At 48.1% G+C, this 57671-nt stretch carries 50 protein-coding genes and 1 pseudogene (2 of these 51 running past the window's edge); 27 read left to right on the top strand and 24 right to left on the bottom strand.

Translation table 11 applies throughout. The annotated features are described in order from the left end of the window. Both ydfG and A8F97_RS06875 read right to left on the bottom strand, forming a co-directional pair. Nucleotides 1-712 carry the 5' portion of a bifunctional NADP-dependent 3-hydroxy acid dehydrogenase/3-hydroxypropionate dehydrogenase YdfG gene (gene ydfG / locus A8F97_RS06880; RefSeq protein ID WP_015730489.1) on the bottom strand. It extends 38 nt beyond the left edge of the window, so 712 of the gene's 750 nt are visible here — the first part of the coding sequence; the start codon lies at nucleotides 710-712; the stop codon falls past the left edge of the window. Nucleotides 713-959: 247 nt separating this feature from the next. Continuing rightward, nucleotides 960-2144: a pyridoxal phosphate-dependent aminotransferase gene (locus tag A8F97_RS06875; protein WP_033071508.1), complete on the bottom strand. Its 1185-nt coding sequence runs from the start codon at nucleotides 2142-2144 to the stop codon at nucleotides 960-962. A 473-nt stretch (nucleotides 2145-2617) separates the two neighbouring features. Here A8F97_RS06875 and pptA point away from each other — a divergent pair, with 473 nt between their 5' ends. Beyond that, nucleotides 2618-2848 (top strand): tautomerase PptA, encoded by a 231-nt coding sequence (pptA, locus tag A8F97_RS06870; protein WP_014699968.1) that lies wholly within the window; start codon nucleotides 2618-2620, stop codon nucleotides 2846-2848. Between the two features lie 66 nt (nucleotides 2849-2914). Here the strand turns inward: pptA and A8F97_RS06865 are convergent, their stop codons facing one another. From A8F97_RS06865 to A8F97_RS06850, 4 genes are all read right to left on the bottom strand, one after another. Beyond that, on the bottom strand, nucleotides 2915-4411 hold the full coding sequence (locus A8F97_RS06865) for a pyridoxal phosphate-dependent decarboxylase family protein (RefSeq protein ID WP_025919096.1): 1497 nt from the start codon (nucleotides 4409-4411) through the stop codon (nucleotides 2915-2917). A 9-nt stretch (nucleotides 4412-4420) separates the two neighbouring features. Then, nucleotides 4421-5803, bottom strand: coding sequence for a diaminobutyrate--2-oxoglutarate transaminase (locus A8F97_RS06860; protein ID WP_014699970.1), 1383 nt, complete (start codon nucleotides 5801-5803; stop codon nucleotides 4421-4423). Nucleotides 5804-6212: 409 nt separating this feature from the next. Beyond that, the gene (locus tag A8F97_RS06855; RefSeq protein ID WP_033071509.1) at nucleotides 6213-7508 is read right to left on the bottom strand and encodes a glycoside hydrolase family 10-like protein; all 1296 of its coding nucleotides are present in this window, start codon (nucleotides 7506-7508) and stop codon (nucleotides 6213-6215) included. A gap of 5 nt (nucleotides 7509-7513) precedes the next feature. Then, nucleotides 7514-7801, bottom strand: coding sequence for a VF530 family protein (locus A8F97_RS06850; RefSeq protein ID WP_025919098.1), 288 nt, complete (start codon nucleotides 7799-7801; stop codon nucleotides 7514-7516). Nucleotides 7802-8362: 561 nt separating this feature from the next. On the opposite strand from A8F97_RS06850, the gene A8F97_RS06845 reads away from it, so the two are divergent. From A8F97_RS06845 to A8F97_RS06825, 5 genes are all read left to right on the top strand, one after another. Next, nucleotides 8363-8605, top strand: a complete 243-nt coding sequence (locus A8F97_RS06845; RefSeq protein ID WP_033071510.1) for a hypothetical protein — start codon at nucleotides 8363-8365, stop codon at nucleotides 8603-8605. Between the two features lie 40 nt (nucleotides 8606-8645). After that, nucleotides 8646-9251 (top strand): CDP-alcohol phosphatidyltransferase family protein, encoded by a 606-nt coding sequence (locus A8F97_RS06840; protein ID WP_014699975.1) that lies wholly within the window; start codon nucleotides 8646-8648, stop codon nucleotides 9249-9251. A 131-nt stretch (nucleotides 9252-9382) separates the two neighbouring features. Then, a complete protein-coding gene (locus tag A8F97_RS06835) occupies nucleotides 9383-11143 on the top strand; it encodes a bifunctional alpha/beta hydrolase/class I SAM-dependent methyltransferase (protein ID WP_014699976.1) in 1761 nt (586 codons plus the stop codon). After that, nucleotides 11140-12426 (top strand): phosphatase PAP2/dual specificity phosphatase family protein, encoded by a 1287-nt coding sequence (locus tag A8F97_RS06830; protein ID WP_014699977.1) that lies wholly within the window; start codon nucleotides 11140-11142, stop codon nucleotides 12424-12426. The genes A8F97_RS06835 and A8F97_RS06830 overlap by 4 nt, the downstream gene beginning before the upstream one ends. After that, nucleotides 12402-12812, top strand: a complete 411-nt coding sequence (locus A8F97_RS06825; protein ID WP_033071511.1) for a hypothetical protein — start codon at nucleotides 12402-12404, stop codon at nucleotides 12810-12812. Before A8F97_RS06830 ends, A8F97_RS06825 begins: the two co-directional genes overlap by 25 nt. A gap of 259 nt (nucleotides 12813-13071) precedes the next feature. On the opposite strand, the gene A8F97_RS06820 is transcribed toward A8F97_RS06825, so the two are convergent. From A8F97_RS06820 to A8F97_RS06800, 5 genes are all read right to left on the bottom strand, one after another. Beyond that, on the bottom strand, nucleotides 13072-13434 hold the full coding sequence (locus A8F97_RS06820; RefSeq protein WP_015730497.1) for a FlxA-like family protein: 363 nt from the start codon (nucleotides 13432-13434) through the stop codon (nucleotides 13072-13074). Between the two features lie 65 nt (nucleotides 13435-13499). Continuing rightward, on the bottom strand, nucleotides 13500-13943 hold the full coding sequence (locus tag A8F97_RS06815; RefSeq protein WP_050512659.1) for a nuclear transport factor 2-like protein: 444 nt from the start codon (nucleotides 13941-13943) through the stop codon (nucleotides 13500-13502). Nucleotides 13944-14167: 224 nt separating this feature from the next. Further along, nucleotides 14168-14941 carry an SDR family NAD(P)-dependent oxidoreductase gene (locus tag A8F97_RS06810; RefSeq protein ID WP_015730499.1) on the bottom strand — a complete coding sequence of 258 codons (774 nt, stop codon included), beginning with the start codon at nucleotides 14939-14941 and terminating at the stop codon, nucleotides 14168-14170. A gap of 207 nt (nucleotides 14942-15148) precedes the next feature. Continuing rightward, entirely contained in the window at nucleotides 15149-15445 is a 297-nt protein-coding gene (locus tag A8F97_RS06805) for a YciI family protein (RefSeq protein ID WP_033071512.1), read from the bottom strand. Between the two features lie 204 nt (nucleotides 15446-15649). Continuing rightward, a complete protein-coding gene (locus A8F97_RS06800) occupies nucleotides 15650-16456 on the bottom strand; it encodes an SDR family oxidoreductase (RefSeq protein ID WP_015730501.1) in 807 nt (268 codons plus the stop codon). Between the two features lie 709 nt (nucleotides 16457-17165). Here A8F97_RS06800 and A8F97_RS06795 point away from each other — a divergent pair. From A8F97_RS06795 to A8F97_RS06780, 4 genes are all read left to right on the top strand, one after another. Beyond that, entirely contained in the window at nucleotides 17166-17642 is a 477-nt protein-coding gene (locus tag A8F97_RS06795; RefSeq protein ID WP_015730503.1) for a winged helix-turn-helix transcriptional regulator, read from the top strand. A gap of 106 nt (nucleotides 17643-17748) precedes the next feature. Then, nucleotides 17749-18657 carry an alpha/beta fold hydrolase gene (locus A8F97_RS06790; RefSeq protein WP_033071513.1) on the top strand — a complete coding sequence of 303 codons (909 nt, stop codon included), beginning with the start codon at nucleotides 17749-17751 and terminating at the stop codon, nucleotides 18655-18657. Nucleotides 18658-19289: 632 nt separating this feature from the next. Beyond that, entirely contained in the window at nucleotides 19290-20027 is a 738-nt protein-coding gene (locus A8F97_RS06785) for a TIR domain-containing protein (RefSeq protein ID WP_227001592.1), read from the top strand. Between the two features lie 395 nt (nucleotides 20028-20422). Further along, a complete protein-coding gene (locus A8F97_RS06780) occupies nucleotides 20423-20689 on the top strand; it encodes a YjbD family protein (RefSeq protein WP_005968519.1) in 267 nt (88 codons plus the stop codon). Nucleotides 20690-20754: 65 nt separating this feature from the next. Here A8F97_RS06780 and A8F97_RS06775 read toward each other — a convergent pair whose 3' ends face one another. From A8F97_RS06775 to A8F97_RS06750, 7 genes and pseudogenes are all read right to left on the bottom strand, one after another. Then, the gene (locus A8F97_RS06775; protein WP_014700019.1) at nucleotides 20755-22728 is read right to left on the bottom strand and encodes a methyl-accepting chemotaxis protein; all 1974 of its coding nucleotides are present in this window, start codon (nucleotides 22726-22728) and stop codon (nucleotides 20755-20757) included. Nucleotides 22729-22897: 169 nt separating this feature from the next. Continuing rightward, nucleotides 22898-23386: a GNAT family N-acetyltransferase gene (locus tag A8F97_RS06770; protein ID WP_033071514.1), complete on the bottom strand. Its 489-nt coding sequence runs from the start codon at nucleotides 23384-23386 to the stop codon at nucleotides 22898-22900. 144 nt (nucleotides 23387-23530) lie between these two features. Continuing rightward, complete coding sequence (locus tag A8F97_RS06765) at nucleotides 23531-24727, bottom strand: MFS transporter (RefSeq protein ID WP_033071515.1); 1197 nt, start codon at nucleotides 24725-24727, stop codon at nucleotides 23531-23533. Nucleotides 24728-24864: 137 nt separating this feature from the next. Further along, a complete protein-coding gene (locus tag A8F97_RS06760) occupies nucleotides 24865-25419 on the bottom strand; it encodes a TetR/AcrR family transcriptional regulator (protein WP_015730508.1) in 555 nt (184 codons plus the stop codon). 107 nt (nucleotides 25420-25526) lie between these two features. Next, nucleotides 25527-25922 (bottom strand): cytochrome b562, encoded by a 396-nt coding sequence (locus tag A8F97_RS06755; protein ID WP_014700023.1) that lies wholly within the window; start codon nucleotides 25920-25922, stop codon nucleotides 25527-25529. 83 nt (nucleotides 25923-26005) lie between these two features. Then, a pseudogene (locus A8F97_RS24570) lies at nucleotides 26006-26261 on the bottom strand (IS3 family transposase); the annotation flags it as partial. A 589-nt stretch (nucleotides 26262-26850) separates the two neighbouring features. Further along, nucleotides 26851-27753: a LysR family transcriptional regulator gene (locus A8F97_RS06750; RefSeq protein WP_015730509.1), complete on the bottom strand. Its 903-nt coding sequence runs from the start codon at nucleotides 27751-27753 to the stop codon at nucleotides 26851-26853. A gap of 91 nt (nucleotides 27754-27844) precedes the next feature. Here A8F97_RS06750 and A8F97_RS06745 point away from each other — a divergent pair, with 91 nt between their 5' ends. The 5 genes from A8F97_RS06745 to A8F97_RS06725 all read left to right on the top strand — a co-directional run bounded on the left by A8F97_RS06745 (nucleotide 27845) and on the right by A8F97_RS06725 (nucleotide 36995). Further along, nucleotides 27845-28861, top strand: coding sequence for an NADP-dependent oxidoreductase (locus A8F97_RS06745; RefSeq protein WP_033071516.1), 1017 nt, complete (start codon nucleotides 27845-27847; stop codon nucleotides 28859-28861). A 334-nt stretch (nucleotides 28862-29195) separates the two neighbouring features. Continuing rightward, nucleotides 29196-29885 (top strand): expansin EXLX1 family cellulose-binding protein, encoded by a 690-nt coding sequence (locus A8F97_RS06740; protein WP_033071517.1) that lies wholly within the window; start codon nucleotides 29196-29198, stop codon nucleotides 29883-29885. Nucleotides 29886-30175: 290 nt separating this feature from the next. Then, complete coding sequence (locus tag A8F97_RS06735; protein WP_033071518.1) at nucleotides 30176-31561, top strand: SrfA family protein; 1386 nt, start codon at nucleotides 30176-30178, stop codon at nucleotides 31559-31561. Between the two features lie 2 nt (nucleotides 31562-31563). Beyond that, on the top strand, nucleotides 31564-34551 hold the full coding sequence (locus A8F97_RS06730; protein ID WP_014700028.1) for a virulence factor SrfB: 2988 nt from the start codon (nucleotides 31564-31566) through the stop codon (nucleotides 34549-34551). Further along, a complete protein-coding gene (locus A8F97_RS06725) occupies nucleotides 34548-36995 on the top strand; it encodes a putative virulence factor (protein ID WP_014700029.1) in 2448 nt (815 codons plus the stop codon). Before A8F97_RS06730 ends, A8F97_RS06725 begins: the two co-directional genes overlap by 4 nt. Before the next feature lie 222 nt (nucleotides 36996-37217). On the opposite strand, the gene A8F97_RS06720 is transcribed toward A8F97_RS06725, so the two are convergent. Both A8F97_RS06720 and A8F97_RS06715 read right to left on the bottom strand, forming a co-directional pair. Beyond that, nucleotides 37218-38120, bottom strand: a complete 903-nt coding sequence (locus A8F97_RS06720) for an endonuclease/exonuclease/phosphatase family protein (RefSeq protein ID WP_015730512.1) — start codon at nucleotides 38118-38120, stop codon at nucleotides 37218-37220. Between the two features lie 62 nt (nucleotides 38121-38182). Beyond that, the gene (locus tag A8F97_RS06715) at nucleotides 38183-38992 is read right to left on the bottom strand and encodes a DeoR family transcriptional regulator (protein ID WP_014700032.1); all 810 of its coding nucleotides are present in this window, start codon (nucleotides 38990-38992) and stop codon (nucleotides 38183-38185) included. 245 nt (nucleotides 38993-39237) lie between these two features. Between A8F97_RS06715 and kbaZ the strand changes: the two genes are divergently transcribed. From kbaZ to A8F97_RS06670, 9 genes are all read left to right on the top strand, one after another. Further along, nucleotides 39238-40530 carry a tagatose-bisphosphate aldolase subunit KbaZ gene (kbaZ, locus tag A8F97_RS06710; protein WP_015730513.1) on the top strand — a complete coding sequence of 431 codons (1293 nt, stop codon included), beginning with the start codon at nucleotides 39238-39240 and terminating at the stop codon, nucleotides 40528-40530. A 25-nt stretch (nucleotides 40531-40555) separates the two neighbouring features. Further along, complete coding sequence (gene agaV / locus A8F97_RS06705; RefSeq protein ID WP_014700034.1) at nucleotides 40556-41029, top strand: PTS N-acetylgalactosamine transporter subunit IIB; 474 nt, start codon at nucleotides 40556-40558, stop codon at nucleotides 41027-41029. 10 nt (nucleotides 41030-41039) lie between these two features. Continuing rightward, nucleotides 41040-41822, top strand: coding sequence for a PTS N-acetylgalactosamine transporter subunit IIC (agaW, locus tag A8F97_RS06700; protein WP_014700035.1), 783 nt, complete (start codon nucleotides 41040-41042; stop codon nucleotides 41820-41822). Continuing rightward, complete coding sequence (gene agaE / locus A8F97_RS06695; protein WP_015730514.1) at nucleotides 41812-42687, top strand: PTS N-acetylgalactosamine transporter subunit IID; 876 nt, start codon at nucleotides 41812-41814, stop codon at nucleotides 42685-42687. The genes agaW and agaE overlap by 11 nt, the downstream gene beginning before the upstream one ends. 15 nt (nucleotides 42688-42702) lie before the next feature. After that, the gene (gene agaF / locus A8F97_RS06690) at nucleotides 42703-43137 is read left to right on the top strand and encodes a PTS galactosamine/N-acetylgalactosamine transporter subunit IIA (RefSeq protein ID WP_014700037.1); all 435 of its coding nucleotides are present in this window, start codon (nucleotides 42703-42705) and stop codon (nucleotides 43135-43137) included. Next, nucleotides 43134-44267, top strand: coding sequence for an N-acetylglucosamine-6-phosphate deacetylase (nagA, locus tag A8F97_RS06685; protein ID WP_033071519.1), 1134 nt, complete (start codon nucleotides 43134-43136; stop codon nucleotides 44265-44267). The genes agaF and nagA overlap by 4 nt, the downstream gene beginning before the upstream one ends. Nucleotides 44268-44557: 290 nt before the next feature. Further along, complete coding sequence (locus A8F97_RS06680; protein ID WP_015730516.1) at nucleotides 44558-45712, top strand: SIS domain-containing protein; 1155 nt, start codon at nucleotides 44558-44560, stop codon at nucleotides 45710-45712. 12 nt (nucleotides 45713-45724) lie between these two features. After that, nucleotides 45725-46603: a tagatose-bisphosphate aldolase subunit KbaY gene (gene kbaY / locus A8F97_RS06675; protein ID WP_033071520.1), complete on the top strand. Its 879-nt coding sequence runs from the start codon at nucleotides 45725-45727 to the stop codon at nucleotides 46601-46603. Nucleotides 46604-46681: 78 nt separating this feature from the next. Further along, nucleotides 46682-48580 carry an alpha-galactosidase gene (locus A8F97_RS06670; protein ID WP_033072034.1) on the top strand — a complete coding sequence of 633 codons (1899 nt, stop codon included), beginning with the start codon at nucleotides 46682-46684 and terminating at the stop codon, nucleotides 48578-48580. A gap of 135 nt (nucleotides 48581-48715) precedes the next feature. Here the strand turns inward: A8F97_RS06670 and A8F97_RS06665 are convergent, their stop codons facing one another. Further along, entirely contained in the window at nucleotides 48716-50035 is a 1320-nt protein-coding gene (locus A8F97_RS06665) for an ABC transporter substrate-binding protein (protein ID WP_014700043.1), read from the bottom strand. A gap of 109 nt (nucleotides 50036-50144) precedes the next feature. Then, nucleotides 50145-51440 carry a Gfo/Idh/MocA family oxidoreductase gene (locus A8F97_RS06660; RefSeq protein ID WP_033071521.1) on the bottom strand — a complete coding sequence of 432 codons (1296 nt, stop codon included), beginning with the start codon at nucleotides 51438-51440 and terminating at the stop codon, nucleotides 50145-50147. Between the two features lie 497 nt (nucleotides 51441-51937). Between A8F97_RS06660 and ogt the strand changes: the two genes are divergently transcribed. The 3 genes from ogt to uspE all read left to right on the top strand — a co-directional run bounded on the left by ogt (nucleotide 51938) and on the right by uspE (nucleotide 54625). Then, entirely contained in the window at nucleotides 51938-52471 is a 534-nt protein-coding gene (gene ogt, locus A8F97_RS06655; protein ID WP_005968493.1) for a methylated-DNA--[protein]-cysteine S-methyltransferase, read from the top strand. 269 nt (nucleotides 52472-52740) lie between these two features. Continuing rightward, on the top strand, nucleotides 52741-53487 hold the full coding sequence (fnr, locus tag A8F97_RS06650) for a fumarate/nitrate reduction transcriptional regulator Fnr (RefSeq protein ID WP_005968491.1): 747 nt from the start codon (nucleotides 52741-52743) through the stop codon (nucleotides 53485-53487). A gap of 187 nt (nucleotides 53488-53674) precedes the next feature. Next, a complete protein-coding gene (gene uspE / locus A8F97_RS06645) occupies nucleotides 53675-54625 on the top strand; it encodes a universal stress protein UspE (RefSeq protein WP_014700045.1) in 951 nt (316 codons plus the stop codon). A 125-nt stretch (nucleotides 54626-54750) separates the two neighbouring features. Here the strand turns inward: uspE and pntB are convergent, their stop codons facing one another. Together pntB and pntA are read right to left on the bottom strand one after the other, a co-directional pair. Then, nucleotides 54751-56139 (bottom strand): Re/Si-specific NAD(P)(+) transhydrogenase subunit beta, encoded by a 1389-nt coding sequence (pntB, locus tag A8F97_RS06640; protein ID WP_014700046.1) that lies wholly within the window; start codon nucleotides 56137-56139, stop codon nucleotides 54751-54753. Between the two features lie 10 nt (nucleotides 56140-56149). After that, nucleotides 56150-57671, bottom strand: the 3' portion of a protein-coding gene (pntA, locus tag A8F97_RS06635; RefSeq protein ID WP_014700047.1) for a Re/Si-specific NAD(P)(+) transhydrogenase subunit alpha. The gene runs 8 nt beyond the window's last position; only the last 1522 of its 1530 coding nucleotides appear in the window; its start codon lies off the right edge, out of view — the gene reads right to left on this strand; it ends in the stop codon at nucleotides 56150-56152.

The following is a 57671-nucleotide window of genomic DNA, read 5'->3' as shown; positions in this document are numbered from 1 at the left end:
GGCTAACCGGCATCATTTCCAACGTGTTGATATTGACGTGCGCCGGCAGGGTGGCAACCCAGAAAACGGCCTCAGACACATCTTCGGCCGTCAGCGGTGTGGTGTTGTCATAGGTTTTGCTAACTTTTTCATCGTTACCTTTGAAGCGCACGGCTGAGAACTCTGTTCCGCCGACCAGACCGGGTTCGATGTTCGTCACGCGGATTCGGGTGCCAGACAGATCGGCCCGTAATCCCAGGCTGAACTGCTGAACGAACGCTTTGCTGGCCCCGTACACGTTACCGCCAGCATAAGGCCAGTTTCCCGCAGTGGATCCAATGTTAATGACGTGACCGATATTGCGCTCCACCATATCAGGCAGCAGCGCACGGGTCATAAATACCAACCCCTTGTTATTGGTATCGATCATATTTTCCCAATCGTCTACCGATGCTTTATGTGCAGGTTCCAGACCCAATGCCAGACCCGCGTTGTTCACCAGTACATCAATCGCCCGCCATTCAACAGGTAGAGAGGCAACAGCCTGTTCAATCGACTGACGATCGCGCACGTCTAATTTTAACGTATACAACGCATTGCCTAGTTCCGACTTCAGTGCATCCAGACGTTCCTGACGGCGGCCTGTCGCGATCACTTTATGGCCCGCACTAATAAATTTACGGGTAATTGACTCACCAAACCCAGCGGTTGCACCGGTAACAAAAATAATCATGCTCTTTTCTCCCTGACCGTTTTCATGTTCTGCTTGTGCCTGATATCAATATAAATAATGAAAGGCATGAGGTCATTTAGCCGCGCAATTCCCCGCGGGTCAAGCGTTACTCGGGTTTCAACGAGGTAGCTCAGGAATAATTGCCCCTCAGAGAGAGGGGCTGAAATCGAATTCCTATCGAGAGATACAGGCTTAGAAGACAGGATGCCGCACCATAGGGGGGCGGAAAAATCGGTATGGCGGAGAGTTAAATCCAGTTCTTGTTACGGAATTCACGCATGGTATCCGCGACCCACTGCATTTCCTGCGGTGTACCTAACGAGATGCGGCACCAGTTATCTGCCGGAGGAAACACGCGACCGATCAACACGCCGACATCTGCCATATGTTTTTGGTAATCCTTCAGCGGGACGACTAACTGGTGGAAAACAAAGTTCCCTTCAGACGGCAAATACGGCAATTTCAGGTCATCTAACGCTTTCAGCAGGATTTGACGCGACACATCATTACTCTTTTTGCTGTAAGTGATAAATGCCCGATCGTCCATCGATGCCAATGCGGCATCCACGCCGCTGAAGTTGATTTTCTCGCCCGCGACATACCGCCCCAGCAACGCAATGACGTTGGGATGTGCGACAGCATACCCCACGCGCATACCAGCCATGGCATGTATTTTAGAGAACGTTTTCAGCAGAATAATATTCTCTGCGCCTTGGGTAATCATCGGCGAAATAGAGCGAAAACGTGGGTCATTGACGAATTCGGCGTAAGCCTCATCGACGATAAACATCGTATTGGCAGGCTTGCTGGCAATCCACGGTTCGATTAAATCCGCAGGTGTAATCGTGCCCGTTGGGTTGTTAGGATTGACCAGATAAACGATAGAGGGGCCAGAGTAACCTGCAACGGCGGCTTTTAGCCCTTCAATATCGAATGCCCAGTTGTCGAGCATTTTAACTTTCGTGACCTTAATTCCGGCAATGTTGGCAAAGTGTTCGCCATCACCGTAGGTTAATTCAGGGATCACCAACTGTGCCTCCAGTGATGCGTAGGCTTCAATCGCTGCCCGAATACCTTCGGACGATCCCGCTGTCAGCAAAATAGAAGGGGCTTCCACCTGATGATGCACCGCTAGTTTATTGCCAAGCATCAAAATTTCATTTTTTGCGTAGCGATTGGCTTTCACGACCGCATCACGTGCGGCAGCTTGCGCCTTGGGCGACATACCCAGTGGATTCTCATTGAAGTTAATACGGATTGGGTTATCGGTCGACGGCGCAGTAAAGGCTGTGCTTTCAGGCTGAGTTTCGGCAAACACTCGCGAGTTTAATCCTGTGGTTACCGCCACCGTCCCCAGCAGGGCGCCAGAAAGTTTTAATAATGCTCTGCGTTTCGGGTTTAACACACCGCTTTCATTGATTAAAAAATTCATCAAAACACTCTCCTTAGTTACATAATGACAGGAGAGCTAAAGCATAAAGCGCGCCAATTTTCCTAGCTCGTCAATCTGTAATACCTTGTCAAATCGGTGAAATAATATTTTCTTACGCCACGTTTTCCCACATGGCGGGAAATTTCACCTTTTTTGCATATCGATTAAAGGTAAAAAAAATTTATTTATTCACTTGGTGATTAAATCAAATGATAGGTATTACTTATGCAAGAGATCCATCATGGCGCATAAAATGATGCACTTGCCCTACGAGATAGCGATTAAGCCACGCTCCCTCAGAGCGCTAACAGTGGCCTGAATGACACACTTCGATGAGTTTAGGCCAACTTATCTAAAGCGATTACCTATTATCGGGCGGAGCGATCCTGTTGCTGTCTTCGTGCACACTAGCTATCTTAGCTAACTGGCTATCTTAACCAACGTGCTGTTTCATCACTGAAAAGGACCATCCTATGCCCCATATTGATGTCAAACACTTCCCAAGGGACCTGACTGAAGAAGAGAAGAAAGTCATCGCAGAAGATCTCGCCGCGGTACTAAAGAAGCACTTCGGTTCTTCTAACGATTCGCTTTCTGTCGCGTTCAACGAAATTCAGCCGGAACGCTGGAAGGACGAGGTTTACGATCCGATCATCAAACCGCAGTTGGATACGCTAGCGAAAAAACCAGGATATTCGTATTAAGAAAGCAAAAAAAAGCCGATAACACATTGAGTATTATCGGCTTTCATGGCTCGGTAGAGCAGGGGGTTACGCTGTCAGCAGTTGCTGGGCAGTGCTTTCAACCAACGCCAGCAGGACTTTGACATCATCCAAGTTGACCGTTGGGTTCAGTAACGTCAGCTTCAGGCAGGTAATACCGTTAAACTCGGTGACCCCGACGTTGGCACGTCCTGACTCCAGTAATGCATCGCCAATACGCTGGTTAAGCAATGCAACCGTCGCATCGTCCGCTGTCGCCACCTGCTTTGGACGAGAACGGAAAAGAACGCTTGCCAGTTGTGGCTGCATAACTAATTCCAGCGAGGCGTGTTCAGCCACATATTGTGCAACCTGCTGCGCCAATGTAACACCGTGATCGATGATCGCCGCGTACTGCTGTTGGCCTAACGCTTCCAGACCCATCCACAGTTTCAACGCATCAAAACGGCGTGTCGTCTGTAATGACTTCGACACCAAATTCGGCACGCCTTGCGCTTCGTCGAACTCAGAGTTCAAGTAAGCCGCCTGATAGCGCATCAGTTCATAATGGCGTGCTTCTTTCAGCAAGAATGCGCCACAACTGATGGTCTGGAAGAACTGCTTGTGGAAATCCAACGTAATGGAATCCACTAACTCAATGCCGTCCAGATAATCGCGATACTTCTCGGACAGCAGCAATGCGCCACCCCAAGCTGCATCGACGTGTACCCAAATCTGGTGTTCCGCTGCCAGTGTTGCAATCGCCCGCAGAGGATCGATCGCGCCTGCATCAGTCGTACCTGCTGTCGCAACAATTGCCAGAATCTGCTCGCCATTCGCCTTGGCCTGCGCCACCTTCTCGGCTAGATCGTTCAGATCCATCCGCGCGAAACGGTCGGTTTTCACCAGCGTGACACATTGGTAACCTAAACCCAGTAAAGCCATGTTCTTTTGTACCGAGAAATGGGCATTTTCAGAACAAAACACTTTAATTTTCTTCAGGTTACCAACCAATCCATCTTGCTGGATCGAATGTCCCTGACGGGCGAAGAAAGCGTCACGCGCCAACATTAGCCCCATCAGGTTGCTCTGGGTGCCACCGCTGGTGAACACGCCAGCATCGCCAGACTGATAGCCGACTTGAGTGCGCAGCCATTCAATCAGCTTCATCTCAATGATGGTCGCTGACGGGCTTTGATCCCAAGAGTCCATGCTCTGGTTTGTGGCATTAATCAACACTTCAGCCGCTTGGCTGACCACCAGACTCGGGCAGTGCAGGTGAGCGACACACTGTGGATGATGCACCGACAGGCTGTCTTTCAAAAAGTACTCAATCGCACGCTCAATAGCGATCTGGTTACCCAGGCCCTGAGGATTAAAATCCAGCGTGATGCGTTCACGCAGTTCAGCAACCGTTTTGCCCTGATACATCTCAGGCTGTTGCAGCCACTGCATAACGGCTTGACTACTTTGCGTAATTGCATCCTGATAGGCTTCGATACTCTGCACAGAAGAAGCCAGAATCGGGTTTACTTTTGTTTCCACTAATGGGGACATCGTGGTCATTCGCTCCACTCAGACTGGCTTCACGCCAGCAGAAAGCAGGGCGTTTTCAAATTTATCCAGGAAGATTTCCAATTCAGCATTGCTGATCAGCAGGGATGGCAGCAGACGCAGAACGCAACCATTACGGCCGCCGCGCTCCAGAATCAGGCCTGATTCAAAGCATTTTTTCTGCAACAGCGCAGATAGCTCGCCATCAGCCGGGTAGCAACCCATGTGATCCTGCGCTTCGTCAGGTTTAACCATCTCAATCCCGATCATCAAGCCCAGACCGCGAATGTGACCCATCACAGGATAACGTTTTTGCAGCTCAGCCAGTTTGGCTTTCAGCCATTCACCTTGCTCAGCGACTTTATCTGCCACCTGATTGTCTTTGAGATGTTTCAGCGTCGTCAGGCCAGTTGCCATTGCCAACTGGTTGCCACGGAAGGTTCCCGTATGGTGACCTGGTGCCCAGGCATCGAACTGTTTCTTGATACCCAGTACCGCTAATGGCAAGCCACCGCCGACTGCTTTGGACATCACGATGATATCTGGCTCAATGCCCGCGTGTTCAAAGGCAAAGAATTTACCAGTACGTGCAAAGCCAGCTTGAACTTCGTCGATGATCAGCAGAATACCGTGTTCTTGCGTCACTTTACGAATGCGCTGCAACCACTCGGCAGGTGCAGGGTTAACGCCACCTTCACCCTGAACGGCTTCCAGAATGACCGCAGCCGGTTTGCGCACGCCACTTTCAACATCGTTGATCAGATTTTCAAAATAGTAAGTTAATGCTTTAACGCCGGCGTCACCGCCAATGCCCAGCGGGCAGCGGTACTGATGCGGGTAAGGCATAAACTGGACTTCAGGCATCATGCCGTCGACGGCTTCTTTCGGTGACAGGTTGCCGGTTACCGACAGCGCGCCGTGCGTCATGCCGTGGTAGCCACCAGAGAAACTGATCACACCAGAACGGCCGGTGTATTTTTTTGCCAGTTTCAGAGCGGCTTCAACCGCATCGGCACCAGAAGGGCCGGTAAACTGGAGGCAGTACTCTTTGCCCTGACCTGGCAATAAGGAAAGCAGGTATTCGGAGAACTGATCTTTCAACGGCGTTGTCAGATCAAGTGTATGCAACGGCAAGCCGCTAGTAATGACACGTTGGATGCTTTGCAGCACGTCAGGATGGTTATGACCAAGCGCGAGCGTACCCGCACCAGCCAGACAATCAAGATATTGATTATTCTCAACATCGGTGATCCACACGCCTTCAGCTTTCGCAATTGCCAGAGGCAATTTGCGTGGATAACTCCTCACGTTCGATTCAAATTCAGCTTGTCTTGCCAAATAGGTTTCATTGTTTCCGTTTAATGAATTCGCACCTAAACTGTCAATACGGACTTTATCCGTCATCATATCTCTCCTACAACCGTGTGCTCGCTGGCAACCACGGTTGAATAAATGAATTAAACACATAACTACTATAAGAAAAACGCGGCCAATATAGGGTTTTTCAGTCACCGACTCAATGATTTATTTCGTTTCAAAATCTTTATTTTTTTGCATAAAAATCAAATGGTTGGGTTATTTTTTTGTTAATCATGATGCCATGGCTATCTTACATGCTTATTAAATAAGCAAAAAAAATCCTCTGGCCGCAGGGTTTTTGAGCCTAAAAGGTGGTAACAAACGGAGTAAACAGCACTTTTAGCTAGAGAAAACGGAATGGAAACCGCAGGCGAGGGGGAATGTGATGCTGCCTTACATGTTGTTTCAGCCTTTATATAACTGATACGGAGGTTTTGGATTCCTCTACAACCCGTCAGATCGGGTTCCAGCGGTTTCTGAGATAATTAACCGCTTCCTGAGTTTGTGGCTGATTGAGATAATTTTCTCTGAACAGGATCGTGCCATTAATATGTGGCGTAGACTCATTCAAATCGAGCTGCTTTTTCAGTTCTGGCACACCGCCCTTTATCATCCAGTCTGGCTCATTCTTTGACGGCTCACCGACTTTATACAAAGCAACGCCAATATAGAGACGCGTGCTCGTGGGCCTCACCACGTCTGCCCACCATTTTGCCAATACATCGTAGCGCGCGGCGTCGCGCGCGAAAGGCCAGTATAGCTGTGGGGCAATATAATCCAGCAACCCTTGCTGTACCCACTGGCGGGTATCTGCATAGGCTTCATCATAGGCTGCCGCACCTCGTGTATCGGAACCGGCTACATCGTGCGAGCGGTTGCGCCATACGCCGGCGGGGCTGACGCCGAATTCAACCTCGGGCTTCAACTGCTTGATGGTACGCGAGACCTGCTCAATCAACCGTTGCGTATTGTGTCGCCGCCAGTCGGCTTTTGAGTTAAACCCTTGACCATATCGTTTAAAGGTTTCGCTATCGTTAAGAGCAGAAGTCGATGATTCGGCATAGAAGTAGTCATCAAACTGCACACCGTCAATCGCGTAGTGTGACACGACTTCGGCCACGATACTGGTGATCCAATTTCGTGCTTCTGGGATGCCAGGGTCGAGAACAAAGCGATCGCCAGCGGTGCGTATCCAGTCACGGTGCAACACAAACACGCTGGCTGGATCCTGCGATAATGTACGGTTTAGCTCCGTCACGGTTCCGGGTTTGGTATTGACGGATACGCGATAGGGATTAAACCAGGCATGGACTTTCATACCGCGTTTGTGCGCTTCATCAAGCATGAACTGAAGCGGATCGTAGCCAGGCGCTTCACCAATATTGCCGGTCAGCATATCTGACCAAGGTAATATTTTAGATGACCAAAGTGCAGTGCCATCCGGTTTAACCTGGAAAAATACGGTATTGATACCGAGACTTTTCAATCTATCCAGCTTACCTGCCATCGCCTCCTGCTGCTGAGTAATGCGGATGGCAGGGCTGCTAGCATTGACTGACGCCACTGGCGGCCAGTCGAGACGGGAAACAGTCGCCAGCCAGACTCCGCGTACCGGTTCCTGACTTTGCTGAGGCATGGCTGGTAGTGACTGTTTAACGGTAGGAACAGGGGTAACAAGTGAATTCGGCGGTTTGGAGGCGCAACTGACAAGTAGAAGCGCAGTAGCGATAAGTACGACTGGCTTTTTCACGTTGGTTAGCTCTTATTTTTGCGACTATTTGCCCATGGGTCAACGGCACTATCATCTAGTTTTGCGGGCGTGACATCACCCAAGGAATCAAGATACAGCGCTTCAACTTCGGCGCGAGCCCACGGTGTACGGCGCAGAAACTTTAAACTGGATTTCACACTAGGATCGCTTTTAAAACAATTGATGTTGATCAGCCGACCTAGCTCAACCCAGCCAAAACGGGCAACCAGCGCATTGATTTGCATTTCAAGCGTTACACCATGTAAAGGGTCTTTAGAAATATGAGCAGCCATGTAGTAGAAGTCCGGTAATTTCAGGTTTTAACAAAGGAAGGTTACAAGAAAGCTGGGCGAGCGGCAATGTATGTGACGGTGTGAGGATGACAATATTGGTATCAATACGCAGGATTACACGCATTATAGTATTAATAACCAGACTATCGTAATGGACATAAAATATCAGATCGCTCAACTCGGGCTGAGCCTCTTTCATGTGTTCTACTATTTTTTAAATTACTTAGATAAAAATGAAAAATTAAGGTTTCGTCGAAAAAAATCGATCAAATATAACGGAATTACCAATAAAAACATTAATATCATTCTCAATAAATAAAATGCATTTCATTATCCTTGATAAAAATTCTGTATATAAAATCTAGTGTTTGTTCCTTCATTAAGAGCCATTTAAACCAGATGGAGAAATGTTATTGACTATTGGATTGCAAAACATTTCTGCTCACATGGAGCGATTAATATCACCTTTTTCGGTAGTATTTTCTACATTGTAAAAGTCACTGACAATAAGTGATCTATGAATAATAAAACTGCAAAATAACTGAAGAGAGGGATGTAACAATGAAATTAACACCAATAATAGCCTTTTTAGGATTATTCAGTGTCGCAAACGTACATGCCAACAACGATATCCCCCACAATGCCACTCATGACAAAACCGATTTATTGATATTAGTCAATAATGGGGATGCGTCTGAAGGTCCTGGTGGGAATGAGGTGGAAAGGGAAGTAATGGATAGAAATATCTTCTTCACTACCAGAATTCAGGGTGAAAAAAATATTTCTCATCATAAGGTTATTTAGCGCACAATTGATGAATTTATGATTCTAGGAAAACAGAGTAATGACGCTTTATCAGGCAAAGCCCGCTTTTCAGGCGCTTTTGCGCCCATTCATGTTCTGGCTGCACAAATACCGCGTTACCGCTAATCACATCACGCTCGCGGCGATGGTCCTCTCTTTTATCACCGGCGCAGTATTGATGGTTTTCCCCGAGCCTGGTCTGTTTGTTCTGCTCCCGATTGTGCTGTTTGTGCGCATGGCGCTTAATGCGCTGGACGGCATGCTGGCACGCGAATGCAACCAAAAGTCGCGTCTCGGCGCCATTCTCAATGAGATCGGTGATGTGCTTTCTGATATCGCGCTCTACCTGCCTTTTATGCTGTTGCCATACAGTAATACGCCGCTGGTTCTGGTCATGGTACTCTGTACGGCCATGACCGAGTTTTGTGGTGTGCTGGCGCAAACTATCAATGGTGTACGCAGCTATGCCGGACCATTGGGAAAAAGTGACAGAGCGCTGGCATTCGGCGCTTGGGGGCTGGCGTTGTCCATTTGGCCACAGTTTGTGCAATGGAATAATGTTGTCTGGGGGATAGCCACAGTATTGCTGCTGTGGACGGTCATCAACCGCTGCCGTAGCGCATTATGTGATGAGGTGGCGAAATGATGCTGTGTCCAGGGGAAAGCAGGCGGAGATTGGTGACCCACTGAGTTTTAGTCCCGATAAAAACGCGTTTATGGACGATCTGAAGTGCCAGTTGTTGGCGCTTTCGCAACAAACAACAGGAAGTCATCCTCATGATTAATACAAGGACGCCTGAAGAGCGGCAATTTTTGACCAGTGACAGCACCGAGCTGTTTTATCGCTACTGGCCCGCAACGTCGGCAGGAGCAACGCCGAAAGTTATTGTTCTGTTCCACCGCGGACATGAACATTCTGGCCGTTTGCAACATATTGTCGATGAACTGGCGATGCCGGACACGGCGTTCTACGCTTGGGATGCCCGTGGACACGGGCGTTCGCCGGGCCAGCGCGGCTACAGCCCATCGCTGGCTCGCTCAGTTCAGGATGTAGACGAGTTTGTTCGTTTTGCTGCAACTGACAGTCAGGCTTCAATCGAAGATGTGGTGGTTGTGGCGCAAAGCGTTGGTGCAGTTTTGGCGGCAACCTGGGTGCATGATTACGCTCCGGCTATTCGTGGTCTGGTGCTGGCGTCACCGGCGTTTAAGGTCAAACTGTACGTACCGTTTGCCCGTCCAGGGCTGGCATTGATGCACCGACTGCGCGGACTCTTTTTTGTTAACTCCTACGTGAAGGGCAAGTATCTGACCCATGACTCGGTACGGGTGGCGAGTTTCAATCAGGATCCGCTGATTACCCGTCCTATCGCGGTCAATATTCTGCTAGATCTCTACAAAACGGCAGAGAGGATTGTCAGTGATGCCAGCGCAATCACCTTGCCAGTGCAGATGTTGGTCTCTGGAGAGGATTACGTTGTACACCGTCAGCCGCAGATCGACTTCTACCAGCGACTGCGCAACCCGCTAAAAGAGCTTCATGTGCTGCCGGGTTTTTATCACGATACGCTGGGTGAAAAAGAGAGACATCTGGCGTTCGATAAAATGCGTGAGTTTATTGATACGCTCTATGCTCTGCCTCCTCAACGTTTCGACTACAGCAACGAAGATCGCTGGAGTCCGGGGGCGGATACCTGGAGGATGTTGAGTGGCGGGCCAGAACCTTACTCATTGGACGATATCGCCTGGCGTGGCTTGCGCTATGGTATGAAGATGCTGGGGACGCAGTCCACCGGGGTTCGTCTGGGATTTGAAACAGGTTTTGATTCCGGCAGTACGCTCGATTATGTCTATCGCAACCAACCGCAGGGTAGCAGCGCCCTGGGGCGTCTGATTGACAAACACTACCTCAACAGTGTTGGCTGGAAAGGGATCCGCCAGCGTAAAATCCATCTGCAAATGTTGATTCAGCAGGCAGTTGCCAAACTTGCAGAGCAAGGAACAACAGTGCGGGTGGTTGACGTTGCCGCTGGCCACGGACGCTACGTACTCGATGCGCTGGAAAGTGAAACAGCGGTGGATGAAATTTTACTGCGAGATTACAGCGAATTAAATGTGACGAGAGGCCAGGAGATGATTGCTTCTCGCACAATGGCGGCACCTGCGCGTTTTGAACGGGGGGATGCCTTTAACCGTGAAGAACTGGCCGCGCTTCAGCCTCGTCCGACGCTGGGGATTGTTTCTGGACTGTACGAATTGTTCCCGGAAAATACGCTGGTGCGTAATTCGCTTGCCGGGCTGGCAGATGCCATTGAGCCAGGAGGTATTCTGATCTATACCGGGCAGCCCTGGCATCCGCAGCTAAAAACCATCGCCTGGTCGCTGACCAGCCATAAAGATGGTAAGGCGTGGGTGATGCGAGTACGTACTCAAGATGAAATGGATGTACTGGTGCGGGAGGCTGGGTTCGATAAATGCGCTCAACTGATAGATGAGTGGGGAATTTTCACCGTTTCAATGGCGGTACGTCGCGCATCATGACAACCCGACGTTCTGTTTACCAGCAAGGTATTGGCTGGTTGCTGCTGCTTGCTCCGTTTTTCTTTTTAACGTATGGGCAGGTTAATCAGTTTACCGCCGAGCGAGATAACATTGGCAGTCTGGTCTTTGAGTGGGAGCGGCATATTCCTTTTGTGCCGCTGACCATTATCCCTTACTGGAGTCTGGATCTGCTGTACGGCTTATCGCTATTCGTCTGTACAACGCTGAATGAACAGCGGCGACTGGTCTGCAAATTGGTGTTGGCTTCACTGATTGCCTGCATTGGTTTCTTGTTATTTCCGCTGCAATTTACCTTCACCAGACCGGAGCTAACCGGTCTGGCCGGGTGGCTTTTTGGTCAGCTTGAACAGTTTGATTTACCGTACAATCAGTCGCCGTCGTTGCATATTATTTTATGCTGGCTGCTGTGGCTGCACTTCCATCGTCATCTGAAAGGTAAATGGCAGACATTGAACGGCGGTTGGTTTTTGCTGATTGCCGTATCGGTTCTGACCACTTGGCAGCACCATTTTATTGATGTCATCACCGGGCTGGCGGTTGGTATGGTTATCGACTGGGTGACTCCGGATCAGGTCCAATGGCGTTGGCGTATCGCCTCTGGTAAGCGTAGGATCTTGGCCGTTCGCTATCTGTGTGGTGCACTGGCGTGTCTGGCAGGAACATTTTTCACGCTCTGGTTGTGGTGGCCGACATTGGCACTGCTGATAGTGGCGCTGGCTTACGGTGCGCTCGGCGTTGAGGCATTACAAAAAGATAGGATAGGGAGGTTAACACCCGCCGCCCTGTGGCTGCTGTTTCCTTGGCGGACGGGGATGATGCTCTCTATGCGCTACTATACCAGCCATTTGCCGGCAGTCAGTCCGCTGGTTGATGGGCTTTTTTTAGGGACGTACCCGCGAACGCCTCTGGAACAACAGGCGGTGCTGGATCTGACCAGCGAATTTCCCCGCTCCCGTGCTTCACGAGGTGTTGCGTATTCCAGTGTACCTATGCTGGATCTGGTTAATCCGGATGGTGACACACTTTGTCAGGCTGTGGATACTCTGGAGAAGCTGCGCATAAAACATGGCAGCGTACTGGTTCACTGCGCACTGGGGCTCTCACGCAGCGCACTGGTGGTTACAGCCTGGTTGTTGCAGTACTATCCGGAATTGACACTGCCCCAAGCCGTTGAGCAAGTACGTAAAGCTCGTCATCAGGTCATTTTTACACCTGAACATATGGAATTGCTGGAACGATGGAAGACAAAAATCAGGATATAAAATGTAGGCCAGCTCTGCAGGCCTACCTCATACAGCAAACACTGGCAAGTTGGCGGTTTTTTCTGCTTTTTTCCGCACCACCGTTCATGTGGGGGCTTTTCATTGCTCAGATGAGTTTACCTGGTATTTTTATCGTATTTCTATGCGGTATCGTCTGGTTTGGTTGCTGGCGACTCTGGCTGGATGAACGCTATTTCAGATTTATAAGTGAAGAAAATAACGAGATCGCAGGAGAGGTACTCCATTTTATCTGGTGCCGAGAAAAGTTACAGCAGCGAACATTTGCTGACCGCCAGCGAGGAACTCTGAATCTTTTTCGGCATACAATGCGGCTCACGGGGATGCTGTGGGTTGTATGGTTGATGGTGGGATTGTGGGTTATGTGACGTTACGTGAATGCATTCACAAATCCATAACCGAGTACGACGTGTCAACGTTGCTTGCCACTGACAGTAATTTTCGCTATCCGTATTCCTTGGAGGATATCTAAGGGTGGAATGAATAAGTAGAGCCAAAGCCATAAACTTCGAGCTCTACTTTCAGTCTGTTACCGAGAATTGCACAAAGCTGCGCAACATCGGTAAGATATTTCAAAATCTCACGGGATTAGACTAATTGCATAGCATGAAAGTTAATCATCAAACGCTATACATAAATATCTATAGCATTATCTTCCGTTGGATTATTGACGCCTTCAGCGACTCTGAGGGTGGTGTTATCTTTTGATACATCCTCAACGCCTACTCCATTTTTATCTGCCGCCTTTTGAGCTTGCTGTTGCTGAATTTGTGCGAGCTGGGCTTGCAGCATCCGAATTTGTGCCTGGATAAGATCCTGCATCTCTTTTTTTTCTTTAGCTCCGATAGCCGTATCGGCACCTAACTCTTTTAGCTTTTGCGTCAACTGAGAGATCTGTTTGGTAATCGCAGCAATTTGTGAGCCGTTGCCTCCTGAGCCCGCTTTCGAACTGCTTGACACACTGCTGCTATCCATAGTTATTGTTGCCATAATTCCTCCGTTAGAGAGTGCTTAGTGAGACAGTACTTATTAAGAATAGCGGTTATAAAACCAACTTAGCTTTGTGTTGCGGCGATACGTTTTCCAACCTCTGCGGAAAGGTCTATTACGATGCTTGCAGGACGCATCATTACGACTAAATCAGTGATCTTACCCTCATCATTAAATTCAATAAGATCGACACCGGTGAGGAACTCGTCACCCATGCTGGCTTTGAACTCTAAAACATAACCTGATTTGCTGGAAAAGTGTCTAGCATACTGAAAGTTTTCAAGTACGCTAAAGACAACTGGCAGAATGACCATCAGTGGTCCCTTGCCGTGGTAAGGGTCTAACGTCGACGGGTTACTGAAAACAACATCTTCAGCCAGTAAATCAGGCAGCCGTTCCCAATCTGATTCAGCGACGATGCGATGCCACTCCTGAAGCCCGGACTGCACCGCTGCATTAGGTGAAGCCTGGTGGATGTTGTGCTGGTTACTTTGTTCTACATTACTCATATTTATTTCTTTCCATTCATTATGTTAGTCATAAAATTATTAATGCCATTTCACCGTAAATAGAAAACATGGTGGTTTTGGGTATTATCTCTAACAACCAGTCTCGGAATAGTTTTAGGAAATATGCCCATTTCACAGAAAAATGTAATATAGGTACGATGTCCTTTTTAATTCATAGAATCGTGCTAGTGCTGACATTTACCATTTTAATAGATGGAAGGTTTTTAATTGCTATAGCGCGCTGCTGCATAACTGTTGCTAAACCCCTGAGCCAGAAGCATTCTTGCATGCTCAAATGAATTCCATTCTTTAATGTCAGGAACAGGAGGGATTGTGACCAGCTCCTGACGGTCAAAACCGATAAGTGCAGCGTTGACTAACTCTTCTACTTCCATGACGTCAGGCACGTTGCTGATATCAGTTCCGATACGCTCGTAAATTTCAGTGCGCGTGGCGGCAGGCAGGACGGCCTGGATATAAATATTTTTAGCATTTAGCTCAGTTGCCAGGCTTTGAGAGAGAGTCAGAACATAAGATTTAGTGGCTGCATAAATACCCTGAGAGTATTCGGGTAACAGTGCCAGCACTGAGGCAATATTAATGATAGCGCCACGACCTTCCTTTACCATCTCCTTTACCGCAGCGGAAGCGAGAAGGGTAGGCGCAGCAACGTTAAGCTGCAGAAGATTTTGCATCTTCGCTGACTCTGCTTCTGCAAATCCGCCCGCCAAACTTGCACCTGCATTGTTGACAAGAATATCAATGAAAGAGCCGTCCTGAAGGCGCTGAACCACCTGTTCGAGTTGGGTATTATCTGTCAGATCGGCAGTTATCACCTCGATGCCAACGGCATGAGCGCTGCGCAATTCAGTAGCCAGGCTTTCGAGACGTTCAGTTGCGCGTGCAACCAGTACCAGGCTGTGACCACGCGCGGCGAGGCGGCGTGCGTATTCAGCACCGATGCCACTGGAAGCACCTGTAATAAGGGCTGTCGTCATATTTTATATTTCCTAATCATTATTCAATAATGAATATGTAAAAAATAGAGTTAACATCGTGACGAAAATCGACCTGGCTGCTCCGCTTAGCCGTTTAAAGAAAACGGATATACCCTGAGCTAATAAAAAACTTACAGGACAAAAATTCAACTCGGTTAATTCTCATCAATAAGTAATGAAAATATTACTCATCATGAAATAGAATTATCAGCCACGGGACTTAAGACTGGGCATCACATAATGTTCGTAATGTCCTACGCCATTTTTCACAACCGGATCTTCTGACGTTAGTTCACTGATATCCTGTTCATCGGCGATTTGAAAAAGTGATACGCCATAACCACCATTTTCATCAATGACAGGGCCATGAGCAATGATAGTACCACGGTCCATCAGGCTATTAAGGTAAACACCATGCTGAGTCATCAATGATTTCTCATGCTCGGTCATTGTTGACAGAAAGTCACTTCTTGGAGGAATAAACTTGCACAAATAAAATTTCATAACTTTCTCCTGGTATAGGATGCCTTTTAATATGAACAAGTGTTAATTAACACGGTCCAAAATCATCCTAATTACCGCAGGCTCAATCCGGAATATGATAAGGGCACATTCATCACGCAGAGTTTTTTAAACAGGCATTATCTCAATGCAATGAATGTAAAACTTCCCCGTGTCAGCTCAGAAAAAATATGTGTTTGATGATGATCAAACAGCACTCTTCACGCTCTTAATAATTGAACTTTCAAACATGCCAGGCGCGTACTGCTGCAGGAAAAGAATCATCCCTGTCATCTTGCCAACCGGATTACTGAATTTGGGTTTTTTGGCTTCAATGAGATTACCGATAGTTCTCACTACGGCTTCCGGCGATTCGGCGTCCTCAATTCCTTTTTGCGTAGCGGCATTAGCCTGAAGGCGATAAGAATCATAATCCTTAATACATTCTCCGGTAGCTGCGACGGCATTATGGCCAAGATTAGTTTTAAACCATACCGGTTCGACCATACTTACGCTGATGTTGAAATGCTCAAGTTCAAAACGCAGTGATTTGAAGTAGCCTTGTACTGCATGTTTTGACGCGCTGTAGTAGGAGAGGTTGGGTGGCCCTATCAGGCCGACAATCGAACTGACCGTGATAATCTGCCCATGTTTTTGTTCCCTGAATAAAGGGAGAAGAGCATTCGTTACCCGCACAGTTCCCCAAAAATTGGTTTCGAACTGCTTCCTGCCCAAATCGATCGACGTTTCTTCAGCCAGGCCTGTCACCATATAGCCAGCATTATTGATAAGTACGTCTAAACGGCCGACTTCACTTATCACATTTTGTCTGAAAGCGGCAACGGAGTCCTCATTGTCAATGTCAAGTTTCAGCAATTTGAATGGGACATTGTGTTGGTGCTTCTCGGGTTCACGGCTGGTACCAATGACTGTGTGTCCGATTTTTTGCAGACTTTTAGCAACGAGCAATCCAAAACCTGAGGATGCTCCCGTGATGATGATCGTTTTCTTCATGCTGTTGTATCCTGTGAAGCACCGCTAACAAGCGATTTTTATGAAACCTGATGCACTTAACTGACAGCAGCCGGCGCTGCTATTTCCCGCTGCTGCAGATAAATAAGCCATACTGCTGGCGTGTCAGAAAGAGGCCCTTGTCTATCTGGTCTACACGTTCCTCAATATTGGACGCTTGACGAAATGGATGTTAGTATCATTTTGATAGTCAGTCAATACAAAAAAGATAGTGATGAGGGAAGGCAGCATTCCCGGGCATCTCAGGTTTTGAACGTGGTGAAACATCAAATTTTATCAAGACTAAGATGTACTGAATATTTAACACCTTATAAGCAGCTAAGAGCATTACTGTGGCGATGTTGATAAAATTGTAAGAAAGGATCGTGCTAGCCATGCGGTGGGTATGCCCCTAGGTTTATTAAGCGATTACACTATTACGCGAAGGCTGTGAAGGCTGTGAAGCTGTGAAGCTGTGAAGCTGTGAAGCTGTGAAGCTGTGAAGCTGTGAAGCTGTGAAGGGAAAAATAGGGGAATATTAATGCTTCATACAAGTAATTTATTACACTCTTGGTTGGCCGGTTACCTCTGCCAGTCGTTAGGACGTGACGACAAAGTCGTTGTAGACACTCGCGTTTATCTCAGCCAACAAATCAAATTTGAAAATGTGCTTTAAAATCAATTAAATTCCAACCTACTTTTAGTGAACATTATGAAAAATAAAGATTTCTCAACCGGATCTTGTCCTATTGCAAGAAGCCTCGTTTTTTTAGGGGATGCATGGACAGTGCTGATACTCAGAGATGCCCATGCCGGAATGACTCGTTTTGATCAATTCCGTAAAAGCCTGGGGATTGTACCAACGATGTTAACCAAGCGACTGGCCTCACTGACTCAGGAAAATCTTCTGCAAAAGAGGCTGTATTCTGAGCATCCGCCACGCGAGGAGTACGTTCTGACAGAGTCGGGACGGGACTTTTTATCTGTGCTGTTTATGTATGAAGCATGGGGACGAAAATACCGCGGTGAAGGTGAACTCATGCGGATACTTGATGATGAAACCGGACTTGAAGTGCAGCCTGTAGCGATAGACCGTATTACCGGTGCTGAAATCGGTACTAGGTCGTTTCACATCGTGCAGCCAAATATAACTCAAGATGGAGGCAGTAATGACATTATCAGGAACTGAACAAAATACATGGATAAATCGCCCTAATTGGCCCTTGCTGAGGTTGTGTACATGGCCTGCAATACAGGTGTTCATAAATCCGCTGTAAAAGATAATGGAATTTATTATGTACGGTCATATACGCTATCACGGTATCAATATTGCGTTTGAGAGTTTTGGCGATGAATCGACAGAAGTTATCATCCTTGTCGCTGGACTTGGATCTCAGATGATCAGCTGGTCCGATTCATTTTGTCAAAACGTTGTAAGCAGAGGCTATCGTGTTATTCGTTTTGATCACCGCGATGTAGGGTGTTCTTCACATTTTCACGACTCTCCTGTTCCAAATATGGGAGAGGTTAATAAAGCCATGTTAGCAAACCGTCAACCGGACGTTCCTTATACGCTGGATGATATGGCGGGGGATTTAATTGGTCTGATGGATGCCCTTTCAATTACAGCAGCGCATTTTGTAGGCAGGTCTATGGGGGGGATGATCACCCAGATTATTGCCGCTCATCACCCTGAAAGGGTGTTATCGCTCTCAATAATTATGTCGAGTTCCGGAAACCCTTCGTTGCCACAGACAACGTCAGACGTCATGGCTTTGATGACGCAACCTGCTCCTAATCCTTTCCTTAATGAACCCGAATATATCAATCATCGTCTGCGGCAGGCTGAGCGGTTAGCGGGTAAGGTCTATCCCTTTGATGCCGAAAGGTGCCGCAGTCAATTCAAGGAGGAACTCAGGCGTTGTTTCAACCCTGAGGGATTTGCAAGACACATGGCGGCGCTTGTTGTTTCTGGAGATAGACGGGCACTGCTGGCCAGGATAGCGGCTCCGACACTGGTGATCCATGGAACTGATGACCCTCTGTTTGTACCTTCACATGGTGAGGACGTTGCCATAAATATCCCTGGAGCTGAATTTATGCTTATTGACGGTATGGGACATGATATTCCGAATCAGCTAAACATCCTCGTTACTGATGCGATAGTACAGATCGCACAATGTCGACATCAGAATTCCGCGTAGCATTGTTTTCTCGAAAAACGAGTTGATCGCACCAGCGTGTAGGTCGAACAGATCTACGCATTTATCCTTGTAGATAATATGGATATGAAGGAGGTAACCTGCAAACATAACGTCGTGAAAGGGAAAGGTGAGCGGCGCTTTAGCTACATGATTTTTAGTGGTGGGGATTGATTCGTGAAGTGATTGTGTATTAAACTCAATTTAACATAATATACATTATGCGAACCAATGGGGATTCACGCAGGAACTGGCCGTCACACTGAGCAAATCCCCACATCCGCAAAACACTTTTTCTGGCATCAGCAATCATCCCTGTGGCTGACAATCTGGTAATGATAAATTTTCCCGCTCGGGCCAGCGAACGGCAGCAAAATCTCTCCGTGCCGCGGCTCCGCCCGTTCCCAGTCAGGTAGCAATTTTCCACGCCGTAACAAACATTACGCCAAGTGATTTTGTGTTTCACGCATCCTCCGATTAGGCAATTTTACTTAATCGCCTGTTTGAAACTACGACCTATGCTATCGGCGATCAACCATTGCGCTCCCAAGGCCTGAGTAACATGGTATTGGCATAGCCACAAACTGCTTTGGCGGTTCTGTTCCACCGATTTTATTGACGCGAAAGATGACGTGTTGTCAATAATTCATGTGAACATCAAGAAACTACCGTCTGATGATAAATTCCTTCAGTCTCTAATTGAGAAGATAGAGCATATAACAATTTACTCTGAAAGCGATTTTTTGAGTGCGAGCAGTCCTAAAGGCCAGATTCGTTGTGCAGACCAAATTGCTGTTTCACAAGGTTTTTTAACCCCTCCTCATCTGGCGGTAAGGGCAAAAATTGTAGCATTACAGGATCCATATAAAGCCAGTGATGAGTTAAGAAAGATTTTGATTAAATTATACAGCCATATCAATAACATTGAAGATAAGGTAATGGTATCTGAACGAATTGGAACGAATGTTTTCATTGGCCACGGTCGTTCGGCAATGTGGAGAGAACTTAAAGATTTTGTTCAGGATAAACTGCACTTACCTTACGACGAGTTTAATCGAGTTCCCGTCGCCGGAGTTACTAATATTACCAGGTTAGTTCAAATGCTGGATCAATCCTGCATAGCATTCCTCTTAATGACTGCAGAAGATGAAATGATGGATGGGAATAAGCAGGCTCGGATGAATGTTATCCATGAGGTTGGGTTATTTCAAGGTCGATTAGGATTTGAGCGAGCAATTGTATTATTAGAAGATGGATGTGAAGAATTTTCCAATATAAATGGTTTGGGGCAAATTAGATTTCCCAAAGGAAATATCAGCGCGGCGTTCCAAAATATAAGAGAAGTTCTGGAGCGAGAAAAAATAATCAATTAAATTGTTTCGCACAATGACGTTATGCTAAAGAGACCGCTGCGCGGTTTTTATTTTCGCAGCGGCCTTTTTACCATAACGTCGACAACATTATGCGAACCATCGAATGAACAGGCAGGAACTGGCCGTTCTACAGAACAAATTCCCCACATCCGTAAAACACTTTTTCCGCCATCAAAAATCATCCCTGTGGCTGACAATCCGATAACGATAGAGTTTCCCGCTCGGGCCAGCGAACGGCAGCAAAATAGTAAATCCGGTACTTGCGTAGCCTCTTCCTATGGAACGGATTGTATAGAAAAACTTTCACGTCCTAATGAAGTCCCCGTAATTTATCTGGGCCTCTGTGCGTTTTCCTCTACAATGAGTTTTCCAGCCCGCTTATCAGGCCCATCCCCATGCCCAGACTGACTCAGAAAGACATGACAGAAAGCGAACAACGTCAGCTTAAGACGTTACTCGATCAGGCGAGAAAAAAGCAGGACCGCCCGCTGACCAACTCTGAAAGTAATCATATTAAAGACGATTACATCGATAAGCTGATGAAGGAACGTGAAGCCGTGGCAAAACAAGCACGAGCAGAGAAGAAGAAAAATAAGTTTAAACCTGATTCATCAACAACGTATGAATGGTCCGCGAATACAAATTTACGGGGCCGTCGCTAGCCACCCTGTACCATTAGATATGCTATCCGGCAACCATATGGTCGCCGGATAGCCGTATTTCTTTTTTACTTTAATAACGCATGGGGTAAAGTGTGCTGCTGTTCCAGACGGAAATGTTCTATCGTTTGCGCCAACAGCATGGACTGATCTTCCAGTGAACTGGCTGCGGCAGACATCTGCTGTACCAGTGCGGAGTTTTGCTGTGTTACGCCATCCATTTCATTAACGGCAATCGTTACCTGGCTTATGCCTTTCGCCTGTTCGTCCGATGCGGTGACAATCTCACCGATAATACTTTGTACCGAACTGACAGCATGCGTCATATCTTGCATGGTTTTACCCGCATCGTTCACCAGTTTAACGCCGCTTTCAACACGCTGGCTGGATTCCTCAATCAGGGAGGCAATCTCTTTCACCGCGCTGGCGCTACGCTGTGCCAGGCTGCGAACTTCCGATGCCACGACGGCGAATCCTCTGCCCTGTTCACCCGCCCGCGCCGCCTCTACCGCCGCATTCAACGCCAGAATATTGGTCTGAAAAGCGATGCTGTTAATCATGGAGGTAATGTCGCCAATCTTCTTCGCACTATCGTCAATCTGTGACATCGTCTGCACCACCTGGCTAACCAGCGATTCACCTCGTTGGGCTATTTTCGTGGCGTTCTCTGTCAGCGTCGTGGCCTGATGAGCGTTGTTGGCATTGTGTTTCACCGTGGCAGTGATCTCTTCCATGCTCGCCGCCGTTTGCTCAAGTGCAGCAGCCTGCTGCTCAGTACGCGAGGCAAGATTGAGGTTGCCACTGGCAATTTCCGCTGCGCCTTGCCGCACGGAATCACTGGCATCTTTGATTTGTCCAACCACCTGGCGCAGTTGCGATTGCATCGTATGCAGCGCAAAGAACAGGCTGCTGCGATCGTTGGCTTTCACGTCAATCACATTACTCAATTTCCCTTCCGCAACGGACAGCGCGATAGTTGCGGCTTCAAGTGGCTCACCACCAATAGGTTTAAGCACTTTACGACTGAATACCCAGCCCAGCAGCGCACTCACCAACAGAATGCTGATCACCATCATGATCACCGCGTTCATCAACTGGCGCTCAGACGCGGCCATCACCTGACTCACTGGCGCAACAATCCCGAGATACCACTTCTCCGTACTGTTACCGATGGTAACCGGTTGCCAGGTAACCAGCGCTTGTTCGCCCAGAATCGCATCATCGTGCTGTACTACTGAAGAGGTGAAATTGTCCGTTGCCCCTTGCCAAGCTTTGCTCGTCAGGGATTTATCAGGATAAGAAATGACTTTACCCGCGCTGGATAACAGCATCGCGTATCCACCGCCTTCCCAGGGTTTAATCTGGTTAACTTTTTGCTGCAATGACGCAAGAGAAATGTCGGAAGTGACGACGCCCCACAGTTTCCCCTGACTGACAATCGGTGCGGCGACTGACGTCAGCAGCGTTGGAACGCCGTTGTAAGCATAGGTGTAGGGTTCGATTAGCGTATCTTTTTGGCTCTTTTGCGGCAACAGGTAGTAATCGCCCTGGCCGGGAGTCAGGTAAGAAAGCAGAGGATGCATCGTGTAATTGCCAGACTGATCGTGGTCAACAAACCAGGCATAGCGGCCTTTCGGTGCTTGACCCGGTTGATCGGCAAACTCGGCATCACGTCCGTCAAACACATTCTCTTCAAAAATAACTGAAACCGAGAGGTACTCTGGGTTATCCCGCAGAGCATATTCCATCATTTTATCGACCACAGCGCGGTCTTTAATGCCTGCGGATGGCAAAGCAACCAGCCCTTGCCCAAGGTTATGTGCCACATCACGGGCGTAGTTGAGTTCCTGTTGAATTCTCAGGGCTTCACTTTGGGCTATCTGCTGTAAATAGCGTTCGGCCAGAGACTTTTGTTCACTACTGGATTGCCAACTGAGTACTCCGATGGTGACAGCGAAACCGAGTGCGATGGTGAATGCGCCAGTTAACAATACCTGGGCGCGGGTGCTCATTGTCTTTTTTTGTATTAATTGCGTGGCCATTATGGCTCTCCTGGTGTTGATCTTGATCGTAATCAACATTCCCTTGCAATGAGTTCCCTGCTACTTGTCTATCGGCGTTTTTTTTTTGAACTTTAGTGGCGCAGAAATGAACAAGAGATAAGGGGCGGAGGCCAGCGATCGTCGAAGATCGTTTTTTTACGTCATAGGCTTAATCGCAGTCTGATGATGAGTCAGATTCCAAGCTTTTGTGCATATTAAAACCGGTAATCTGGAATCCCTGTTTTTCATATAAAGCCTTGGCGACCGGGTTATGCGTAGCGACTCTCAACCCGACTTCGCGAATACCTAACGCAGCGACTGCCACGTCCATCGCTGCCAACGAGGCTTTACCAAAACCGCGCCCCCTCCATGCTGGCAGTAGGCTAAAATCAGATACCCAGGCAGAATTTCCGTTCAGAACCACCCACAAATAGCCGATGATGACACCTTCGTTATTTAAAGACTGAATGGACCATAATTTATTGGCTGGCGTGTGACTGCCCTGCGGTAGCGCAATATCGATGGATTGTGTAGCAATCGCCCTCGCCTTTTCCGCGTCATATCCTCGGGAAGCTTGTAAATCCTGAGCATATTCAAGAATAAAAAACTGACGGTAGTCGGGGTAATCCAACTCGTTCATATCCGTTAAATTTACCATTGCGTTAACGTTCCCAGAGCAGAGTGACGGCCCGGCTCACTGCTGTTATTCAGTGTTGGCAGCCATCACGTAATTTATTTTCAATGTAATCAACATACTGACATATATTGCGCGGTTCCGATAATACGGAGCCGCGCAAAAACGTCAGGATGGCGTTTCAGATGCCGTGCTGGCCGCACGATCTCGGGCAGAAGACGAACAAATAAAAGCCAGAATAACCATGGCAAGCACAGGCAACATTGCGATGCGCAACCCTGCAACCTCACCAAGAAAGCCCAATGCAGGCGGACCGACGAGAAAAGCAAAGTAACCCAATGTTGCAGCAATCGTGACGCGAACGGCGCTGTTTTCTCCACTTCCTGCGGCGGAGATCGTGAGCGGAAAGCCCAGCGATGCACCAATACCCCAGAAGATAACGGCGGCAGCAGCCAGCAGTGGAGCATCAGAGAAGATCACCAGCGTCAGCCCAAGTGCAGCAGAAGCCGCACTGAAACGGAGCATATTGACCTTACCGAAGCGATCGACAAAATACCCTCCGGCAAACCGACCTAGCGTCATACCCGCCGTGAACCCGACATAAACCAGCGTCCCGGTCGTGTGGCCAAAGTTGTGACCATCGATCATTAATAACGGTAGCCAGTCATTGGCAGAACCTTCCGCGAGTGCCATCGCAAGAATAATTACGCCGAGAATCAACAGGCGACTATCTTTAAGTTCGTTGAAAACCTGAGTTTTGTAATTCCCTTTCTCTTCTTGTTCAGAGCTTGCCAGATCGCTCAGCCACGGCATGTGGCGCATCAGCACAAGAGCGGTGAGTACCGACAGTGCAGCCACCATGACAAAATGCAGCGTCGTATTAACGCCAAACGCCGTCATTGCCATCCCGGTCAATGCGCCGACCAGTGTCCCTAGACTGAAAAAACCGTGCAGTGTTGTCATCAGACTTTTCTTCAGATGCTGTTCGAACGCGGCCCCTTCAATATTGAGGGCGATATCAACCAGAGCGACGCCTGCGCCGAAAATCAACAGCCCCATAAACGCACTGGGCGTGCTCTGAACCGACAACGAAACGGCAAGCACGAGTAGCCCAAGCAGAAGCAGTAGAAGCCCACTGAGCATAGCTTTACGAATGCCAATAACGTTAATGACCTTACCTGCCCCCAAGACACCAAGCATGGAACCACATGAAAAACCGAACAGAATCATGCCCATTGTTTCCGTTGAGGCATTCAGAACATCACGCATGACAGGGGTTCGGGTGACCCAGGTTGCCCATGTAAAACCGGGAAGGAACATCAGACCGAACAGCGCAAATTTATTGATAACAGGGTTTGTGGTCATCGCTTTCATCGTCTTTATTTAAAAAAATTCGTACATATGTACGAATAACTATCGCACGATTATGCATCGCTTTGCACCTGTTTCATTGCGTTCTTTTTTTAACGGGAAGATGCCATGAAAGAGCGACTCTAACGGAATCAAGACGTCAACTTGATCACCGTATTGAGAATGTCTTCACGACTAACTGCTTCATTATTGAGATAGTTATGGATCGTATATCCTTCAATCATTGCATCCAGTGAACACGCGGTCGCAATACTGAAATGGAGGTGAAGTGATTTTCTGCTGCGCGTCATCCACTCCTGCAATATCAGCCGATACTCCTCTTTTCTCGATGCCAGCGCGTACAGTTCAAAGCTTAATGTCAGGTGACGCGGCGTTGCCCAGATATCGCCACAGATCAGGTCCACCACCGCTTCACGCGCGCTGTTGATGTCCTTTGCCTGTTTGAGGCGAACGCGGAATGCGTGTGAGATACCGTCGATCATATAGACGAATGCGCTGTTTAACAGCAATTCAATACTGCTATAGCGGTAGGTCAGCGTCCCTGGCGACAACCCGGCCTGCTGCGCAATTTTGCGGTAAGTTGCCCCTCGCACACCATGATCCAGTATGACTTCCAGCGCGGCCTCAAGAATTCTGCTTTGCGTATCTTTGCCATCATTCGTTGCATCGTGTGATGGTGACATCATTCTGTTCCCCTTTGGCTGGCTAATACTGGCTATCGTAACCGTTATAACAAAAAAAACCGCCAGTGGGGTCGATTCCCACTGGCGGCTTATGGTAAACGAAAAGCGGTTTAGCCTCTCAATTTACTGTGGTACTCACCTTTCAGCGTATTGATTTCAGCTAACACTGCTTTGGCTTCGCTCAGTTTACCGGCATCCGCCAGAACCTGCGCGCTGTCCACTTTTTGCAAAATCTTATCCAGCCCTTCCACATAGGCTTTTCTGTCTGGACTATCTGCTGGCTGCTTGGCAAAATCAGGCGGAACCTGCGTTTTAGCTTGCGCAACATGCTCACGGAATGTGCTCAGCGCAGTTTTCAACGTTGCGGCATTATCCGCTTTAGTGGCAGCGGTATAACTTTTTTGCATACCGCGCATATCTTCTGACGCGGTTGCATTCGCTAAAACAGGTGTCAGCAAACTACCGGCCAACAGTACAGAAAAACAGATCTTGGTCACTCTATTCATCTTGAACTCTCGCTTGTGTTCCACAGCACGACATACTCAGAAAATCTGACCACCAAAAATCGGTCAGCCCAATATTGCTCTTGTTATGTTGATCTTACCCACGTAAAGAGGATACAGCCCTCAGAGAGGTGCTGGTTTGCACACTGTTCCGGGCTAAGACCGCCACAAGCACTATATCGAGTGTGGTTATAATTGCACTCGATATAATTAACCCCTTGCTTTCATCTCTTCCCGACTGACAATGTGCTCACCGTAGATACATTCCATTTTCAAGGAATGAAAGAAACTCTCCACGTAGGTACTATCATAGCAACATCCTTTCCCACTCAAGCTGCTACGCGATGAGCATATCTGAAGTCAAAATTGCAACTGTAATGCTAGATTGTAGAATTTTAAAAAAAGTTATTCACGTCAACGAAAATGGGTTCTTTCGATACGCACGTCGTGAAACGTACCTGCATTGCTTCCGGACACCTCGCCCGGAAGCAATGCGGATTTGACGTTATCTGCACGTACTGGATTGCTCATCCAACCAGCATTCATTAGGACCAGGGTGAGTTTGTGCTAAAGCAACTCCGTTGACACTAAGCAGACCCAAAACAACAAAAAGCATTCTGAATGATATTTTTCTACCCACGTCAACTCTCCATGTTGGTTTTAAATAAGGCTAAAATAGATAGCCAGAATAAGCATGACATTTATAGAAAACTAAAATCAATACCTAATACTAATAGATAACTATCTAATTATATTTTGATTATTATTAAATAATAAGAAAACCCGAATGCCACGCGGCAAGCCATACTCTGGATAAAGGCCGGATAGCAATGATTTTAAATTTCAACGCTATCTTACTTGACCTCCTACTATGTGCCAGACACAGATACAATTCACATTGCAGTGTTTGTTATCGCCGGAGACCGGTAATTTAAAAATGTGTAAGCATATGATCCAGAAATGCACGTACCGCAGGATTGGAACGACGGCTTTCATGCCAGACAGCCGAAATATTACGTCGCTCCACCGCAAAATCTGAGAGTACGGGAACTAACTTTTTATCCCTTACCAGGGAAATCGCCATAAAATTTGAGGCCATGCCTATTCCGGCCCCGGCAGCAATTGCGGCGATGACGGCCTCGCTTGCATCAACAGTGACCGCTGACGAAGGCACAATCTCAATCTCCCGCTCTCCGAAGCGGAACGGCCAGCGAAAAAGTTGCCCCGTATTTTGGTAACGCAGATTAACCGTTTTATGCCCTATTAAGTCATTGGGATGTTCCAAAGGAGCGCAACTGGCTAAATATTCAGGCGAGGCATAACAACCTATCTGATATGGCGGGAGGCGACGCGACAGGAGATTTGAATCCGCGAGATCACCGATCCGAATGGCAATATCAATATTTTCATCAACGATGCTTACCACGCGATCGCTCAACCGCAAGTCAATTGTCACTTTTGGATGAAGCGCACAAAATTGCGGAAGAACCGGGGCAATCATATGGACACCTGTCGGTAACGAGGCTGCAATGCGTAACGTACCCGTGGGCTCCGCATGTGTACGTTTTGCTATCTGTTCGAACTCCTCTGCATCCCGTAACAACCGTAAAGCCCGCTCGTGCAGTTCCCGGCCTTCGGCAGTCAAAACGAGCGAACGTGTCGTTCGGGTGAATAAGGTAACGCCGAGACGCTTCTCCAGTCGCTGAATACTTTTACTGATTGCTGAAGGTGAAACTGAAAGCGAGCGAGCAGCGGCAGTATAGCTACCCAGAGCGCCTGCACGCGCGAATGCAATGAGACCGGTGAGTCTGTCAAAACCTATTTGTTCCTTCATGGCATAATTAAAGCGAAATTCAGCCATATTATCAACCTTGAATATTGGCCATATACTCTTTCGCCTGAGTTGCTTTTAGCGTGAGATTGTCATGACTGAGATGATGAAAGCAGTACAGCTACACACGTTTGGCGGGCCAGATAACCTGCTTTATGGAGACATACCCCGGCCACTTATGGGGAGCGACGAGGTCCTTGTTCATATGCAGGCGGCCAGCCTTAACCCACCAGACTGGTATCTGCGTGACGGTTATCGAGCACTTCCGCCTGAATGGCGGCCAGATTCTTCTTTTCCGCTCATTTTGGGGACTGATGTATCAGGCGTCGTCGCAGCGGTCGGTAAAAATGTTACCGGGTTCAGAACCGGGGATGAGGTCTATTCGATGGTGCGTTTTCCGGAGAGAGTGATGGAGGGCAGTGGTGCCTATGCGGAATATGTAAGCATTCCTTCATCAGAGCTGGCGCTAAAACCCAGGGGAATTGGACATGTTCAGGCTGCTGGGGCACCAATGTCACTACTCACGGCCTGGCAGTTTCTTGTCGAAGTGGGGCATGACGCACCGAATCCTTTCCAGCCTTTCCCTCATCAAGCCATTCCATTAGAAGGCCGAACCGTGTTAGTCAATGGTGCCAGCGGAGGCGTTGGACACCTTGCGGTTCAGGTTGCCAGGTGGAAAGGTGCAAGGGTCATTGCAGTGGCGTCTTCCCGCAATGAGGCGCTTTTACGCGACCTGGGGGCAGATGAGTTTATCGACTACACTAAAACAGCAGCCGAAAAGGTGGTAAAAAATGTTGATCTCGTTCTTGATGCAGTTGGCGGTGCAAATATGGAGCGATTTCTGCGCTGTATAAGGCCAGGCGGTGCATTATTTCTGGTTAATCCTTTGGGTTTTTCCGGAAGGAATGAGGCTGCTAAAAAAGATATTACCGTATCATCAACGCAAGTACGTTCAAGTGGTGCACAACTGTCTGAAGCTGGACATCTCCTGGAAAAAAGAATTATCCAGGTCGTCATCGATAGCACCTATCCATTAGCACTGGCATCTGCAGCCCATCAGCGTGCTGCAATGGGCAGTATTCAGGGCAAAATTGTGCTGACAAACTTTTGATAATCACTTCCCCGATCTGCCATGCATTGCGGTCGGGGGATGAGTGAGATATTGGCGCGAAATTATGCTGTCGTCATACTTTTTAAACCACAGAACGTATTTATAAGAAACTCAAATCGATTATTTCATTCACATAATAATTTCACCGCATAAAATAAATTAGCTGATATATTTACTGATCTGTTTTTTTAAGATAAAAACGATTTACTTATTTGAAAAAATATCCGATTATCTATAAGCCAAGACGATGGTTTTAAAAATGGATGTCCGCTTTGGTGTTTTATTTTTACAACTTAACCATGTTATTAATCTTGAATCATATTGGATGTGAAACATGAATAAAATAACCTCCTTAGCTTTATCTGTATTATGCTCTATTCCTCTGATTAATACCGCCCACGCCCAGTGGGAATTGGACGATATCTGTTACGGCTACGCAACCGCAACCGGCTCTGGATATCAAGGGGGAGCCCTCCTGCTAGACCCTATTCCACAGAACATGGAGATCACCGCATTAAACCGGAGCCAGTTGGATTATCGCGGCGTTAAAGCATCACTAGCTGGGGCTTACCTGAAAGTGAATGGCCCAAAAGGTAGCACGGTGGTTTATGTCACGGATCTTTACCCTGAAGGTGGAGATTGCGCATTAGACTTATCGTTTAACGCTTTCGAGAAAATAGGCGATCTGCGGGATGGGAAAATTAATATCGACTGGACGCTGATCGAGGCACCAGTAAATGGCAACGTTATTTATCGAATAAAAGAAGGTTCGAATCCTTACTGGGCTGCAGTGCAATTCAGAAATGTAAAATATCCGGTTATTGAGATGAAATATATGCGAAACAACCAATGGATTGCCGCACAGAAAACCGATTATAACCACTTTATTGTTGAACACGTCGGAATGAACGACATTCCCATTGAATTTACTGATGTTAAGGGTAACGTCCTCAGCGATACGTTGCCACCGATGTCTCAAAGTACATCATCCGCTTACCTGATCACGGGCAACGTCCAACTGTAACAACCCATGTTCTTGAGGGACGTTGACATCCTGTAGCGGCCCTCATTTCTGCAAAATCGCGACTGAATGTGGGCATAGCATTTTTTTCAGTATTTTCAGCGTATTGCCCGGACGTTATCTGTTACACATGCGTACTCCTCGCGTTTCCTACTTTTCCTATTGCTCAAATATTTGTTAGTTTTATCACTTCTTTAAGCGTTTGATTCGCCATCATTCGCACTACAGTATACCCTGTCGCAGATTACATTCTATTTTCTGCTTTAGGCATCATTACAAAAGGTCTCTTTTGCGTGGCAAAATTATTTTTACGTAGTGGAAGTTTGGATGATTTTCTGGCGCTGGGTGAGAACGGGCAGCCAGTTTATGCATCGGCACTTCAATTGCGGGAAACGTTACGTCTCAGAAAACAACAGCAGATTGCCGATTGTCTGGCGATCCCCCAACCCAACGAGCATGGCGACCGCATTGACTGGTATGCGTCAATTGACGGTAAAGTCACCTCCTGGATTGCTGCCAGTGAAGAAGAACGAGAAAAGGCGCTGTCGTTACTGGAAACCTATCAAACTGCGGTTGCTGACATCAGCCAGCGTGCGCAACATGCAGAAAAAGCCGGGCAGAAGCTTTTCGGTGTTCTGCTGGCAAAAGCGCTACAGTTCCCCGGAGCAAACCACGTCTATCTGGTTGATGGCAAGCCCGTCTTAACGTTCTGGGGCTTCGTCAATCTCGATAAGAAATCCCGTCTTGATGCGCTGGACTGTCTGCGGCCGGTCATCAAGGAAATCGAACCACTTGTGGTCGCACCGACTCCCGTTGCAAGCGTCCCAACGCTTGCAGTGGTCGAACCGGTACCCGAGCCAGAACTACAGCCTATCGCTCAGCCCGAACCTGTCGAGCCAACGCCAGAGCCTACCGCAGTGACAGCATTGCCTGCTCGTCCGCCATTCTTCCGCCTATGGTGGCTATTACCTGCTGCCGTACTGTTAGCTATTCTGGCATTGCAAATACGTGGCTGCGTGTCAGAACAAGACGATAAACCGACATCCGAACAGACTGTAGCGGTCAAGCAGGAAAAACGTGCCTTGCCTTCTTCCACCCCGGCTGAACCCACCCCGCCACCTGCTCCACCTGTAGCAGAAAAAGAGATCGTAAAAGCCGTTGAGCCTCCTGTTTCAGCACCGCCTATCGTAGAAGAAGTCAAGCCAGAAGCTCCTGCGGTTGTTGAACCCAAAGAACCTGTTGCGCCACCGGTTGAACCCGTTATCGAACAAGTACCAGCACTTCCTGCGGGCAAGGATGACTTAGTGATGCCTGCAGATGCGGTGAAAATCGGCTCCATTAAATTCCTGAACGGTAACTGGCGCGTCATTGTTGATGGGAAAGCACCGATTACCGGCAGACCACCTAGCCTGCGCTACCAAATCCAAAATGGCAAAGGGACTGCGCGTATTACTCATGGTGACGGTGTCACGTGTCGCGCCAATGTTGAGGCAGGATTAATGGGTTCTGGCAATCTGATCATCAATAGTCGTTCTGGTGCACGCTGTTCCGATAATTCTCGTTTCCAAATGCCGGAACTGGTCTGTAAACAAGGTGGATCTGGCACTGCTGCGGAGTGTATTGGTCGTTATGACGCAGACACCGTTTTCCCGATGACGATAAAGCGCGAGAGTAAATAATCATGCTGGCGACAATTACCGATTATAAACAACGCATTACGTTGATTCAGGACAGCGGGATTCAGTTTTTGGATTTTGCGTTAAAGCCGCAGTTTTTGGCTGAACAGCCTAACGGCTATGTTCGCAAAAGTGCCAACGGCCCCTTACTGCATCTGCTTTACGATGAAAACACGGACAAATTCCTGCTGCCTTCTGCAACGGGTATGCAACCGGAAGTGGTGAAGCCTGAGTTGAGTATTTCACTTGAGCAATCGCTGAAGCTGCTGGAGAAAGTCTGGTTGCCACTGCCCTTCTTCCGCTTCAATCCGCCGCGTACTTTTATGGGGGGCCCGGACAACTGGGCTCGCATGCAGATCCTGACGTTGGATACGCCCGATCAAGACGGCAACACGCACCGCATTTGTCTGGCGTTCGATACCAAAACCTATCCCGAAGGTCATGAATACGAGTCGCTGGCACCGAATGCCAATGACATCAAAACGGGTGGAAATTTCGCGCTGGCTTATCACAGCGATGAGTTGGGTGAATTCCTCGATGAAACCTGGGTTGACGGCTGGCTGCGTGAAGTCTTTACTCAACAGGCAAAAGCGCAGGAAAACCGTGATAGCCATGATGTGAAAGTGGCGTTAAGGGGATTCGAATATCAGGCACATTATTTAAATGTGCTAGATATGCTGGGTAACCAGCTTGAGATACCGGAAATCCGTATCAACACCAGCACGTTGCAGGAGCCGGTGGTCAACGTCGACCTGATTTTGGATGTCGGAAATTCACACACCTGCGGCATTTTGGTTGAGGATCATGCAGACGAAAGCAACGGCCTGAAGCAAACCTATGAACTGCAACTGCGCGATCTGAGTGAGCCACATTATCTGTATAACGAACTGTTTGAGAGTCGCGTTGAATTTTCTCAGGCAAAGTTCGGCAAGGAAAACTTCTCCGTGGAAAGCGGTCGTGATGACGCTTTCATCTGGCCGTCGATCACTCGCGTCGGGCGTGAAGCCAGCCACATGGCACTGCTGCGTCAGGGAACAGAAGGCTCAAGCGGGATTTCCAGCCCGCGTCGTTACCTGTGGGACGAAGAAAGCTATGCACCAGGCTGGCGCTTCAGCCAGACCGATGCCCATTCACAAACCGAGCCGCTAGCGACTGCCATGCCGCTGACCATCATGCTGAATGATGAAGGTCAACCCCTCTACAACCAACCGCTGGATGAGCGTTTACCGGTATTTTCACCGCACTATAGCCGCAGCTCGATCATGACCTTCATGCTCTCCGAACTGCTGGCACAGGCGCTCATGCAGATGAATAGCGCCGCCCAGCGGTTGAAGATGATCCACAGCAGCGCACCGCGCCAATTGCGCAATATCATTCTGACGCTGCCTTCCGCGATGCCGAAGCCTGAACGCGAAATTTTCCGCCGTAGGATGCATGAAGCCATTGCGCTGGTCTGGAAAGCGATGGACTGGCACCCGATGGATGACGATTTCACCACGCCAGCCGACAAACAACAGAGCCGGGTTCCGGTTCCTGACGTGCAAATCGAATGGGACGAAGCGACATGCGGACAGATGGTTTACCTGTATAACGAAGCGCAGGTGAATTTTGGCGGTCGAGCAGAAGATTTCTTCGCCAGCATGGCGCGACCAGATAAAGAACTCGACGAAGGTGAACCCGTAGGAAAAACGCTGCGCATTGCCTCAATCGACATCGGCGGCGGTACCACCGACCTCGCCATTACGCAATATCTGCTCGATGACGGTGTGGGCAACAACGTCAAAATCATTCCACGCCTGCTGTTCCGCGAAGGCTTTAAGGTTGCGGGTGACGATATCCTGCTGGATGTGATTCAGCTTTATATCCTCCCTGCTCTGCAGGCTGCGCTAAAAACCGCAGGGCTGGCCAATCCGGATGCACTGATGGCGAAACTGTTCGGCAATGAAGGCCGTATGGACGCGCAGCTTACGCTACGCCAACAGGTGACATTGCAAGTCTTTATCCCGATCGGGCGTGCGATTCTGGAAGCCTATGAGCGCTTTGATCCACTGGACACCAGCGCCGAGATCGAATCGACCTTCGGCGAATTGTTGGATCAGGCACCGACGGACAAAGTGCTGGAATACATCAATACGGAAGTGCAGCGCGAGTTGCCGGTTAGCGATAGCGTATTTGATATTTTGCAGGTGCCGCTCATCCTCAAACTGAACAAGCTGCACGGCGAATTCCTGTCTAACAAAATGAATATCACGCAGAATCTGCGCCTGATGTCTGAAGTGGTATCGCTGTATTCGTGCGATGTGCTGCTGCTCACTGGCCGCCCTTCGCGCTTCCCGGGGATTCAGGCGCTGTTCCGCCACCTGCAACCGCTGCCGATTAACCGAATGCTGTCGCTGGATGGGTATCACACCAATGATTGGTATCCGTTTAACAAACGCGGGCGTATCGATAACCCGAAATCCACCGCCGCCGTCGGCGCGATGCTGTGCCTGCTTGCACTCGATCTGCGTCTACCGGGTTTTTACTTTAAGGTCGGTGATTTTCAACCATACTCTACGGTGCGCTACCTCGGTATGATGGATAGCAATAACGCACTGACACTGGATAACGTGTATTACAGCGATATCGATCTGGATGCCCCGGATTTCGTGCTTGACCCAAAACATAGCTTCCAGGTGCGCGGTTCACTCTGCCTCGGTTTCCGCCAGTTAGACAACGAGCGCTGGCCTGCATCCTCGCTCTATATGCTATCAATTGTCGATCAAGATTTAGCCCGTAAGGTCGTCGGTGACAGTAAGCTGTACGTCCGGTTGGCTGTGACAAAAAGCGACGATCAGGACAGCCCTGAGCGCTTTGAGATTGCCGATGCGGTACTGGAAGATGGCACTCGCGTGCCGCCCCATCATTTACGACTCAAATTGAACACATTATCCGCTAACGGTTCAGGAGCGACCCATTATTGGATCGATAGTGGGAGTGTATTTAAAAAATGAAACGATTAACGCCTAAACAGCTTTCCACTCGGCTTCACGGCCAGCTCCAGGCCGTCACTCACGGTGTTGAACAGGCCATTGACTGGGTTGAAACTACGCGTCAGAACGCCCCGCGTCTGGATATTGAGGCAGACCGCCTGATCGTCAAATTGCGTCGTAATCATAATAAAGCGCAGCACCTGTCCGATGTGGCACAGAAAGAGATTGCCATCGGCTTTTTTGGCCTGTCTCAGGCGGGGAAAAGCTATCTTATCGCGTCGCTGGCCGGGGGAGAAAACGGCAAGTTAGAAACCTCATTTGAAGGGCAACCGCTGGATTATATCGATCATATTAACCCGTCTGACCGGGTCGCAGCGCTTGTCACGCGCTTTAGCCGACAGTCTGGCGTGAAGAACAAATCGTTTCCCGTGCAGTTGCAACTTCTCAACGAGCTGGATATCGGCAAGATCATGGCCAACGCATTTTTGAACGATCTCAACCAAGAGACAACGTTTGAAGAATTGGATGAACGCCATGTCGCCGAGCACATTAAAACGCTGTTGATGCACCGTCAGCCAGAACCTGTCGAAGGGATGGACCGCGATGACGTGGTCGAACTCTGGGATTATCTCGCACGTCACGATATCAAACGGCAGAAACAGTTAGAGGCACACTTCTGGCCTGTTGCAATTGAATTAGCACCCTATCTCGCCGTTGATGACCGCGCCCAACTTTTCTCGATATTGTGGGGCGAATTGAATGCGCTGACCGCTGCGTATCGCCATTTCAGCCACACGCTGCAACACCTGTCCGGTACGAGTAAGCTGTTAGCACCATTACGCACGTTGGTGGATGATGATTTTAACCCGGCGGACAGCTTGATCGACGGTTCCGCGTTGGAACGGTTGCACAGCGCCGACGATCCCGGTGTGCTGGTGCGCCCGGTCCAGAATGGTCGTGCAGGGAAAACAACGGAGCTCTCGCTGGCTGAGTTAACGATGCTGACGGCGGAGTTGCTGATCCCGTTGCATTTGCCTCCTAAAGAAGCGCTGTTCGAGCAGGTCGATGTGCTGGATTTCCCCGGTTTTGGTGAAATCGTGCCACCAGCAAAACGCCAAAACATGCCGTATCCGCTGGCACACACGCTATTGCGTGCAAAACGCGCCTATCTGCTAGAGCGCTATACCGATAATCAGGAAATGAACGTACTGATGGTATGCAGCGCCGCTGGCGACCGTGGTGATGTGAAAGTGGTCGGTAAGGCGTTGGATCACTGGGTTAAACAAATCCAGGGTGAAAACGCACAGGTTCGCAGCCACCGTAAACCGGGGCTGATTTGGGCGGTTACTCGCCACGATCGGCGTATTACTCACGGGCAAAACTACGATGCAGCAGTTCAGCGCTATGTGGGTAACCCTGGCGATGCCTGGGGAACGATGCTGGCTATGGATAAGCGCGGCGTGGCGCGTATGGCAACGTGGCTGGGCGCTGAAGTCCACCGGGAAGTGAAACTCGGACGCATCGGTGAACAGCTTAATGAACTTCAACGTGAACTCAGCGATAACCTGTTGGGTAACTGGTATCTGCCCGTCGATGTTGACGATCCGGCGGAAAAGCAGCGCGTCGCAGAAACGTTGCTGAAATCGCTCCAGACCCGAACCGGTGTACACGGCGAACTGCTGGAACGTCTTCTACCTTCGCGTGATGAACTGCGCCGCCTGTATCTGCAACAACGAGGCGCAAGCTATGGCAATTTCCTCACCGATGCTGAAGATCCCTCTGCCCCCTTAGCCAATAGCGATCCGTTTGGTGTCGGGATCGAAATCGATCTCTTTGCCGATGAACCGATCGCTTTCGACCAACCTGCACCGCCCGTTCTTGCCGTCGATCATGGCTATGAGGCGGATTATGCACACGGTGTTTATCGCTACTGGATTAACTACCTGCGCGGTCTGCCGGAAAATGCCCCGCTCCTCGATCTGCTGAACGTGCCGAAATCAACGATCGAAATGCTGGTTGAAGAATTGATTACCGGCAGTATCCGTTTACGAATTGAAGAGGCATTGGTCGATATGCTGGTCGATGGTGAGTCGTTGGGCATCAACCGCGAGAATAAAGCTGACCGTCAGGTTTCGCGCGTGCTAACTATTCTCGGGGATTTTGTTGCCTGGCTCGGCTTCCAGCAGCTTGATGAATCCCTGCGCCCTGCCAGCCGCATTAATCGCGGCCATAAAATTTTCGCCAAGCCGGAAAAACAAGCGGTCAGCTTTGGTGCTTCGCAGCGCCTAACCAAGCTGTCGCTAACGCCCACCAACAATACGGCGTTTTATATTTATGACTGGCTGGTTGGCCTGAACGAGATGATTATCCAGAACGCTGGCTATTCGGCTGCACGCGAAGTCAGTGCTGAACAGCGCGAGCAATTGGGCACGATTCTGGAATTGATTAAACCGGCTGAAAAATAACTTCTTTATTGTAAATAACAATAGATGGATCTTTATTGAAAATGAAGATCCATCTAAAAACATCCATGTTTATTATATTTTAATAAAATTATAAAAAATGGCATGCGACATTTTCTGCTTTATTCAGTGCAACCGCTGCTTCATTCACTGTTTCTTCGTTCAATATAACAACTAAAACAGCAAGTGAATCTGTAAGATTAGTATCCCCGACTAGTAACAGGATTACTGTTCTATCAGTTTCAGCGTGGCCATAATTGGGATATGGTCACTTGTTGTCTGCCACTTAATGCCGAATTCCTCACTACCATCATTTGGTATAGTCAGCTTTTCAATTTTCCATTTTTGCCCTTTTCCTGTAAATATGTGATCAAGGTCCAGACCTGGATTGCCAGCAGGCCACGTGCGAGTATCTTTGCCAGCCACTTCAACTAAATTCCAGTATTTATTAAGTTCTTTCACTACACGATCGTTTTTAGTTGAGTTAAAATCACCAGCCAGAATGAAAATACCTGTTGCAAGATTTGGAAAATCTTTATCGAGATCCAAATCATCAAATACTATACTATTTATAAAACGCGCCTGACTCATTCGCACTTCATCTTCTTCGTGCCAGTCAAAATGAGTGTTATAAATATATACCGGGGAATCAAATCCAGGAATGTTAATTTTACTGAGCATCAGTGAACGTTGTTCATAATCACCTGAAGGAAGTTTAAATACCTTTGTTTTTTCTATTGGATATTTAGATAAAATGGCATTGCCATAATTACCACCATGCGCTTGAATAGCGACACCGTATGAAAAATACATTTTGGTAAGCTTTGCAAGTTCTTTTATCTGGTCTATACCATCACTACGCGTTGTTTTTTGATCGACTTCCTCAAGAGCAATAATATCTGGATCAAGAGCATTTATTGCTTTGGCAACTTTATTCAAATCTACTTTATGATTTCTTAATCCACCTGCGATGTTGTAATTAGCAATTTTCAACTGAGGGGCCTTATCCAAATCTAAATAAATTTTATTTGGAGTACTTTTATATTGAGTTTCAACAAGATCAGATGCAAATACAGTGGTAGACATAAGAGTAATAAACATAATCACAGCGTTTTTTTTCAAATTCATAACATCTCCTTAATTCAACTCATGGTTTGCCGTTTTGAGGCGTGAGATAAACACGACAATTTCTATTCACCAACCAGTACCACTTCAATCCCGCCTTTACGTAGCCCATTCAAGCTTTCAGTTGGGATCCCCGCATCAATGATAACCATATGAATTTTATGGGTATCAATGATTTTATGCAGACTGGAACGGTTAAACTTAGTGGAGTCCGTCACGACAATAATGCGCTCTGCCACTTCACACATTCGGCGGTTAAGACGCGCTTCATCTTCGTTATGGGTACTGATGCCACGCTCAAGGTCGATAGCATCCACCCCAAGGAATAGCATATCGAAGTGGTAATTTTGCAGGGATTGCTCGGCCTGATCGCCATAGAATGAGAGCGACTGACGGCGCAAGTGCCCCCCGGTCGTCAACAGTTCCACACCTTCTGCTTCGAGTAACGCATTCGCCACATTCATGCCGTTGGTCATGGCAATCACTTCTTTATGGTTACGCATGTGGCGCGCTATTTCATAAGTAGTGGTGCCGGAATCTAAAATCACACGATGGCCTGGTTTGATAAGGTTGGCCGCAACGCGAGCAATACTGCGTTTCAGAGACGTATTTAGAGAACTTTTGTCTTCAACGGTGGGTTCAACCGGCGCAGTGCCCGAATCGCAAACTAATGCGCCGCCATAGGCACGTACCGCAATACCTTGCTTTTCCAGAAAAGCTAAGTCGTTACGGATAGTGACGGTAGAAACACCAAAAAATAATGATAGATCATTAACCTGTACGCTTCCCTGTTGACGAAGACGCTGAATAATCTGTTCACGCCTTTCACTTGTACCCGTTACACGCTTGTCCGTTGCTGCATCGGTATTATTCATAAATTATCCTTTCATCATATCTTTCATTTCATTTCACTCATTAACACCTTTCTTTTCACGGAAAGCAAGTCTTTACTTTACACACTGCATTTCCTTTCTTTGTGTTAACCAGGCTTTCAATTGATTTCTTTTGCGGGACAGGTCTCAATTTCCCTATCTTTCGTTTTGTTTTTATCACGCGATAGGTCACTATTAAATGAAATAAATCGAAAGCAAAGTGCATACAAACCCACACGGAGAGATAAATGAAACATTTAACCGCGTTTGTGGCCGACCATAAACAGGATCCACGATGTGGCATTTTTGCCGTCTGTTCTGCTCATCCCTTGGTTCTTGAAGCGGCAATGCACCATGCCAGAGAAGCAAAATCACTTTTATTAATAGAAGCCACATCCAACCAGGTTGACCAGTACGGCGGTTATACCGGCATGACTCCGCAAGATTTTCGTGATTTTGTCGAGCAGGCGGCAGACCAGTACCACTTCCCGCGCGAGCAGTTAATCCTTGGTGGCGATCATCTTGGCCCGAACCATTGGCAATCATCACCCGCCGAAGCAGCCATGCATAATGCCGATGAGTTAATTCGTTGTTATGTCGCCGCAGGTTTCAAAAAGATCCATCTCGATTGCAGCATGTCTTGCGCGGATGATCCCATCCCGTTAACCGACGCCATTGTTGCCATGCGTGCCGCAAGGCTTGCGAAAATAGCCGAACAAACCTGCGTAGAAAAGTTTGGCGCTTCTGATTTGGTATACGTTATAGGCACCGAGGTGCCAGTGCCAGGTGGAGCACACGAAACACTGGCGGAATTAGCAGTTACCACTCCGGAAGCGGCGAAAGCGACACTGGAAGCCCATCGTCATGCTTTTGAGTTACAAGGTTTGAGCGACTTATGGTCACGTATTATCGGGCTGGTCGTTCAACCGGGTGTTGAGTTTGATCACACTCAAGTTATTGATTACCAGCCTGATAAATCACTTTCCCTCAGCCAGATGATCGAAGCGTTCGACACATTGGTATTTGAAGCGCACTCCACCGATTACCAGACGCCACAAGCCCTACAGCAGTTGGTCCAGCATCATTTCGCGATCTTGAAAGTCGGCCCGGCTCTTACCTTTGCACTGCGCGAAGCACTGTTTTCCCTGGCTGCTATCGAGCATGAATTGCACCCAGCACATAAATGTTCAGGCTTGCGGGAAGTCCTTGAGAGCGTGATGCTTGATCACCCTGAATACTGGAAACGGCACTATCACGGCACCAACAGCGACCGCCGTCTGGCACGTGGGTACAGTTTCTCCGACCGCATCCGCTATTACTGGCCGGATCAAGAAATTGACGAGGCGTATTCAAAACTTGTTACTAATTTGGCTGATAAATCTATTCCTTTGCCATTGATCAGCCAGTATCTGCCACTTCAATACGCTAAGGTCCGAGCAGGAAAAATCGCGGCCACGCCGCATAAACTTATTATCGACCATATTCAGGGCGTATTGTGTCAGTATCATGCCGCTTGCCATAGCACATCAAAATCCAATTAACACAATGATAATAAGAGGAAAAAATATGCCGAACATTGTATTAAGCCGCATTGATGAACGATTGATTCACGGTCAGGTAGGCGTTCAATGGGTTGGTTTTTCCGACGCAAATCTAGTCCTTGTTGCCAATGATGAAGTGGCCGAAGATTCGGTACAGCAACATTTAATGGAGATGGTTCTGGCAGAAGGGATCTCGGTACGTTTCTGGTCGCTACAAAAAGTTATCGACAATATTCACCGCGCAGCCGACCGCCAGAAAATCCTGTTGGTTTGCAAAAAACCGGATGATTTTCTGACTTTAGTTAAAGGTGAGGTACCTGTAACTCGGATTAATGTCGGCAACATGCACTACGCAGAAGGCAAAAAACAAATCGCGAAAACCGTCTCTGTAGATGATCAAGATATTGCCGCGTTTAAAGGTCTGCAAAAGGCCGGAGTGGAATGTTTTGTTCAGGGAGTACCGACGGAATCCGCTCAAGATCTCTACAAACTTCTTTGAGGGATTTTTTATGGAAATTAGCTTATTACAAGCATTAGCGTTGGGTATTCTGGCCTTTATTGCCGGTTTGGATATGTTCAACGGCCTGACGCACATGCACCGCCCAGTGGTTCTGGGCCCATTGGTAGGTCTGATTCTTGGTGACCTTCATACCGGGATTCTGACCGGTGGTACGCTGGAATTAGTCTGGATGGGTCTTGCGCCACTTGCTGGCGCCCAGCCGCCAAACGTAATTATCGGCACCATCGTCGGCACAACTTTCGCCATCACTACTGGGGTTAAACCTGAAGTTGCCGTCGGCGTCGCGGTCCCCTTTGCCGTCGCGGTACAAATGGGGATAACTTTCCTCTTCTCCATCATGTCAGGTGTGATGGCACGTTGCGACCGGATGGCGGCTAACGCCGATATCGATGGTATTGAACGGGTGAACTACCTGGCGTTACTGGCACTTGGTATCTTCTATTTCCTGTGTGCATTCTTGCCGATCTATTTCGGGGCAGAGCATGCGAAAACCGTCATCGATATGCTACCTGCTCGTTTGATTGATGGGCTAGGTGTCGCAGGTGGCATCATGCCGGCTGTCGGCTTTGCCGTACTGCTGAAAATCATGATGAAGAACGTCTACATTCCCTATTTCATTCTCGGTTTTGTGGCCGCCGCCTGGCTGAATCTGCCGGTGCTGGCGATTGCCGCCGCGGCCCTGGCCATGGCATTGATCGACTTCTTACGCAAAGACCCAACACCACCGCAACCTACACACGTGAAACAAGAGGAATTTGAAGATGGCATCTAATGAACAGACTCTGTCGAACGTCAAAGTTACGGATATAGCTGCGGTCGAAAAAAATGACAATGTCTATGAAGATCAGCATATCGGTTCCGAACTGACGAAGTCGGATATTAACCGGGTGGCATGGCGTTCCATGTTATTACAAGCTTCCTTCAACTATGAACGTATGCAGGCATCTGGCTGGCTTTATGGCTTATTGCCCGCACTGAAAAAGATCCACACCAATAAAAACGATCTGGCACGCGCCATGAAAGGCCATATGGGGTTCTTCAACACCCACCCTTTCCTCGTGACCTTTGTTATTGGAATTATCCTGGCAATGGAGCGTTCCAAGCAGGATGTGAACAGTATCCAGAGCACAAAAATTGCCGTAGGTGCTCCACTGGGGGGGATTGGCGACGCCATATTCTGGCTGACCTTACTGCCGATTTGTGGCGGTATCGGGGCGAGCATTGCCCTACAAGGTTCAATCCTTGGTGCCGTGCTCTTTATCGTTCTGTTTAACATCGTGCACCTTGGCCTGCGTTTTGGCCTTGCTCACTATGCTTACCGCATGGGCGTCGCTGCTATCCCACTGATTAAAGCGAACACTCGTAAAGTGGGTCATGCCGCGTCTATTGTTGGGATGACGGTGATTGGCGCACTGGTCGCCACTTATGTTCGCCTTGCTACTACGCTGGAAATTACAGCCGGTGATGCGGCCGTAAAACTACAAACCGACGTTATCGACAAGTTGATGCCAGCCTTCTTACCGTTAGTTTATACCTTGTGTATGTATGCGCTGGTGCGGCGAGGCTGGAGTCCTCTGCGCCTAATCGGCATCACGGTAGTGCTAGGTGTGGTAGGGAAGTTTGCCCATTTCCTGTAATCTAGAGAAAACAATATGTTAAGCATTATTCTTAGCGGTCACGGTGGCTTTGCCTCCGGGCTGGAAAAGGCAATGAAACAAATTCTGGGTGATCAAGGGCAATTTATTGCTATTGATTTCCCCGAAACATCTACAACAGCGTTACTCACAGCTCAGTTCGAAGAAGCCATTGGCGCACTAGATGAGAGTGAAGGACTGGTGTTCTTAACTGATTTACTTGGTGGCACTCCCTTCCGTGTGGCCTCGACCATGGCGTTGCAGAAGCCAGATCGCGAAGTTATCACCGGCATCAATCTACAATTATTGCTGGAAATGGTACTGGAGCGTGATGGGCTAAGCAGTAAAGAGTTTCGTCTTCAGGCTCTGGAATGTGGTCATCGTGGATTAACCAGTCTGGTGGATGAAATGGGACGCTACCGCGAAGCTGAGGCTTTTGAGGAAGGGATATGACCACCTTGCTGCGAGCCAGACGCATCCTTACGGGACAGGGCTGGCTGGATGATCATCAGCTACGCATCGATAACGATACCATTATCGCCATTGAGCCTATTCCGGTCGGAATAATGGCGCGCGATGTCGAACTGCTGTGCCCAGCTTACATTGATATTCATGTTCACGGTGGTGACGGGGTTGATGTTATGGACGACGATCCCGGCGTTCTCGATCGGCTGGCTATGCACAAAGCACGGGAAGGCGTGGGAGCCTGGCTGCCAACCACTGTGACCGCCCCGCTTGCCGATATTGAATGTGCATTGCGGCGTATTGCACAGCGCTATTTTCAGGGGGGGCCTGGTGCTAGCGTGCTGGGTAGTTATCTTGAAGGGCCGTACTTCACGCCGCAAAACAAAGGCGCCCACCCGCCCGAGTTATTCCGCGAGCTGCATATTGCAGAACTGGATCGACTGATCGCGGTGTCGCAAAACACGTTGCGTGTAGTGGCGTTGGCCGCAGAAAAATCCATGGCGCTGGAGACCATCAGGTATCTGAAAAGCCGTGGTGTACGCGTTATGCTCGGCCATAGCGCCGCCAGTTATGAGGAGACAATTCAGGCATTTGATGCCGGAGCTGATGGCTTGGTGCATTGCTTTAACGGTATGACAGGCCTGCATCACCGTAACCCGGGAATGGTTGGCGCAGGTTTAACCGACAAACGTGCATGGTTGGAGCTAATTGCCGACGGGCACCACGTCCACCCTGCCGTTATGAATATCGGTTGCGCCTGTGCGAAATCGCGCATTCTACTCATTACCGATGCGATGCGTGCTGCCGGTATGCCTGACGGCAACTATTCGATATGCGGACACCCGGTGACCATGCACGACGGGGTCGTCCGAACCGAAAGCGGTGGACTTGCGGGAAGCACCCTGACGCTTGATGCAGCAGTGCGAAACATGGTGAATAACGTTGGTGTTACTACCGAAGATGCCATTCATATGGTGTCGCTTCACCCGGCTAAAATGCTCGGATTAGATAAGCAGTTAGGCTCACTAGCCGTTGGTAAGCACGCCAATATCATTTCGCTTAATTCACAGCTTTTACTGCAAAACATTTGGATTAGCGGCCGGGCTCTCCACCTGTAGTTCTTTCATTATGCTCCGTTTGGGTCTACCTACCTATGGCAGACCCTTCCTTCCCTTTCGGTTTAATGCGCAAATATTATTTGATATTGATAAATATAAAGTTATATCAATGCATTAATAAAAATAAGTCGTCTGTAGATCACATTTTTTAGTTTATTGTTTTTATTACATTGATCTTTCATTTTCTTTCGTATAAGTTTTTATTAAACATATCACTGAACAAGTGAAATAAAACGAAAGATAACTTTTTCTGCTACTTCCGATGATCTTGCACTACTAAGGACTGCGTTATGATCGAAACCCAATTTTCCTGTCTTTCCAACACATCAACCTGGACCGAAAAAGAGATCCGTCAACAACCGGAAAGCTGGATCCGATCGTTAAAAAATATCGGACATCAACGTAGTCATATCGATGCGTTCCTTACCCCTTTACTACAAAACGCCTCGTTAAAAATTATCCTGACGGGTGCAGGAACTTCCGCATTTATTGGCGATATCATTGCGCCATGGTTGTCACGCCACACCGGGGAAAACTTCGTTTCAGTACCTACCACCGATCTTGTTACTAACCCGCTGGATTACCTAACCGAGCAAGAACCTACGTTATTAGTTTCATTTGCACGTTCTGGCAATAGCCCGGAAAGTGTGGCGGCAGTGGATTTGGTCAATCAGCTAGTCAAAGATTGTTACCACCTGATCATCACTTGCAATGAGGCCGGTAGCCTGTATCAGAACGCGACAACGAACAGCAATTCACTGGCATTGCTCATGCCACTGGAAACCCACGATCGCGGCTTCGCAATGACCAGCAGTATCTCCACCATGATGGCAAGTTGCTTGTCGGTGTTTGCGCCTGATGTCATCAACAGCACCACTTTCCAAGATGTTGCCAAACGCTGTGAGCAAATCATTGCCTCGCAGGGCGAGTTCCATGAAAGCGTGTTTGGCGATCTTCCTTTCAAGCGTGTGGTTTACCTCGGCAGCGGCGGTTTGCAAGGCGTGGCGCGTGAATCCGCGTTAAAAGTTCTAGAGCTAACAGCGGGTAAACTGGCAGCATTTTATGACTCTCCAACCGGGTTCCGTCACGGCCCGAAATCACTGGTTAACAACGAAACACTGGTTGTGGTCATGGTTTCAAGCCATCCGTATACCCGCCAGTACGATCTCGATTTGCTAGCTGAACTACGCCGCGACCAGCAAGCTCTGCACGTCATCGCTATTTGCTCTTCACCGTGCACGGAAGCCGAAACTGGCCCACATATTTGGCTACCACCTTCTCGTGACTTTATCGATGTTGAGCAGGCTTTTTGCTTCCTGATATATGCGCAAATTTTCGCCCTGACAGAATCAATCAAAGCAGGTATTACCCCTGATACGCCTTCTACCAGCGGCACAGTCAACCGTGTTGTGAAAGGTGTCGTTATTCATCCGTGGAAAGGTTGAGAGGATTATAAGATGAGTATTATTTCTACTAAGTACCTACTTCAGGATGCACAATCCAGGGGTTATGCCGTCCCAGCGTTTAATATTCACAATGCTGAAACTATTCAGGCGATTCTGGATGTCTGTAAAGAGATGCAGTCACCGGTGATCCTTGCGGGGACGCCAGGCACTTTTAAGCACATCGCTTTTGAAGAGATTTACGCATTATGTGAAGCCTATTCTGAAAGCTATGATATGCCACTAGCACTACATCTTGACCATCATGAGTCACTTGCCGATATCAGCCATAAAGTGAATGCCGGGGTGCGTAGCGCCATGATTGACGCTAGCCACTTCCCTCTTGCCGAAAACGTGCGTCTGGTGAAAACGGTGGTCGACTTTTGCCACCGCTATGATTGTAGCGTCGAAGCCGAGTTAGGCCGCCTGGGCGGGGTGGAAGATGATATGGATGTGGACGAAGAGAGCGCCTTCTTAACCGATCCACAAGAAGCACGTCACTTTGTAGAACTCACGGGCATCGATAGTCTTGCTGTTGCCATCGGTACCGCACACGGGCTTTACACTAAACGCCCAAAAATTGATTTTGACCGCCTGGCTGAAATTCGCGCTGTCTTGGATATCCCACTGGTGCTGCACGGTGCGAGCGATGTGCCTGACGAATATGTCAGACGCGCGATTGAGCTAGGTGTGTGCAAGGTGAATATCGCCACCGAGTTAAAAATCGCTTTCGCCGCCGCCGTTAAAAAGTGGTTTGGTGATAATCCTGAAGGCAACGATCCTCGTTATTACATGCGCGTGGGAATGGATGCGATGAAAGAAGTAGTGCGTAGCAAAGTTAATGTGTGCGGGTCTGCCAATAAATTAGCGCCTGAAACTGAAATATATCTTTAAATTTCATTCCCTTCGCATATTACCCACTATAACAGGGAAATATGCGACATGCTAAATAAACATGAAGAGGTAATTATGATGAATAGAGTGATGAAAATTTCATTATTCTTCTTCCTTGCTAGCAATGGTGTTTTTGCTGCCGAGTATCAGATTAATAACAACAATATATCTATCTCTTTTGATAATGAAAATTCAGCAGTAGTGATTAAAGACAAGTTTTCGCAAAGTAAACTCGCCCCAAAAGAGCTATTTTTCCTGACTCTACCAAATGAAGATATCCTTCATGCTACCGACTTTAATATTAAAAACATCAGTAAGACAGATGAATCTATTCAGATCGATTACAGCCATAACGATTTCTCTGTTACTGTTATTTTTAATATTCTGAAGGGAAAGTACGCCAGTATCGGCTACACAGTTAAAGCGAAAGGCAAGGCACGGGATGTTGCAAAAATAACCTTTTTCCCAACGAAGGGGCAATCACAAGCACCTTATGTTAACGGAGCCATTAATAGCTCCCCCATTATTGCTGACAGTTTCTTTATTCTGCCGGAAAAACCAATCGTTAACACCTATGCATATGAAACAACAACTAATTTGAATATCGAGTTAAAAACACCGATTAAAACAGATGCTCCAGTAACGTACACCACTTATTTTGGTACTTTTGAGGATACAAATCAGTTACGCCGTAGTTTTAACGAATTTATTAATGCAATGCGCCCGCGCCCATACCAACCGTATTTACACTACAACAGTTGGATGGATATTGGTTTCTTCACGACTTACACTGAAAAGGATGTGCTGAGCCGAATGGATATTTACGCCGATGAATTAATTAAAAAACGTGGCGTAAAACTGGACGGATTTCTACTCGATGATGGTTGGGATGATCGCACAGGAAAATGGCTATTTGGTTCGGCATTCAGCAATGGATTTGGTGTGGTAAAAGAAAAAGCTGACACCCTTGATACTTCCGTAGGGTTATGGTTATCCCCATGGGGAGGCTACAACAAACCACGAGATATTCGTGTCTCTCACGCCAAAGATAATGGATTTGAAACCGTTGATGGTAAATTTGCTCTTTCCGGCCCTAATTATTTCCGCAATTTTAATGAACAGATCTTTAAATTAATTAAAAATGAACATATCACCTCGTTCAAACTTGATGGTATGGGAAATGCGAATAACTGGATTAAAGGTAGCCAGTTTGCGTCTGACTTTGATGCCTCGATTGAGCTTATCAAAAATATGCGTGAGGTAAATAAAGACCTCTTTATTAACCTGACAACCGGCACCGATGCCAGCCCTTCCTGGTTGTTCTACGCCGACTCTATCTGGCGTCAGGGTGACGATATTAACGTGTATGGCAAAGGCTCACCGGTTCAGCAATGGATGACCTATCGTGATGCTGAGACATATCGTTCAATTGTGCGTAAAGGTCCGTTGTTTCCGATAAACTCGCTGATGTACCACGGGATCGTTAGTGCTGAAAATGCTTATTTTGGGCTAGAAAAAGTCCAAACCGACAGTGATTTTGCCGACCAGGTCTGGAGCTATTTCGTAACCGGCACTCAGCTACAAGAACTATATATCACGCCATCAATGTTAAATAATGCCAAGTGGGATACGTTGGCCAATGCTGCAAAATGGTCACGAGCAAATAGCACTGTGCTGGTAGATACTCACTGGATCGGCGGCGACCCAACAGCGCTTGAAGCATATGGCTGGGCTTCGTGGAGTAAAGATAAAGCCATCTTTGGTTTGCGTAACCCATCAGACAAAGAGCAAAGCTATTACCTGGATTTGACGAAGAGTTTTGAAATTCCAGATGGTGAGGCGACGCAATTCACACTGAAGTCGGTCTATGGTGCGAATAGCTCGTTACCGGACGACTATAGTAAACCTGTAATTGTTACCCTTAAGCCCCTAGAAATGCTAGTCATCGAAGCAACATCGAGTACTGTTGTAAAATAAGTCTTAATGAAGGGAGACAGCATTTTCATAAGCACAGTACAACAGCTCATGGCGGAAAGGCCATGAGTCACGTGAGAAAGAGAAATAACGATGCCGTATCGTGAAGGATACGGCATCGCACACTAACAGCGGTAATTATCGGATAGCGCGTTTTAATATGCGATTAGCGCTACTCAGAAAATCATCGGCAACTTTATTCACCTCACCATTGCCGTAGTCCAGTTTTTGCAGACTCGTGGTCCACAGTTGTACCAGCTCCTGATTTTCCATAAACGGTGAAACAGGCACCTTAGATGCAGGTTGCTCAGCGGCTGCCCGATAAGCATTGGCTAACAGGTTACCGGCGTTGATCACACCGATATCTTCCAGCAGTTTTTGTGCTTTCGGGTTAGCAGGCATGCCGTTTTGCAGCCCCACCGCCTTCACGCCTTCTGGGTTACTCAGCATAAAGCTCATCAACATCGCCGCTTCTTTCGGATGTTTACTGTTTTTACTGATTGCAAACAGCGAAGACGGTTTGCTTGTTAGCCCGGAATCTTTAGCATCCGGCATCGTGATAAATGGCCCGGTTTCTAAGACGGTCTCTTTCGGCATATTACTGGAATAGGTATAGATGGCAGAATCCCACAAATACATACCGGCTAATTCGCCGTTAATCCACGGACGGATTTCATAAACGTTAGTACGTCCGAATGAGGAGAAATAACGCTGATCGGGTATCACATGGGAATCAACCAGTTTCTTATAAAAGCCGAAGAGTTCCCTTACCTGATCGCGGCTATAGGCGATGCTTTGCTTCTTCTCATCAATGAGATCAATGCCGTATTTCTGTGCCATGTAGCTGCGGCCGAGTGTGAGAATATCCAGCACATCGCTTGCCCCTTGGGCAACACCGAGTGGGTAAAAATTGTCACCCAGTTTTTGTTTAAATACCGGGCCTGCGGCAAACAGTTCATCCCAGGTTTTCGGGTAAGCGACACCTGCGTTATCCCAGGTGGTTTTATTATAAATCATGCTGCGAGACGTCATCGAAATCGGGAGACCTTGCAGCTTCCCTTTTACGTCTGATGTTTTCAGATAGTTAGGCGGAAAATCCCCCAGACCTAAAACGTCTTTTTGCTTATTCAAATCATAAAAACCGTCGCCGTTGCGGGAAAACTGTGGCAACCAGTTCCAGTCAATACGCATAACATCAGGTTCTTGTCCCCCAGCCATCTGCGTTGACAGCCGGGAAAGATAACCATCCCAGCCAGCATATTCCGCTTTGACGGTAATCGTCGGGTTGGCTTTTTGAAACGCGTTAATGGCAGCCAGTGTGGCTTCGTGCCGTTGATTTCCTCCCCACCAGGAGATGCGGATCTCCGCGGCGTCAGCCGAGTGAGAGAAGGCAGCCCCAGCAGGAAGAGCAGCACAGAGTAAAAGCAGGTGAGGTAATATGTTCCGTGTTTTCGCCATAATAAAACCCTTATAATAGTATTTGGAGGTTTCCACCCTTCCCCTTTTTACAGGTAGATGGGTACTACGGATGCGGAAGCGTTTGCTGCCGAGATTGCAGGTACTGTTATTAATGACTTCTTTTCAGATCAACGGCCAGCTCGCTTATTTTCACTGGCAGTTCGGTGCGTAGCGATCGATTGGCGGCAATACCGGTTAAAATAGACATCGCCCCATCACGATAATCTGCTGCACGATGTAATGGATCGGGTTCCGGTGTACCAAACAGATCGTTTAGCATGACCTGATCGCCTCCGCCGTGCCCGCCTGATTTAAATTCAACCGGTACGGTATAAGGCGCATCAAACATCGGATAGATCTTTATTTCACATTCATCCAGCGCACCTTCATCCTCTTTTTGTCCGCCTCCGTTTACATAAGATTTTTCCACCAGTTTCATTTCTAACCGGCCCTTGCTGCCATTAAACACCACATTCAACCCTTCCCACGGTAAATAGGCATTTAATGAGTACGTCATAATAGCTTTGTTCTTATAACGAACCATTACTCCCAGCACATCTTCAATATTAATACCGTCATCGAACACGCTTTTATCGCGGTAATAGCCATCTTCATGTTCAGCGTCTAAATATAAAGCCGTCAACTGTTCGCTTTTATTCATATGCAGTGCAAACGGATCGTTCTCTGCTGCGGCACTATTATGCGAACGTGCATAGAACGCCGTGACACCACGTGCTTCAGCATTCGCTTTGCCATAAAAACGCAAATCGCCTTGTGCATAGACGGTTTCTGGTTCGCTATTTAACCAGAAATTCACCAGATCGAAATGGTGTGTAGATTTATGCACCAACAGCCCGCCGCTATTACGTTTGTCACGGTGCCAACGACGGAAGTAGTCTGCCCCATGCTCAGTATTCAACAGCCACTCAAAATGGACGGAATAGACTTCACCAATAACGCCTGCGGCAATTAATTCACGGACTTTACTGTGATGAGGGGCGTAGCGGTAATTAAAGGTCACCCGTAATTTACGGCCGGTACGATTAATCGCATCGATAATCGCCTGGCATTTCTCTTCGTCGATCGTCATCGGTTTTTCGCTGATGACATCACACCCTAATTCCATTGCCCGAATAATATAGTGATGATGAGTCCGATCTATCGATGCCACAATAATAATATCTGGCGTGGTTTCTACGATCATCTGCTCAAACCGATCGGCTTGATACGTTGCCACATTCTCATGCCCAAATTTATGGACAATCTGGTTGGCGTAATCCATCCGCGTCTGGTTTGTATCGCAAAATGCAACAAAATGCCCCTGATCCTGATAATCTCTGGCGATCGATTCCAGATAAAGGCCCGCTCGGCCACCCGTTCCCACTACGGCATATTTCTTTTTCATTCTGCGCATGTCCTCCAAATAACGTAGATCACATAGCTATTCGTACATAAAACGCCCTTGCCATAAAAAATAGAACATACCCACATCGTTCACCTTCATATTATTGCCATGCGATAGCGTTATCTGGCAGTAGGATAAAGATTGGCATGCTCCATCTCTCATAAATACAAATTGCATATTTACTATATTACCGTTTGATTTTATTGGTAATGTTAGATGCGATTTATCCTACAGACCTCACACTGAATGAGCATTGCTTCCCTTAACGGTTCATGCGCCAACGGGATTCCCCCTAAAATGGCGTACCGTACTTCTATTCTTGTCAGACTCAGAATGCACGGCGGCGGCACGGGTTACGATCGTGATGACTTTCTCCTTTTTCCACCTCACTGCGTGACACATCTCGCATTTTATTTTCAATCCACCTGATGATGCAGGATAATCGACGTGCAACTAATGAGAGATGCAAGAAAGCGACAAACGCGTAAGGAATCACTATGCAGATTTTTTTCCAGGACACTATGGCAACCCCGCTTGGGGAGTTATTGATTATTGCTGATGAAAATAATCATTTGCGCGCCGTCGAGTGGCGCGAATATGAAGAGGATTTATTTCGCTCGCTCAATCGCAGTTATCGAAACGATCCTTTCTCGTTACAGCCACGTCATAATCCTGGTGGTCTGACAGACAGCCTGCAACGCTATTTTGATGGCGAATTAGCGATTATTGATACGCTGCCTGTTGCTTCCGTGGGAACCGAATTTCAACAGCAGGTTTGGCGGGAATTACGGAAAATCCCCTGCGGAGAAATTACCACATACGGTGAACTGGCGACGTTACTGGGACGCACTGGTGCAGCACGTGCCGTCGGCATGGCAAACGGCTCAAACCCTGTCAGCATCGTAGTTCCATGTCATCGTGTTATCGGTGCTGGTGGGGCAATGACTGGCTATGCTGGGGGAGTACACCGTAAGCAGTGGCTACTGAAGCATGAAGGTTATTTGGCTCGCCAAAATAGTTTACCGCTATAATTATAACGTGGCCGACACGTAAAAAATCCACGCCGAATTGCTTATCATCGTAAGCGATTCGGGTTAACCAATGTGTTAACCGTTCGGTAACGCGATAGACGATTATATTATCGTCACGTAGCGTTTATATATCGAAACATTTTCCAGAAAAATCGAAAATTTATAGTTAGTTCACTATTTATTGGTCTATTCCTGTGATTGTCGGTCTTATCACAGCCGATAAAAGCTGTTAAAATTGACCAATATCAATTATTGCCTGAGCAAAGCCTATGATCCCGGAAAAGCGAATTATCCGACGCATCCAGTCTGGCGGTTGTGCAATCCACTGTCAGGATTGCAGTATCAGTCAGCTATGCATCCCTTTCACCCTGAATGAACACGAGCTCGATCAGCTCGACAACATCATTGAAAGGAAGAAGCCTATCCAGAAGGGGCAAGCGCTGTTTAAAGCAGGTGATGAGCTGAGATCGCTGTACGCGATCCGTTCCGGTACGATAAAGAGCTACACCATTACAGAGCAAGGCGATGAGCAAATTACGGGCTTTCATCTGGCGGGCGATTTAGTCGGTTTTGACGCGATTGGTACTGCGCAACACCCAAGTTTCGCTCAGGCGCTGGAAACCTCAATGGTCTGCGAAATCCCGTTCGAGACGCTGGACGATCTCTCAGGGAAAATGCCAAACCTGCGTCAACAGATGATGCGCCTGATGAGCGGCGAAATTCGTGGCGATCAGGACATGATTTTGCTGCTGTCGAAGAAAAATGCTGAAGAGCGCCTGGCGGCGTTTGTTTACAACCTCTCCCGCCGTTTTGCCCAACGTGGCTTCTCGCCGCGTGAATTCCGTCTGACCATGACGCGTGGTGATATTGGTAACTATTTGGGGCTGACCGTTGAAACCATCAGCCGTCTGCTGGGGCGTTTCCAGAAGAGTGGTACGCTGGCAGTAAAAGGGAAATACATCACGATCGAGAATATCGATGCGCTTTCCGAATTAGCCGGATCTTCACGCAAATAATATTTCCGGCCTAACTATTTGACGCTGCCACTTTTTTTCTGTGGCAGCGTCATTGTTTTCCCCCTTCCCTGCATCATCCGTGATATTTCCTATTTTGTTATTCTGCAGCTTATCTCTGTTGTTCAAAACGATTCCATTGCGGTACTCTTAAATTACGGCTGTGGAGTAACAGTTGTTTGGAGGAGCTATGGCAAAGTATCAGAATTTACTGGTAGCTATTGACCCAAATCAGGATGACCAACCAGCACTGCGTCGGGCGGTTTATCTGGTTCAGCGACTTGGCGGCCATATTAAGGCATTTCTGCCGATTTATGATTTCTCTTATGAAATGACAACGCTGCTTTCCCCAGATGAAAGAGTAGAGATGCGTCAAGGCGTTATTCAGCAACGAACCGAGTGGATTGAGGAACAGTGCAAATACTACCTTGAAGCTGGCGTTTCGATAGAGATCAAAGTGGTCTGGCACAATAAACCCTTTGAAGCCATTATTCGGGAAGTGATTGCCGGGCAACATGACCTGTTGTTGAAAATGGCCCATCAGCACGATCGGCTGGAAGCCGTTATCTTTACGCCAACAGACTGGCAATTACTGCGGAAATGCCCTTGCCCGGTGTGGATGGTAAAAGATCAGCCATGGCCAACCGAAGGCCGTGCACTGGTTGCCGTCAATCTGGCCAGTGAAGACCCTTATCACGATCCGCTCAATATCAAACTGGTCTCAGAAACGTTGGAACTGGCGCAGCAGGTTGACCAAACAGAGGTTCATTTGGTTGGCGCTTATCCAGTTACTCCCATCAATATCGCCATTGAATTACCTGATTTCGATCCTAGTGTCTACAACGATGCGATTCGAGGGCAGCATCTGATTGCCATGAAATCGCTACGCCAGAAATTCAGTCTGGATGAGCGTGTGACGCACGTAGAAAAAGGGCTGCCAGAAGAAGTGATTCCCGATCTGGCGGAACATTTGCAGGCCGGTGTCGTGGTGTTGGGATCGTTGGGCAGAACCGGCCTTTCCGCTGCCTTTATCGGCAACACCGTCGAACATGTAATTGATCATTTGAAGTGCGACCTGCTGGCAATCAAGCCCGATGACTTCATTTCACCAATTACGCAAGAAGATAGCGACAACAGCTAATTACTCATTTCATCACTAAATAATGCCAGCTTTCGTGCTGGCACTATTTTTAGCAATATCATAGATATAAGAGATGTAAAAAAGGGGCGATATCGCCCCTTTCGTTTTCTACTTTCTGCGACTTCTTACAGCGCCTTCAGAATCGCCTCAACGCTGTCTTTGGCATCGCCAAACAGCATTTGCGTGTTCTCTTTAAAGAATAGTGGATTCTGTACGCCAGCGTAGCCGGTATTCATAGAACGCTTAAATACGATAACATTCTGCGCTTTCCACACTTCCAGAACAGGCATGCCAGCAATGGGGCTATGTGGATCTTCTTGCGCGGCTGGGTTAACGGTGTCATTCGCGCCAATGACCAGCACGGTGTCGGTATCGGTGAAATCGTCATTAATTTCATCCATTTCCAGCACAATGTCGTAAGGTACTTTTGCTTCGGCTAACAGCACGTTCATATGCCCAGGCAAACGCCCTGCAACCGGGTGAATACCAAAGCGGACTTTGATGCCACGCGCGCGCAGTTTTGCGGTGATGTCATGCACCGGGTATTGTGCCTGTGCAACGGCCATACCATATCCCGGAGTGATAATGACCGAGGTTGAGTTCTTGAGCAAATCAGCCACATCTTCCGCTGAAGCCTCACGATACTCACCAACCTCTTCGCTCTCACTGGAGGAAACGCCATCCGTGCCAAAACCACCGGCGATCACGCTGATAAAGGAACGGTTCATCGCTTTACACATGATGTAAGACAGAATCGCACCAGAAGAACCCACCAAAGCACCCGTCACGATCAGCAGGTCATTGCTCAGCATGAAGCCCGCCGCCGCCGCTGCCCAGCCTGAGTAGGAGTTCAGCATCGAAACGACGACTGGCATATCAGCACCGCCAATTGATGCAACCAGATGCCAGCCAAATACCAATGCAATCGCCGTCATCAGAATCAGCGCCAGTACCTGCAACGCGACGCTGCCTGTGTTGACGAAAACCAACAACAGCAGGAAGGACACAACCAGCGCCGCCAGATTCATTTTATGGCGATGAGGCAGCATCAATGGCTTGGAAGAAATATTGCCGCGCAGTTTACCGAAGGCGATAACCGAGCCCGTAAAGGTCACCGCACCGATGAAGATACCCAGAAAGACTTCCGTCAAATGGATGTTGACCATCACTGGATCGGTGATTTCACCGTGGTCGAGGAAGCTGTTAAAACCAACCAGCACCGCAGCCAAGCCCACAAAGCTGTGAAGAACCGCGACCAGTTCTGGCATTTCGGTCATTTCAACCTTACGCGCCAGATAAATACCGATTGATCCACCGATCGCCATTGCCACGATGATCCAGCCAACGTTACCAGAGTCAGGCCCCAGAATCGTCGCGATCAGCGCAAGCGCCATCCCGCTGATCCCAAAGATGTTCCCTTGTTGCGACGTTTCGTGCTTAGACAACCCGGCCAAACTGAAAATAAAGAGAATTGCGGCAACAATGTATGCAGCAGTTACTAATCCACCAGACATGTGTTACCCCTTAGTTTTTACGGAACATTTTCAGCATGCGCTGAGTCACGGTGAAACCACCGAAAATATTGATGCTGGCAATCAATACGGCAATGAATGAGAAGAATGACACCCATCCGCCGTGACCGATTTGCAACAATGCTCCGACAACGATAATGCCTGATATCGCGTTAGTGACTGACATCAATGGCGTGTGCAACGCATGGCTGACATTCCAGACCACGTAATAGCCCACCACGCAGGACAACGCAAAAACAGTAAAGTGAGACAGAAACTCTTTAGGTGCGACATCAGCCAGCCAGCCAAACAGCAGAATGGCGATCACGAGGAACGCATATTTCTTCCACGGCGATGTTGGTTTGGCTTCTGCCTTCACCGGTGCAGCGGCAGGTTTCGCCTGCTGTGGCTGCGCCGAAACCTGAATCGGCGGCGCTGGCCAGGTGATTTCGCCTTCTTTAACAACGGTCACACCGCGAATCACGGTATCGTCAAAATCGACGTCGATTGCGCCGTTTTTCTCTTTGCAGAGTAACTTCAGCAGGTTAACCAGGTTCGTGCCGTAAAGCTGTGAGGATTGCGTCGGCAGACGGCTGGGTAAATCGGTATAACCGATAATTTTGACGCCGTTTTCTGTCACAGTTACGCGGTCGGCAACGGTTAATTCGCAGTTTCCGCCCGTTTGCGCGGCCAAATCGACGATCACACTGCCGGGCTTCATGCTCAGCACCATCTCTTTGGTGATCAGGCGGGGAGCCGGTTTGCCAGGAATCAGCGCGGTAGTGACGATAATGTCGACGTCTTTCGCCTGGGCAGCAAACAGTTCCATTTCGGCTTTGATAAAGGCTTCAGACATGACTTTAGCATAGCCGTCACCGCTGCCCGCTTCTTCTTCAAAGTCGAGTTCGAGGAACTCGGCACCCATGCTCTGAACCTGCTCCTTCACTTCAGGGCGGGTGTCAAAAGCACGAACGATAGCACCTAAGCTACCTGCTGCGCCGATCGCAGCCAAACCGGCCACACCTGCGCCGATAATCATGACTTTAGCAGGCGGAACCTTACCCGCTGCGGTAATTTGTCCGGTAAAGAAACGACCAAATTCGTGGGCAGCTTCAACGATGGCGCGATAACCTGCGATATTGGCCATCGAACTGAGTGCATCCAGTGATTGTGCGCGCGAAATACGTGGCACAGAGTCCATTGCCATCACCGTCACTTGACGGGCAGCCAGTTTTTCCAGCAGTACCGGGTTTTGTGCCGGCCAAATAAAACTGACAACCGTACTGCCCGCACGGGTCAGTTCGATTTCGTCATCCTGCGGCGCATTCACCTTCAGGACAATATCGGATTGCCAGACTTCTGAGCTGTCAACAATCGACGCACCGGCTTCTTCGTATGCCGCATCGTCAAAACTTGCCAGTTTTCCTGCCTCTCGTTCTATCGAGACCGTAAAACCCAGTTTTAGCAACTGTTCAACCGTTTTCGGCGTAGCTGCTACACGGGCTTCATTGGCCAACCGCTCTCTTGGTACACCA

The sequence above is a fragment of the Pectobacterium parmentieri genome, from assembly GCF_001742145.1.
In the GTDB taxonomy this organism is placed as follows: domain Bacteria; phylum Pseudomonadota; class Gammaproteobacteria; order Enterobacterales; family Enterobacteriaceae; genus Pectobacterium; species Pectobacterium parmentieri.
Note: the sequence above shows the minus strand (reverse complement) of the source record. Positions and strands in the feature narration are given on the sequence as shown.

Coding starts and splice junctions, on each gene's coding strand:
- A8F97_RS06755 (WP_014700023.1), bottom strand. CDS start 25,922: ATGAATAGAGTGACCAAGATCTGTTTTTCTGTACTGTTGGCCGGTAGT.
- A8F97_RS06810 (WP_015730499.1), bottom strand. CDS start 14,941: ATGACGACAGCCCTTATTACAGGTGCTTCCAGTGGCATCGGTGCTGAA.
- kbaZ (WP_015730513.1), top strand. CDS start 39,238: ATGAAACATTTAACCGCGTTTGTGGCCGACCATAAACAGGATCCACGA.
- A8F97_RS06795 (WP_015730503.1), top strand. CDS start 17,166: ATGAAAAATAAAGATTTCTCAACCGGATCTTGTCCTATTGCAAGAAGC.
- A8F97_RS06820 (WP_015730497.1), bottom strand. CDS start 13,434: ATGGCAACAATAACTATGGATAGCAGCAGTGTGTCAAGCAGTTCGAAA.
- ogt (WP_005968493.1), top strand. CDS start 51,938: ATGCAGATTTTTTTCCAGGACACTATGGCAACCCCGCTTGGGGAGTTA.
- A8F97_RS06720 (WP_015730512.1), bottom strand. CDS start 38,120: ATGAATTTGAAAAAAAACGCTGTGATTATGTTTATTACTCTTATGTCT.
- uspE (WP_014700045.1), top strand. CDS start 53,675: ATGGCAAAGTATCAGAATTTACTGGTAGCTATTGACCCAAATCAGGAT.
- A8F97_RS06730 (WP_014700028.1), top strand. CDS start 31,564: ATGCTGGCGACAATTACCGATTATAAACAACGCATTACGTTGATTCAG.
- A8F97_RS06680 (WP_015730516.1), top strand. CDS start 44,558: ATGATCGAAACCCAATTTTCCTGTCTTTCCAACACATCAACCTGGACC.
- A8F97_RS06825 (WP_033071511.1), top strand. CDS start 12,402: ATGGAAGACAAAAATCAGGATATAAAATGTAGGCCAGCTCTGCAGGCC.
- A8F97_RS06835 (WP_014699976.1), top strand. CDS start 9,383: ATGATTAATACAAGGACGCCTGAAGAGCGGCAATTTTTGACCAGTGAC.
- A8F97_RS06760 (WP_015730508.1), bottom strand. CDS start 25,419: ATGATGTCACCATCACACGATGCAACGAATGATGGCAAAGATACGCAA.
- A8F97_RS06670 (WP_033072034.1), top strand. CDS start 46,682: ATGAATAGAGTGATGAAAATTTCATTATTCTTCTTCCTTGCTAGCAAT.
- fnr (WP_005968491.1), top strand. CDS start 52,741: ATGATCCCGGAAAAGCGAATTATCCGACGCATCCAGTCTGGCGGTTGT.
- agaE (WP_015730514.1), top strand. CDS start 41,812: ATGGCATCTAATGAACAGACTCTGTCGAACGTCAAAGTTACGGATATA.
- A8F97_RS06875 (WP_033071508.1), bottom strand. CDS start 2,144: ATGAATTTTTTAATCAATGAAAGCGGTGTGTTAAACCCGAAACGCAGA.
- A8F97_RS06775 (WP_014700019.1), bottom strand. CDS start 22,728: ATGGCCACGCAATTAATACAAAAAAAGACAATGAGCACCCGCGCCCAG.
- kbaY (WP_033071520.1), top strand. CDS start 45,725: ATGAGTATTATTTCTACTAAGTACCTACTTCAGGATGCACAATCCAGG.
- agaW (WP_014700035.1), top strand. CDS start 41,040: ATGGAAATTAGCTTATTACAAGCATTAGCGTTGGGTATTCTGGCCTTT.
- A8F97_RS06715 (WP_014700032.1), bottom strand. CDS start 38,992: ATGAATAATACCGATGCAGCAACGGACAAGCGTGTAACGGGTACAAGT.
- A8F97_RS06865 (WP_025919096.1), bottom strand. CDS start 4,411: ATGACCACGATGTCCCCATTAGTGGAAACAAAAGTAAACCCGATTCTG.
- A8F97_RS06745 (WP_033071516.1), top strand. CDS start 27,845: ATGACTGAGATGATGAAAGCAGTACAGCTACACACGTTTGGCGGGCCA.
- nagA (WP_033071519.1), top strand. CDS start 43,134: ATGACCACCTTGCTGCGAGCCAGACGCATCCTTACGGGACAGGGCTGG.
- pptA (WP_014699968.1), top strand. CDS start 2,618: ATGCCCCATATTGATGTCAAACACTTCCCAAGGGACCTGACTGAAGAA.
- A8F97_RS06850 (WP_025919098.1), bottom strand. CDS start 7,801: ATGGCTGCTCATATTTCTAAAGACCCTTTACATGGTGTAACGCTTGAA.
- agaV (WP_014700034.1), top strand. CDS start 40,556: ATGCCGAACATTGTATTAAGCCGCATTGATGAACGATTGATTCACGGT.
- A8F97_RS06805 (WP_033071512.1), bottom strand. CDS start 15,445: ATGAAATTTTATTTGTGCAAGTTTATTCCTCCAAGAAGTGACTTTCTG.
- A8F97_RS06665 (WP_014700043.1), bottom strand. CDS start 50,035: ATGGCGAAAACACGGAACATATTACCTCACCTGCTTTTACTCTGTGCT.
- A8F97_RS06830 (WP_014699977.1), top strand. CDS start 11,140: ATGACAACCCGACGTTCTGTTTACCAGCAAGGTATTGGCTGGTTGCTG.
- A8F97_RS06800 (WP_015730501.1), bottom strand. CDS start 16,456: ATGAAGAAAACGATCATCATCACGGGAGCATCCTCAGGTTTTGGATTG.
- A8F97_RS06860 (WP_014699970.1), bottom strand. CDS start 5,803: ATGACGGATAAAGTCCGTATTGACAGTTTAGGTGCGAATTCATTAAAC.
- A8F97_RS06740 (WP_033071517.1), top strand. CDS start 29,196: ATGAATAAAATAACCTCCTTAGCTTTATCTGTATTATGCTCTATTCCT.
- A8F97_RS06660 (WP_033071521.1), bottom strand. CDS start 51,440: ATGAAAAAGAAATATGCCGTAGTGGGAACGGGTGGCCGAGCGGGCCTT.
- A8F97_RS06845 (WP_033071510.1), top strand. CDS start 8,363: ATGAAATTAACACCAATAATAGCCTTTTTAGGATTATTCAGTGTCGCA.
- A8F97_RS06770 (WP_033071514.1), bottom strand. CDS start 23,386: ATGGTAAATTTAACGGATATGAACGAGTTGGATTACCCCGACTACCGT.
- A8F97_RS06765 (WP_033071515.1), bottom strand. CDS start 24,727: ATGACCACAAACCCTGTTATCAATAAATTTGCGCTGTTCGGTCTGATG.
- A8F97_RS06750 (WP_015730509.1), bottom strand. CDS start 27,753: ATGAAGGAACAAATAGGTTTTGACAGACTCACCGGTCTCATTGCATTC.
- agaF (WP_014700037.1), top strand. CDS start 42,703: ATGTTAAGCATTATTCTTAGCGGTCACGGTGGCTTTGCCTCCGGGCTG.
- A8F97_RS06780 (WP_005968519.1), top strand. CDS start 20,423: ATGCCCAGACTGACTCAGAAAGACATGACAGAAAGCGAACAACGTCAG.
- A8F97_RS06725 (WP_014700029.1), top strand. CDS start 34,548: ATGAAACGATTAACGCCTAAACAGCTTTCCACTCGGCTTCACGGCCAG.
- A8F97_RS06815 (WP_050512659.1), bottom strand. CDS start 13,943: ATGAGTAATGTAGAACAAAGTAACCAGCACAACATCCACCAGGCTTCA.
- A8F97_RS06840 (WP_014699975.1), top strand. CDS start 8,646: ATGACGCTTTATCAGGCAAAGCCCGCTTTTCAGGCGCTTTTGCGCCCA.
- pntB (WP_014700046.1), bottom strand. CDS start 56,139: ATGTCTGGTGGATTAGTAACTGCTGCATACATTGTTGCCGCAATTCTC.
- A8F97_RS06790 (WP_033071513.1), top strand. CDS start 17,749: ATGTACGGTCATATACGCTATCACGGTATCAATATTGCGTTTGAGAGT.